A 55,757-nucleotide genomic window follows, 5' to 3' on the forward strand; every position below is an offset into this window, starting at 1 on the left:
GATTCCGCTGTTGTCCGACGAAGCTGATGGCGAAGTGGCGCAGAACATACGCGCGGCGCGGGCCCGGAGTCGGCCCGTGGAGCACCCAGTGGTGCGCACCCACCCTGAGACCGGTAAGAAACTCCTCTACGTGAATGCGGTGTTTACCAGCTCCATCGTCGGTCTCACGGAGAAGGACAGCAGGGACCTGCTCGACCTGCTCTTCCGCCAGGCGGCGCACCCCGAGTACCAGATCCGTTTCCGATGGGAGCCCGGGGCTGTCGCCTTCTGGGACAACCGGGCCACACAGCACTACGCGGTCAGTGACTACTACCCCGACTTCCGGCTCATGGAAAGGGTCACCATCATCGGCGACCGCCCGTACTAGGGTCCATTGCCGGCTGACACCCGCTCTGGCCCGATCAACGGGTTTCGTACGATCCCGGAGTCCCCTCCGCTGACGGGGCGGGCGGTAGGCGGCGGGGGTGCGTGAGGCGCATACGCGCGCGCACGCGCCACCCCGTGCGGTGTCTGTGGATGCGCAGGTCGTGAGTGACGGCGTCGACGATGGCCAGCCCACGGCCGTACTCGTCCGGGTCACTGCGTGAGGCGGAAGCGGTGGCCGTGCCGTGGTCGACAACTGTGATCTCCAGCAGGCGCCCCGTGACAGCGATGGCCAGGGTCATCTCATCACGCCCGTGAACGGCAGCATTGCTGAGCAGTTCACTGGTCACGAGTTCCGCCGTACTCAGTTCGTCCTCGCTCGTTGTGCACGTCGCGAGCAGAGAGGAAGCCTGCTTCCTGAGGTGCCGCGCGGAGGCGGCCTGGGCCGGTGCCGTGACGCAGATGCTGGAAGCTCCGGTCAGGGCTGAGTCGGGGTGCGGGGGTGACTCGGGGGAGATGTCGTCGAAGTACATGACTGGGTTCCAGACGTCGGTTTGCCGACCGGCCAGCAGTACGCCGTCAATGACGTCGCGTGAGCTGATGAAGCCTTTTCTGGTGCATGCTCCGAGGGGAGAGGGCGTTTCCTTCGGGCAGGCATCCTATCCACTATCCCGTAATTCTATAGTATAGCGTACTGGTCCCATGATTTCTCTGCAAGCCACCAGCGGGTGCGGTCGGTGGTGTCGTCGCCGCTAAGGACGATCCCGAGGGGCGGCCGCGACCGTCGCACGCCGGATGGACTCTGGTGCTCAGCCCTCCGCGGGATCGAGCGTGGTGATCACTCGCTTCGTCCCGGTCGGCTGTCCCCTTTTTTTGCCGCCTGTGACGTGCTGACGAGCCCGCACGATCGTGGAGTCGACCGACACCGGCCAGTCGATGTCCCCGGCCACGTCCTTCTGCGCCTGGATCGCCTGCAGCATGCGCGAGAACGTGCCGCCTACCGCCCACCTGCGGAGATGGGTGTAGACGGTCCGCCAGGAGCCGTACCGCTGCGGCACATCACGCCAGGCCGAACCGGTGCGCAGCTTCCACGCAATCCCGTTCAGCGCCACGCTGTCACCCGGCCGGTACGGTCAAACTTCTTCCCCGTCGTGCTTCACCAGTGCACGCTCGGACGCGGCTCTGACGTGGGAGAGCATCGCCTCCGCGGCGGCGGAGGGGTCACCTGAGGCAAGTGCGTCCAAGATGCCTTGGTGCTCGTCCGCCGCCTGCCCTGCATACGCGTGCCCGGCCTTCATGAACAACCGGAACCGCTGTACGTGGCCGCTGAGAGCGTGGAAGGCGCCTTCTAGGAAGAGGTTGTCGGCCTGAGCCGCGATCAGGTTGTGGAAGCGGGCGTCAGAGGTCCAGTACAGACGAAACGCGTCGGAATCGGTGTCGGCGCTCACGCCCGAACGGGAGAGTTCATCGATGGTGACGGCGAGATCCGCCAGGAACTCCGGGGTGCGCCGCAATGCGCTCTCGGCGGCGATCGCCGGCTCGATCAGTTCACGGGCGGCGGCGAGTTTGGTCATTTCACGTTTTGTGAACACGGGCGCCACGAAATAGCCACGTAGCGCCTCGCGCTGCACGAGCCCCGAGTGCTCCAGGCGGGCGAGGGCTTCGCGAAGGGGGGTCTGGCTGACCTCCAGCTCACGGCTGAGCGCTCCGATGTTGAGCGGCTCTCCCGGTTTCCGCCTGCCGTCCATCAGCTGTGTGAGCAGTACCTCGTACATTTGGTCTGCCAGGGGGAGCTTCGGCAAGGCGTTTCTCCAGCGGTATCGTCGACGAACTCATGGAGTGACCCTGCTCGGCTCGCGGGTGACGCTGCGACAGTGCAGGGCACACACCAGAACTATATGATGCCTCATATAGTACGTAGCCCCATGGGGGCGGCATACGAATTCGGGCAGTCTCCTTTGTGTATCAGCCACCAAGCGTGTCGGAGACGGCAGCGGCGGTGGCCAGGAGCGCCCCGTCCCGCCCGGGGCTGGAGAACAGCTGGATGCCCCAAGGAGCGGGGCCGTCCTGTCCTCCGGGCAACGAGATCGCGGGTGCGCCGAGCAGGTTCTGCAGTCGCGTGTTGCGCATGAGCATGCGCCTCACATCGGGCAGCGCCCCCTCCTCGGTGCTCGGCCCGGTGATCGGGATCGTCGCGTTCACCAGAGCGTCGAAGGGGTCAGCCAGTGCCGACATCTGCTCGCGCACCCTGTCTACCTCGCGCCAAGCCTCCTCGTACCGCTCGCGCGGGATGCGTGCGCCGTCTTCGAGGCGTTCGCGCACGTCGCTACCGAGAAGCTCGGGGACCTTCTCCAGCCTCTCCCGATTCACGCGGTACGCCTCGTAGGCCATGATCGTGGTGGATACGTCCATGACGTCGAAGCCGCCCGGCGGCGTGACGGACTCGATCTGCCATCCGCCGTCCGACAGCGCGTCGAGGGCGCTCCTGAGCGCCGTCGCGATCGCCGGATCGACAGTCAGACCGGGCTCGTCGAAGACGGCGAGGCGGCGTGTGGTGCTGACCCCTTCCGGCGCGAGCGGGATGTGGGCGAACACGTTCATCGCGATACGCAGATCCTGCACCGTGGAGGTCAGGAATCCGAGGTGATCGAGCGTCGGGGCGGTGGGATGAACGCCCTCAGTCGGAAGAAGCCCGTAGCTTGGCTTGAATCCGACGATCCCGCACAGGGTTGCGGGCGCCCGGATGGAGCCTCCGGTGTCGGAGCCGAAAGCTATCGGTGACAAGCCCGCCGCGACGGCTGCCGCGGATCCACTGCTGGAGCCCCCTGGGATGATCCCAGGAAAGCGCGGGTTGCGGGCGCCGCCATCGAAGTCGTTCAGTCCCGACGGGCCGTACGCCAACTCATGCATGCGAGTCGTGCCGAGGACGATCCCGCCGGCGGCGCGCAGCTGCGAAATGATCGGCGCGTCGGACCCGGGGACGATGTCGACGGCACGCGACCCGGCCGACATCTTCTGTCCGCCGATGCCGATGATGTCCTTCACCGCGAAGGGGATGCCGTCGATGGGCGAGAGAGCCCGGCCGGTCCGACGCCGTTCGTCGCTCTCTTCCGCCTGTTGGCGAGCGTCGGAACGGAAGACCTGGACGAACGCGCGGACCGAGTCGACCGTCGCGTCGATCTCACGGAGATAGTGCTCCACCAACTCGACCGCCGAGTATCGGCGGTCTGCGAGGCCGTTGCTCAGCTCTCGTACGGTGTGCGGCGCGGATGGGTCCGAGAGGTTGCTGAATGATTTCACGATCGAGAAGGTACTACACCAGAGCCCCTCCTGCTATAGTATAGAATCATGGCTGACATCGAAGACCTCCGTTCCGGCGTTCGGGCGAGCCTGCCCGAACTGGCGGACTTCACCGACCAGGACCTAGCCGCGAAGATCGTGGATGCGTGGGCCCTCTCCTTGAGCGAAACCGAATTCGAATCCATCGAGGACATGCCGGGCTCACCCAATCCGGATTCCCCCTCACTGCGTGATGGGACGCAGGCCACTCACGTTCGCGGAGTGGGACTGCTGACCGTTGCCCTGGGAGAGGAACTGCAGAGGGTGCTCGGCCCGTTGGGTCTGGACCGCGACATCCTCTACGCCGCGGGAGTGCTGCACGACCTCGGCAAACCGTTCGAAAACAGTCCGGCCAACCAGGCCCGGTGGAAGAAGGACCCCGGCAAGGCCGGCTTCCCCTCGATCCGTCACTCCGTGTACGGAGTGCACATCGCGTTGACCGTTGGACTGCCCGAGGAACTCGCGCATGTCTGCGGTACGCATTCGGGGGAGGGGCAACTCGTCTACCGGAGCACGTTGAACAGCATCGTGCACCACGCCGATCACGCGTTCTGGGCGGCGGCGGAGAAGGGCGGGCTCCTTGACATGGACCCGGCCGACCGATGGACGAAGAAAGGCTGATCTTCGTCTCGACAGCAGGATCAGGTCTCCAGGGGCCGATCTTGCACGACGCACAACCACTCACCACTCACACATGGGAGCAACCCAGCATGATCGAGGAAATCGCCACCAAGAACATCGCGCCGCTCGAAGTCCCGCTCACCCATGTGGTGCGCGCCGGTGACTTCGTCTACCTCTCCGGTCAGATCGCGGTACGTGCTGACGGAACCCTGGTCACCAACGACTTCGCTGCGGAGACGCGCGCGGTGCTGGACAACATCAAGGCTGGCGTCGAAGCCGCCGGAGGCACGCTCGCAGACGTGTCCAAGACCACGGTGTTCCTGCTCAACGCCACTCTGTTCGAGCCGATGAACGTGGTCTACCGCGAGTACTTCTCCAAGCCGTTCCCCGCTCGCTCGACGATCGTAGCTCCGCTGTCCAACCCTGACCTGCGCATCGAGATCGAAGCTGTCGCCTACATCCCGCGAAACGGCTGATCATGGCCCATACCGAGAAGGGCGTGGCCGGGTCGTCGAGTCGTCGACCCGGCCACGCCGGCGCCACACCGCGTCATCGCACGGTCTCGGCGAGCGGCCTTCGCTGGCACGTCATCGAGGCGGGGAGCGGTCCGACCGTCGTGCTCGTCGCCGGATTCCCGCAGAACGTCCATGCGTGGCGACATGTGATCCCGCTGCTCGCCCAGGACTGGCACGTCGTCGCAGTCGACCTGCCCGGTCAGGGTGACTCCGAAAAGCCGCTGGACGGATACGACACTTGGACGACCGCCGAGCGGCTCCACGGTCTGCTCGCCGAACTCGGACATGAGCGGTATCTGCTCGTGGGACACGACATCGGCTCGTGGGTCAGCTATCCGTTCGCTCACCGCTACCCCGATTCCCTCACCGGTGTCGTCTTCATCGACGGCAACATCGCCGGGCTCTCACTTCCCGAAACTGTCCCGGTGGGCCCGGATGGGTGGCGCAGCTGGCACTTCCTCTTCAACGCGATTCCCGACCTTCCCGAGGCACTCGTATCGGGCCGGGAGCGCATCCTCATCGAATGGTTCTTCCAACGGAAGACTGCCAGCTGGCGCGAGACGTTCACGACCGAGGACATCGCGGAGTACGCACGCACCCTGGAAGCCCCCGGCGGCCTGCGGGGGAGTCTCGGGTACTACCGCGCCGTGAACGAGAACACCGACCGGAACAAGGAGCTGCGAAAAGCTCTGATCAAGGTGCCGGTACTGGCCATCGGCGGTGAGTTCGGCTCCGCTCCGGCACTGCACGACGACATGCGCTCACTCGGTGTCGACGTCAGCGGGACAACCATCCGCGACACCGGTCACTACATCCCGGAGGAGAAGCCCGACGAACTGGTCGACCAGATCAACCTGTTCGCCGAGCGGCGCCTGACTCACGACACAGAGCCCGGATAGCGACAAGACACGTACGAGGAGGGCGAGTTGAGTCACAACCGAGTGCTGATCACGACATCGTGGCTGAGTGAAGGGGATCACGTGCATCGCGTGCTCACCGAGGCGGGATGCGATGTCGTGTTCGGGCGACCGACTGATCTTGAGCGCCAGGGGCGATCGCTGGAGGACTCCGTGGGTGACATCGACGCGATCATCGCCGGTGTCGAACCGTGCGGTGCGCGCGTGCTGCACGCCGCGCCGCGCTTGAAGGTCGTCGCTCGTACCGGTGTCGGCTACGACAACGTCGACGTGGCCACCGCGAACACGCTGGGCGTCGCTGTCTGTGTGACGCCGAGTGTGAACCGCCGGTCGGTGGCCGAATTCACGCTCGCCGCTCTTCTCAACCTCGTGCGCGGCATCCCCCAGGCCAGTGCGCTGCTGCAGGAAGGGGACTGGGCACAAGTCAGCGGACGGGAGTTGTACGGCAAGACGCTCGGCGTCGTCGGTTTTGGAGAGATCGGCCGAAGCGTCGCCGTCCTGGGCCAGGCCCTCGGCATGACTGTCCTGGCGTGCGACCCCTACAGCGACGGCGCACTCGTCGAACAGGCCGGGGCGTCGCTCGTGGAGTTGCCCGAACTCCTCGCTCGTTCCGACGCCATCACGCTGCATGTCGGTCTCACCGACGATACGCGCCACCTGATCGACGCTGACGCGATCGGCCGGATGAAGCACACAGCCGTTCTCGTCAATGCCGCCCGTGGCGGGGTTGTCGATGAGAAGGCGCTGGTCGAAGCGCTGCGTGCGGGCAGGATCGCCGCTGCGGCGGTCGACACCTTCGAACACGAACCGCTGCCCCCGGACAGCGCGCTTCGAGGCGTCACGAACCTCCTCCTCACTCCGCACATCGCCGGAGCGACGGTCGAGGGACGCGCGCGCTCGGCGACATCGGCGGCGCGATCCGTCGTGGCGGCTCTCGCCGGCAAGACACCCCGGGCCGTCGTGAACGGCGACGCCATCGCACATCGCGCTCGTCTCATGGCCGTAAGCAGACGCCCCGCCGAGCGGGGCGTCTGCGACCCGACTAGCTAGGAGAACACCATGCCTGATCGATCCATTGTCATGATGAGCGGCTTGGCAACTCGCAAGGCGTTCGACGACCACCTCTTCGCCGCGTTCACCGAACGCACCGGAGTCGAGGTCACCCCCATCTATGACCCCACCGTCCAACTGCTCCGCCGCCTCGACGCCGGGGAGCACTTCGACGTGATGATCGCGGCTACTCCGTCGTTCGACGCCCTGATCGCGAACGGTGTCGTCGCCCAAGGGCCGCAGCCGATCGTGCGCAGCGGTATCGGGCTCGCCGTGCCGCGCGGTGCCGCACATCCCGCGATCGCGACGGCGGGCGAACTGATAGCGACGCTCACCGCCGCCCGCTCGGTCGCGTACTCGCGAACGGGCCAGAGCGGCATCTACTTCGTCGACCTGGTGAAGCGTCTCGGTATCGAGGACGTGGTGCTTCCCAAGGCGACCGTGCTGGAGAAGGGCTTCACCGGGACCGCGCTGGAAAGCGGCGCGGCCGACCTCGCCGTCCAGCAGTTGAGCGAGCTCCTGTTCGTATCGGGAGCCGAGATCGTCGGGCCTCTGCCAGAGGAACTGCAGAAGTGGACCGAGTTCTCGGCCGGGACGGCCACCGTTTCGACGCGGAACCCAGATGTCGCGGCGTTTGTCGAATTCATCAGCGGCCCCGAAGCAGCCAGGGCATACCATCTCACTGCCCTTGAGCCGGTGCCCTCGGGGCTTCTGTCGTGACGCGCCTTCGATTCGACGCGAACCTCAAATGGCTCTTCACCGACATGCCCTTCGTGGAGCGATTCGACGCCGCGGCCCGTGCTGGCTTCGCCGCAGTCGAGTACGCGTCTCCGTACGCGTACGAAGCACGGCATCTGCGTGCGCTGCTCGACAACGCCGGACTTGAGCAGATCCTGATCAACACCCCGATGGGGCCCGCGGGATCACCCACACGATCCGGCTGCGCGTGCTTTCCTGATCTGGTCGACGAGTACCGTGACGGCGTGCTCAGTGGGCTGGAGTACGCAGCCGCCCTGGACGCGAAGTTTCTGCACGTGGTGGGCGGAATCGTTCCGAAGGGCGTGAGTGCCGATCGCGCCTTCGCGCGCTATGTGGCCAACATCGCCTGGGCGGCCGAGCAGGCCCGCGGTACCGGTATCCGGCTACTGCTGGAAGCGCAGAACAAGCGGGACGCCCCGGGCTTCCTGCTCGCCTCGCAAGCGCAGGCCGCCGCGGTCGTGGAGGCCGTCGGCGACGACGTGGTGGGCCTCCTGCTGGACTTCTACCACGTACAGATCGGTGAGGGTGATCTCGTCCGTACGTTCGAGAAGTATCAGGACATCACACTGCACCTGCAGATCGCCGACGTACCCGACCGTCACGAACCCGGCACTGGCGAGATCGCGTACAGCACCCTGTTCCGGACCGTCGAGTCCTCGGGGTACGACGGATGGATCGGATGCGAGTATCAGCCCGCCACCGACACCGTGGCCGGGCTCACCTGGATGAAGGAGCTCGCCGTATGAGCACCGCCCCGAAGATAGCGTTGATCAGCGCCGTGCCGACGGCCATCCCGGTCGCGCGTACCGCGCTGTATGACGTACTGCCCGACGCAGTCGTGTGGAACGTCCTCGATGACCGGCTCCTCGTCGATGCGGACAGCCGCGGGGGCCTGGACGCTGGCCTGCGCCGACGCATGCAGCGCCTGATCGAGCATGCTCTCGCGGAGGACGCCGACGGGGTGCTGCTCACCTGCTCCCTGTACGGTCCGGTCGCGCGGGGAACCCACGCCTCCGTCCCGGTGATGGCGGCCGACGAGTCCGCCTTCACCGATATCGCCGAGGCCGGCTACACGTCGGTGCTCGTCCTGGCCTCCCTCGACGCCGCGCGCGACGACTCGGTGGAGCGCCTCGAAACGGCTCTGCGCGATGCCGGGGCGAACAGCCGCGTCGTCGGACGCACCGTGCCCGGTGCCACGGCCGCGGCGAAAGCGGAAGATCATGACGGTTTGGTCGCCGCGCTCGTGGACGCGTGCGCGGACCTGCCCGCCGACGTTGAGGCCGTTTTCCTGGCCCAGTACTCCCTCGCGCCCGCGGGAGACGCACTGCGGAAGGCAGTGGGTATTCCGGTCGTCTCAGGGCCGGCGAGCGCGGCGGCCGCGCTGCTCCGGCTGCTCTCAGACAGGAACGACCGATGATCGGTGTCATCGCCGACGACGTCACCGGCGCTACCGACGTCGCCGTGGCGTTCCGCCGTACCGGGCTGCGCTGCGGCGTCTACTTCGGTACTCCCGACGCGTCCGGCGTGGAGCCAGGCCTCGACGTTGTGGTCATCGCCCTCAAGTCCCGGACCATCCCTGCGCCTGACGCGGTGAAGCAGTCGCTCGCTGCTGCGGAGACACTGCAGACGCTCGGCGCGCGGCAACTCTTCTTCAAGTACTGCTCCACGTTCGACTCCACGGCGGAAGGGAACATCGGGCCGGTCCTCGATGCCCTCGTCGAACTGGTCCGGACCGACGCGGTGGTGACCACACCGGCCTCACCGGAGCATCGGCGTACGACGTTCAACGGCCATCTCTTCGTCAACGAGGAGCTGTTGTCGGAGTCCTCCATGCGCAACCATCCGCTGACTCCTATGCGCGATTCCTCGCTCACTCGTCTCATGGACGCCCAATCCGATGGTGGCAGCGTCGTCATCGGCCACGAGGTCGTCGGACGTGGTCCGGACGCGGTCAGCAGCCATGTGGAGTCGGCCCGCCACGACGCGCGCTATCTGTTCCCCGATGCGGCGACGGAGGACGACCTTTTCTCGATCGCACAAGCCGTCCTGGAGGAACCGCTCGTCGCCGGTGCCGCAGGGCTCGCGGGGGCGATCGGACGCGCGCACGGCTCGAAAAGCGCCGCGCCACGTGCATATGAGAGAGAGAACGCGCCGAGCGGGCGGGCGATCGTCCTCGCGGGAAGCTGCTCGCGACGCACCCTTGAGCAGATTGACCGGATGCTGAGCGCGTTGCGTCCGGCACACCGCCTGGACGCGCTCGGGTCGGACGATCCGGAGAGCCTCGCCCGAGGCGCACTCGACTGGTACGACGCGCTTCCGGCCGGTCCGGCGCCGCTGATCTACTCGTCGCTGCCTCCGGCCGAACGCCGCGTGGTGCAGGACGCGCTCGGAGTCGAGCGATCGGCGGAGATCCTCGAATCCGCCATCGCGCTCATAGCGCGGGGACTGCGCGAACGCGGGGTCACCCGCTTCGTCGCCGCCGGCGGGGAAACGTCGGGTTCCCTGGTGGCCGCCCTGGGCATCCGAGGTGGTGTCGTCGGACTGGAGGCCGCCCGGGGAGTGCCGTGGATCCGCACCGACCAAGGTCTCGACGTGCTGCTCAAGTCGGGGAACTTCGGCGAAGCGGACCTCCTGCTGACCGCTTCGGAACGGAGTGCGTGATGGCAGCCGAGGAACAGCGCGCCGCCGACGACATCGTCCGCGCCGCCCGATCCGTCTTCACCCGCGGGCTGACCCACGGCAGGACAGGCAACATCTCCGTCCGTACGGCCGGCGGCATTCTCGTCACACCCACGGGTTCGAGCCTCGGCACCGTCGTGGCGGGCGACCTCTCGCTCATCGACGACCGTGGTGTGCACCTTTCCGGGCCGAAGCCGTCGAAGGAGGCGTTCCTGCACGCCGCAGTGTTGCGTGCCCGCCCGAGTGCGCACGCGGTCGTGCACACGCACTCCCTCTACAGCGCCGCCGTGTCCTGCCTGAGCGGCCTCGACACGGACAATGTCCTGCCTCCTCTGACCGCGTACTACGCCATGCGGGTCGGACGCCTTCCTCTTCTCCCGTACCACGCTCCTGGTGACACGGGGTTGAGGGATCTCGCGGAGGCTACCGCCGTACGACGGCACGCCATGTTGCTGAGCAATCACGGACCGGTTGTCGCCGGGACGAGCCTCGCCGAGGCGCTGGACGCCCTGGAAGAACTGGAGGAGACAGCGAAGCTCTACTTCGTTCTTCGTGGACTGCCGGTGAATCCGCTCACCGACGAGCAGGCCGCCGCACTCGCTCCTTCCGGCTGAGCCGGTACGGAACCACGGAGACGGTCTCCACCGTGCTCGTCACGTAGGCCGGTGCCCCGGGCGGCCCCCGGGGCACCGGCCGTACAGTCCCAGCGTCGCCGGGCCGGATCGGCCGACGCCACCGGCGCGCCAGGGCCACGGCGCGGCCCGCCGACCCCACCGGTCCGCCTCCGCCCTGTGCCTGCGCCTGCGCCTGCGCCAACGATGTGCCGCCGTTCGAACCGGCGGGCGGGCTGCGCCGGGCCACCTGAGCTGAAGCGGTGCCACACTGGGGAGACAACGCGTCGTCGATCCCCGCACCTGCCGGGTTGAGCACGTCGCACAGTGAGCGGGCGATCCGCCACCGCGGTGGGCGCCGCCTGGTTTCGCCTCGTCCGCTGGGCACCCCGTATCGGGCGGCGCACCATGCATTGGTTGTCCCGTACGGGCATGGCACCGCGGCTGATCTCCGGGCCCGTACCGGCTGATCCGGAGGGCGGGCAGCCGCCTGGCGTCCTTGCCGCGATGAGGGGTGCGTCAAGGCCAGGGACGGGAGGGCCACTCAAAATAATCGAGCGATATTAAATCGGCCATAGCATTCAAGTGAACACTATACTATCATCCGAGCGCGGATCCTCGCGCAAAGGCGCGCCGGACGCACCATCACCGAAAGGATCCGGTAGTGAAATCTGCTGAATCCACAGAACCGCTCAGCACCTCCTCGTCGGCCGAGACCCGCAAGGTGACCACAGCGGGAGCGATCGGTTTCTTCGTCGAGAACTACGACAACTCGGTCTACGGCTTCCTTGCCGGCATCATCGCCATCGTCTTCTTCCCGGACGGGGCGGAAGCGCTCGCTCTGATCTTCACGTTCGGCATCTTCGCCGTGTCCTTCGTCTTTCGCCCCGTCGGCGGCGTGCTGCTGGGGATGATGTCCGACCGGGTCGGCCGACGCCCGGCCATGGTGCTCGCGCTGACGCTGATGGCGGGAGCGACGGCCGGCATCGGGCTGCTGCCCGGCTACTCGTCGTGGGGCATCGGCTCCGTGCTGCTCCTGCTCTTCCTGCGCATGATCCAGGGCGTCTCCGTGGGCGGCGAGGTGTCCGCCGCCATGTCGTTCGTGGGCGAGCACGCCCCGCCGAGTCGCCGGGCCTTCCTCATGTCGTTCCCCCAGGCGGGCAGCACCCTCGCGAACCTTGTCGGCAACGGATCGGCGTTCCTCCTGACGTCGACACTTCCGCAAGAGGCCATGGAGAGCTGGGGCTGGCGCATTCCGTTCCTCGTCGCGGCGCCCATGGGCGTCATCGGCTTCTACATCCGTCGGAAGCTCGAAGACACCCCCGCCTTCCTCGCCCTCCAGGAGGAAGGCAAGGTCGCCAGCAACCCGTTGCGTGACGTGTTCTCCCGTGAGAATCGCCGGCAGCTGTCTCTCGCGTTCGTCCTGCCGATGCTGAACAGCGCGGGGTTCTTCGTGCTCTTCGTCTTCATGCCGACCTACCTGGACAGCCAGCTCGACTACTCACGCTCCGAGGGCCTCATCGTGAGCGCTTGTGCTCTGGCGTGTGCGACCGTCGCGATCCCGCTCTTCGCGCGTGTCTCGGATCGCGTCGGGCGCCGCCCGGTGATGCTCACCTCTTGTATCGCCATCATCGTGCTGGCGGTGCCGGGTTACCTGCTGCTCAAGACCGGCGACATGGTGCTCGCGGCCCTGGCCGGCGCGGTGCTCGGCGTCGCTTTCGCGGGCAACTACTCGGTCATCCACCCGATGATGCTCGAACTCTTCCCCTCGCACATGCGCACGACCGCCTATTCCCTGGGGTACAACGTCACGACCGCTGTGCTCGGAGGAGCGGCACCCCTCATCCTCAGCGCTCTCTACGTCGCGACGAACAATGTCCTCCTGCCGGCGTTCTTCGTCGCCCTGTCCGCGGTCGGGACTGCGATAGCGGCCTACCTCAACAAGGAAACCGCCGGCCGGTCGCTCACGAAGTTCGTCTGAAGCCGCTCAGGGGCTTACCAGCCGGTCGACGACCGCCGGCCGAGGTCCGGCACCCGCACCAGGTGACCTCTCCTCCTGCTGCGCCGGTCTGACCGCACGCCGTTCTCGGGAACCTGCCGGAACGCAGGCGTGCCACCGGAACGCCGCCGCACTAGAACGGCGGGCCGGGCGTCGATCTACACGGGCGGAGGCCGCTGTGCCGTCGCCTCAAGGAGTGACACGTCTACGTGTCCGGATCGGCGATGGCGGATTCGGGTGCCGCCCGGAGCCGCGCCGCGTTGTCCGCGTTGAAGATGCGCGGATCCGGCCGCAGGGGGCACCGGGGCCGTGGAGGGCACCGTTGGTCAGCTCGTCGGCCGGTGCCGTGGCGAGTCTTACCAGGCGTCGGGCCGACGTCTCCGGGCTGATCAGGAACGGCGCGCAGCGGAAGGCGAAGCGCATCGCCGTGTCGTGACCGATGTCGGTCCGGACCGGACCGGGGTGCAGGCTGAGACTCAGTATGTCGGGCCGGCGCCGAGCTGCCTCCATCGGCAAGAGCACGTTGACCGCTTTGGAGGTCTGTCAGGCGGCGACACTGCCTAGAACGTCGCGCGTCACGGTTCGACTGGTCCGGATCGCCCCGCACGTTGGGGCCGGGGGCGCACCGAGGTGTTCACGATCCGGTTCTCGGGCAGTCTTTCCCGCAGCAGCTTGCTGAGGAGAAAGAGTCCCAGATGGTGGGCCTGAGTGGTGGCCTCGTGGCCGTCCACGGTGTGCCGGTAGGACGTCGCGATAGTGCGGGCGTCGTTCGCCCGCACGGCGATCTCGGATATGTGGACAGCAGATGATCCGCGAGTGCCCGTACGTCGGCCAATCGTTCGAAGTCGGCCTGAGGGTAGCCCGGTTCGGACCCGCGCCCGACCGCCCGGAGCCGATCGACGGCGGTCGCCGGACGGCGCTCATCACGGCCGACCAGGACGCCCCGGTTTCCCTGTGCGGCGATCTGCTCGGCGGCGGCGAGCCCGATACCCGAGCTTGCGCCGGTGAGCACGATCGTGCGTGGTTCCGTCGTACGGGATGTTCCTCCCAGGTTCGCGCCGTCGTCGCGGCACGGGCGCTGTGGACTCATCCGTAATCGAGCGACCGGACGTGGCTTCGGCGTCGCGCCCATGTTCGCGCTCCTCGGCTGCAACTGGTGGGAGGCGTGTCACCTGTTGGCCGAGCGCTACTACCAGGGCGCGGGCGGCATCCGGCTCTACGGCTACTGGGTGTGGGCGAACCTTGCGTGCACGGTCCTCATCGCCGGCATCGCGACGGCGGCAGGGCTCCAGCGGGCCGGCGGCGCGCTGCTCGGGCCGCTGTATCGCCGCGGGTTCAGGGGCTCGGCGTCGGCGGCTCACGGGCCGGCCGTCAGGTCCTCGGAAGCGGCCGCCGGCTCCGCGTGGCTGCCGACTGCTGAGTGCAGGCTCGTCGTGCTGGTGCTGGGCGGTTTACTCGCCCTGCTGGTCGCCGACCTGTCCAGGATGAGCAAGGCCGAGACGGAACGCATCTGGCTGCCCTTCGCGGACGGTGAGGCGGCGGGGTGGGTCTCGCGCGGGGTGTGCTCGGCGAGAGCCAAGGGGATCGGCGCTACGAGCATCAGCGCCAGGAGTCTCAGCGCTACGAGCGGCAGTGCCATGAGACTTACCGGTACGAGGCGTCAGTGCCGCAAGACTCATTGCTGCGAGAATCAGCGACACGATGATAAAAATCTACGTAGTGTAGAGTTTGAGTGTGAGGGGGCAACCAGGCTCCTTCCGGGTCCTGGCTGGAGGAGCAATGCAGGAACAGACGTGGCTCATCACAGGCGTCAGCACGGGCTTGGGCCGTGCCTTCGCCCAGGCAGCCCTGACCGCCGGACACACCGTCGTCGGCACGGTCCGCTCGGAGAAGGACTTGCGTGCCTTCGAAGAGCTCAAGCCCGGGTACGCGCACGGCCGCATCCTGGACGTGACGGACGACGACGCCGCCTCGAAGGTGATCGCCGAGGTGGAGCAGAGCGTCGGTGCCCTGGACGTCGTCATCGCCAACGCCGGCTACGGCCTGGAGGGCACTTTCGAGGAGACCTCGCTGGCCGAGGTGCGACGGCAGCTCGAGGTCAACGTGTTCGGGGTGGTGGCCACCCTGCGGGCGGCGCTGCCCCACATGCGCAAGCGCCGCCGCGGACACCTCATGGCCGTCACCTCCATGGGCGGGCTCATGGCCGTGCCCGGCATGTCCGCCTACTGCGGCAGCAAATTCGCGGTGGAAGGCATCCTGGAGTCACTGGGTAAGGAGGTCGCGCAGTTCGGAATCCATGTGACCGCGATCGAGCCCGGCTCTTTCCGGACCGACTGGGCCGGACGGTCCATGACGCGCAGCGCGCGGTCCGTCGACGACTACGACGACCTGTTCATCCCCATCCGTGAAGCGAGGCAGAAGGCGAGCGGGAACCAGCTGGGCAACCCGGCGAAGGCAGGGGAGGCCCTCCTGCACATCACGTCGGTGGACCAGCCCCCGGCCCACCTCATCCTGGGCTCGGACGCGCTGCGGTTGGTCGGTGCCGCGCGTACGGCCGTGGACGAGGATATCCGCGCATGGGAGACGCTCTCTCGTACGACCGATTTCGCCGAGGGTGCTCAGCTCTGATGTCCAGCCACCAACCCACGCGAAGCCGGCGCACCACCGAACGCAAGGGCGATGTCCGGGAGCGGGCCATCCTGGACACCTGCGAAGCTCTGCTGGCGGAGAAGGGCTACGAAGCCATGACCGTCGGCGACATCGCCCAGGGCGCCGGCATCACACGTGGCGCTCTGTACTTCTACTTCGGCTCCAAGCAAGAAGTGGTCACGGCGCTGGTGGCCCGGACCGTGGAGCACCTGTGGGAGCGGTCCCGGGCCGCCGCGCGGACCGATGAGCCGCGCGAGGCCATCGCAGCGGCCATGCGGCGTACGGTCGAGTTGTGGACCGAGCACGGCCTGGTCATGCGTACGGCCATCGATCTGTCACTGACCGTGCCCGAGATCGGCGAGCTGTGGAGTCGTACGGCTGACGCGTTCACCACAGCCATCACCGCTGTCCTGGAACGGGCCGGCGTTCAGCCCGGCACCGAACCGGACCAGGCGTCGCCGATGGCACGCGCCCTGTGCTGGATGATCGAGCGGAGTTTCTACCACGCCTCGCAGCAGTCCCGCGAGGATTTGCGAAAGGCATCCTCGACCTGCGAACACATCTGGAAGGTCAGCGCCGGTCTGACCGCCTGACGCATCGACCACGTGCGTGGCCGAGCGCCGTTGACGGTTGCGCGACGTTGGTGGCGAACGGGTGAGCCGGGGGGGTGCCCCTATCTCTTTGGTCAAGGGAAAAGGGGCTGCGTTGGGTCGGGTAGGCGGGCAGCAGGGCGGTGTGGTTGATCTGTTGTGGGGCGACGTGAGCTGTTTCTTCGATGCGGATCTGATGGGTCGTTGCCGGATGTGCGTGTCCCGGATGCTTCGGTGGAGGCTTGGCAGTCCGTTCTCGATCTTGTCGTTGAGCGGGGCCGGGAGTGTCAGTACTCCGAAGCCGCGACGGCGCTTCCGGGGCCGCGGGCGGAGGCTGTGCTGGCCCGCTCTGCGGATCCGGAGTACGCGGACCCGCGGGTTTGGCTGATGACTGCTGATGTGTTGGCGATCTTCCGTTTCCATGCCGATGACGAGATCGACTTCGACCTCGATCTACGGGAGTTGCAGCGTCAGGAGCAACTGGATGTGTTCTGTGGCTTGCTCCGGGATATTGGGCGGCACTTGGGCAAGCCGGTGCTGATGGATCCGGCAGGCGACTCTGGCCATCCGGTGCTTGGGTTCGACGTTATCGAGGGCACCATCCGGATGGTGATCGACGGCCGCGAACACCTGCTGGACGCCGGTGACACCGTGTACTACGCCGCCACCGTGCCGCACCAGTGGTTCAACTACAGCGACGACCCCGCCAGGTTTCTGTTCACGAGTTCGCCGCCCGGCTTCTGACCCGGCCGGTGACGAGTCGCCGCGTGACAGTGACCCGTGCCATCGATCCCGAGCGGCCGGTCCACGCCTGGTGGTGTCCGAGACAGTCGACTGGTTGCTCGGGCGCTACTGCCGCGACGGCCGGGCATCGTATTCGTGCTGTGCCGACATGACCTCGTCGCTGTGCTCGATCGTCCATTCGTGCAGGCGCGTGAAGGGACCGCGGAAGGACTCACCGAGAGGTGTGAGGGAGTACTCCATGCCCAGCGGGGAGGTCTCCAGCACCCGGCGCCGGACCATGCCGTTGCGTTCGAGTCTGCGCAGCGTCTGGGTCAGTACCCGCTGCGTGACACCCTCCAGCTGCCGTTTGATCTCGTTGAACCGCGTCGGTCGCTCCAGGACCGTCAGGACCATCATCGACCACTTGTCGGCGATCTGATCCAGGATGGGCCGGCTCGGGCAGTCGGCACTGAACCGCGGAGCGCCACGGGGCGGCAGGGGCGAGGGGGTGGTATCCATCATGATCCTTAGTTGTCGACAAGTGCGTTATTGACCGTTCGCGACACAGGTTCCAGGGTTGGTATGCATCACAAACCTACGTGCTCACCGCAAACCTTGGACCATTTATGAACCTGGACCGCTACACGACCCTGCGCGTCGGCCTGGACGACGGAGTCGCGCGGATCATCTTGGACAACCCCCCTGTCAACGTGCTCTCCGGAACCCTGATCCGCGAACTGCACGACGCTCTCGCGACGCTTCGGGACGACGGCTTGGTCCGTGTCATCGTGTTCTCCAGCGCCCATCCCGAGTTCTTCATCGCGCACGTCGACATCCACATCCTCGACGAGATGGACGAGCTGCGGGAGATCGCGGGCCGCAACCCGGACGCCAATCTCTTCCAGGGGGTCGGAGAGCTGCTGCGCCACCAGCCACAGGTGACGATCGTCAAGCTGGCGGGCAAGGCACGAGCCGGCGGCGCCGAGTTCGTCGCGGCGGCGGACATGACCTTCGCCGCGCGGGAGACCGCGGGCATCGGCCAGAGCGAGGTGCTGATGGGCATCGTTCCGGGCGGCGGAGGCACGCAGTACCTGCGCGAACGGGTCGGGCGCAACCGGGCGCTGGAGCTGCTGCTCACCGGCGATCTGGTGGACGCGGAGACCGCTGCCGCCTACGGGTGGATCAACCGCGCGGTGCCGGCGGCCGAGTTGGACGCGTTCGTCGACGGGGTGGCGCAGAAGATCGCCGGGCTGTCCCCGGAGCTCATCGCCGCTGCCAAGCGGTTGGTTCCTCCGGCGGACCTGACCGATGGCCTGCGGGCGGAGGACGACGCCTGGGCCGAGCTGGTGCGCGGGGAACTGCCGGCCCGACTCATGACCGAGGCTCTGAAACACGGCGTGCAGACCCCGGCGGGCGAGCGCGATCTGGAGTCGGTCATGCGAGACATCGCCGCCACCATCGGGAAGGCGGTACTCGACCTGCGCTGATCAGCCCGTCCGCGACTTTGCGACGGAGTACCCGGCCCTTATCGGCCAGGCCACCGACCCGGGTGTATCCGATGCACACGTGCTGCCGGGGGGGATCAGGGGCGTCAGTCTGCCGAGACCGCACCTCGAAGGTCGGTGGGCCTTCTCGACCTTGGACGGGCAGCCTCCCCCTCCCGGGCCCGTACACCCGACATCACCAGTCCACGTTCAGCAGCCAGGCGCAGAATGCGCTGAGAGCCGGCGGCTGGGGCCTTCTGGTGGACCATACGAAGTAATAGGTGTGCTTTCCGCAATCGAGCTCGAACGGAATCGGTGTGACGAGGGTTCCGTCCGCCAGTTCTTTCGCGACGAGGGATTTCTGCGCGATGGCAACGCCGTGGCCTTCGATTGCCGCCTGATACGCCAGGAGTGAAGTCTCGTATTTCATTCCGCTGTAGGCCCGTGCCGTGTCGAGGCCGACCGCTTCGAACCACAGGGCCCAGTCATCGGGGCGGGCCATCGTGTGCAGCAGAACCTCTTGCTGCAACTGTTCGGACCGAACGAGTTGCGTAGCCCTCTGATACGAAGGGGAGGTCACCGGAACCAGCAGATTGGCGATGAGTTGTTGGCTGTGTGTCTCGGGCCAGGAGCCGTCGCCCAACTGGACGCCCGCGTCCACGTCCTCGTGTTTCAAGTCCAGTGGAGCCGACGAGGTGCTCAGCTGCACCTCGATGGTGGGGTTGGCCTGGTGGAACCCGGCGAGACGAGGTATGAGCCAGCGGACCGCGAAGGTGGCCGGAGACCGAATGCGTAGCAGCGCGCGGTTTCCGATGCTGGACTGAACAGATCTGGTTGCCGCGAGGAGAGCCGCGAACAGCGGAGTGATGTCGGCCAGGTACCTGGCTCCGGCGGGAGTGAGTTCCAGGCGCCCGTGAATGCGATTGAAGAGTTTGACGTCGAGAAATACCTCCAAGGCACGTACTTGGCGGCTGACTGCCGCAGGAGTCACGCACAGTTCGTCTGCCGCTTTGGTGACGCTGAGGAGCCGACCGGTCGCCTCGAACACCCTTGTCGGGTTGAGCGGAGGCAGCTGATCGCGGCGGGACAATGCCATGGTTTTATGCTAGTGCACTCTCTGCACGGAAGAAGTGGTGCGGTCACGGGCATTTCTTTGGTGCTGTGGCTCCTCATGCGCAATGGGCGCCGAGCAGTGTCCCGCCGAGCCTGACGAGGGGACACGGATGGTGGGACACGGACAGGCCCGGCCTTTCGGAGGCCGGGCGGCCGTCATCGGACCGGGTTCCTGAAGGAGCGGGTACCGATGGGCGGCGCGTCGTCGACGGTTCTCCATCGGTACCCGGACAGCCCTTAGGGTGCGCGGAAGACCTGCCCGCGCTTCGGGTGTCACCGCACGGCGTAGCCCGGTGACGACTCCGGTTGTGGTGCGGTCGCGGCAGGCTGGTCCTGCTTCAGGCCCCAGACCAGGGTCACCACGAGGCAGGGAACGAGCGAGGCGATCGAGTAGGCGACGCCGGCCAGTTGGTTGCCGGTGAGGTTGACCAGGGAAAGGCTTATCAGGGGCAGGAAACCGCCGAACAGGATGTTCCCGAGTTGCTGCGCGATGCCGAACCCCGTGGTGCGCGTCTGTGGGGGAAAGCGTTCGGAGATGAAGGCGGGCAGCGGGGCCATGATCATGGCGGTGAGAACGGCGAGCACGGTGATCAGAGCGGAGACCGCTGTCCACGTGCCGTTCAAGGCCGCGGAACGGATGCCCGCGAACGCGGGGTAGGCGACGCACATCCAGATGACGATCCCGATGGCCATCACGCGGGCCCTGCCGATGTGGTCGGAAAGCCGTCCGAAGACCGGATAGAACGGCGCCGCGATCAGGATGCCCACGGCCAGACACACGTTCGCGGTGTTGGCGTCGATCTGCACGACGTCGTGCAGGAAGTACAGCATGTAGACGATCGACGTGTAGAGCGCCACGGACGTGGCGCCCTGGGCGCCGAAGGTCGCCAGCAGGATCGACTTCCAGGCGTCCCAGCCCTTGATCGCGGTGGCCAGCGGCCGTTCGGCCAGTTCACCCGCCTTTTTCATCTCAAGAAACGCCGGCGTCTCCTTCATGTTCATGCGAATCACGGTGGCGACGGCGACGATCGGCGCCGAGACGAGGAAGGGGATACGCCAGCCCCAGGAGTTGAAGGCATCGACGGAGAGCGTGACTTTCAACAGTGTGGAGAGCGCCAAGGCGAGCAGAAGACCGAGGCTGGCCGTGCTCTGCAGCACGCTGGTGATCATTCCGCGTTTCTTCCTGGGCGAGTGCTCGACCAGATACACCACCGCGGAAGCGTACTCACCGCCGAGAGCGACGCCTTGGACGATGCGCAGAGTCAGCAGAAGGACAGGTGCCAGGATGCCGATGGAATCGAAGGTGGGAAGACACCCGATCGCCACGGTGGCCGTGCCCATCACTGCCAGGGTGACCACGAACGTCTTCTTCCTGCCGATCCGGTCGGACAGAGGCGAGAAGATGACGGTTCCCAGGGGCCGGGCCAGGTAGGAGACGCCGAAGGTCGCCGCGCTCAGCAGCGTGGCCACGACCTTGTCCTCGGTAGGAAGGAAGAGGTGGGTGAGCGTGGCTGTCAGGGCCACATAGACGAAGAAGTCGTAGTACTCAAGCATGGTGCCGATGCCGGAGGTGGCAATGATCTTCGCCAGGCTCCGGTCGCCGGACGCTGCCGTCCCGTTCGCATGTTTCACGGCGATCTCCTTATTGCAGTGTCGCGTTTCCTGCGTCGTGTGGCCAAGGGCTGTCCCGTGATTCCCGGTGGATCAGCGCGTGGCGTCGGATGCGGTGCGTCGCAAGGCACCGGCGTGTCTTCGTCTCTGGGCGTATGCGGGCGATCCGGCACGCCGTGACGTGCTGGCCGGTCGTGGTGCGCCCGACGGCGATACGGGGAGGCCCCCTGGCGGCTCACGGCCATGGCGCGGCGGCGCGGACGGACACCCTCAGCGGGTCTGGTCGCGGCGCCGTGCGGTCTGGTCGGCGAGGAACTGGCGAACGAGTGCCTTGTGCTCGTCGCCGCAGAGGAGCATCGCCTGGAGGCCCGCGGCCAGCTCCAGAGCAGCAGGAAGCGAAAGTTCGGCGGACTGGCGTACCAGCTGAGTGGCCATCCGGGCGGCTGTGGGGGGTGCGGCGGCGATCTGCTCGCTCAGGGCACGCGCCGCGTCATCCAGTTGATCGGCGGCGACAACTTGGGAGACGATGCCGAGCTCCAAAGCCGTGCGGGCGTCGAAGAACTCGCTCGTCAGCGTCAATTCCATGGCTTTGGCCGGCCCCACCAGCCGGGTGAGGAACCATGCGCCGCCGATCCCCGACACCAGTCCGAGCCGCAGGAAGCTTTCGGCGAACCGTGCGTTCTCGCCGGCGATTCTCAGGTCACACATGAGTGAGACGTCGAATCCGGCTCCTACCGCCGCGCCGTTGACGGCAGCGATCGACGGTACTTCCAGAGCTCTCAGCGCGCGGGTGATGCGATGCAGACCCAATCGCAGTCGGTCGCGAACTTCTGCGACGGTGCCGCTCATGAGATCCGAGCCGTCGTCCATGTCCTTGACGTTGCCGCCGGTGCAGAAGTGGCGGCTGGTGGAGCGTAGGAGGACACATCGCAGGCCGGGGATGGTGTTGGCATGTTCCACGGCGTCGGCCAGGGCCTGGGTCATGGCCAGGTCCAGGGCGTTGCCCGTCTTTGGCGCGTTGAGGCTGAGAGTGAGTACCCCCTCGGCGAGCTCTTCTTGGATGAGCGAGTTCTTGGTGTCCATGTTCCTCTCTCCGTCTGCGGAAGGGGCGGAGCGCCTACTCGTCCGCGAACGACGGGGCGCGTCGCTCGGTGAACGCTGTGATGCCTTCCTTCTGGTCGCGCAGAGCGAAGCCGGCCTGGAAGAGGCGGCGTTCGAAGAGCAACCCCTCCCCGAGGGCGCCCTCGAAGGAGCGGTTCACGGCCTCCTTGATGGCCGTGACGACAGGCAAGGAGTGCCGGGCGATCGCCTGAGCGGTGTCTCGCGCGGCGGCGAGCACGTCCTCGTCGGGCACGATCTGTGAAACGAGGCCGGCTGCCTGTGCTTCGGAGGCCGTGATCGGCTCTCCCGTCAAACACATTCGCATGGCCAGTGACTTTCCCACTGCCCTCGGCAAGCGCTGGGTGCCGCCTGCGCCGGGGATGATGCCGAGCAGCACCTCCGGTTGACCGAAGGTGGCGGTGTCTCCTGCCACGACGATGTCGCACATCATCGCGAGCTCGCAGCCGCCGCCGAGCGCGTACCCCCGGACGGCTGCGATCAGCGGCTTGCGCACCCGTTGGATGGCATCCCAGTTGCGTCCTATGTAGTTCTGCTGGAAGGCATCGCCGAAACTGAGCGGAACCATGGCCTTCACATCGGCTCCGGCAGCGAAGGCCCTCTCGGAACCGGTGATCACAACGACGCGGACCTCCGGGTTGGCGTCGGCGCGGGCCAGTGAGGCGACCAGGGCGTCGACGACGACGTCGGTGAGCGGGTTGAGCGGGTTGTCCGACGCCAGTTGGATCACAACGACGCCGTCCCTGAGTTCTTCCTTCACCGGGCTGTGGCTCATGGCTGACTCTCCCTGTTCCGAGGTGTGCTCGGCACGGGGCAAGCGGGCGTGGCCACAACCCCGTGCCGCAGCAGATCGTCCAATTCCCCCTGGCTGAACCCGTACTCGGTCAGTACGTTCAGGGAGTGCTCGCCAACCATGGGTGGCGGGGCGTCGGGCCGGTCCGGTGGCGGTTGTGAGGGGCCGAGGACGAATCCGGGCAACCGGACGCTGCCGGCGATGGGATGTTCGAAGGCCGTCTCGATCCGGCTGTCGGTGTATTCGGCCGATGCCACGACCTCGCTGTAGCTGGAGACGGGCGCGCAGAGGATGTCTCGCTCAGGGAGTACGGACAGCCAGTCCTCAGTGGGGCGCTGTTCGAACAGCACGCTGAGTAGTTCCCGCAGTTCGGATCGGTTGGCGACCCTGTCGGTGTTCGTCAGGAAGCGAGTGTCCGAAGTGAGGCCGGTGTCACCGAGGAGTTCACACAGGGCGGACCAGCGGTCCGGGTCGTAGGCGGCCACCATGATCCAGCCGTCCTTGGTAGGAAAAGCCTCGTTCGGTGCCGCATAGGGTGCGGCGCTGCCGATCTTCTTGGCGTCCGCGCCCGTGGCGAAGAAGGAGGCGTATCCGAGTTGCTGCAGCATGATGGTGGCGTTGTAGAGGCTGACGTCCAAGTGCTGGCCGCCGCGCCCGTCACGTGCCTGGTGCATCGCGCTGAGCACGGAGATGGCCGCCAGGTAGCCCGTCACCATGTCGGCAACCGGGATCTGTACTTTCGCCGGTCCCGACAGCGGTTCCCCCAATGTGCTCATCAGGCCGGAAACGGCTTGCATGATGCCGTCCACGCCGGGGCGATCGCGAAATTTCCCCTCGTGTCCGAAGGCCGAGATCGAACAGTAGATCAGCGCAGGATTCTCGCGAGAGAGCGACGCATAGTCCAGACAGAATTTCTGCATCACTCCTGGCCGAAAGCTTTCGACCACGACATCGGCGCGCCGTACTATTCTTTTGATGGCCTCAATTCCTGCCTCGGTTTTCAGATCTACGGCCAGGCTGCGTTTGTTCCGATTGAAGCTGAGAGAGACCACGCTTTCACCGTTCAGCCACGGCGGTCCGATCCGGCGGCCCTGCTCGCCCTTGAGTGGTTCGACCTTCACCACGTCGGCACCAAGATCGGCGAGTGTCATGGTGCACACAGGCCCCGCGACGATGTGAGTGAAGTCAATGACGCGCACTCCGCGCAAACTTTCCTGCGGCATGTTCGCACCCCTTTATCTCGTGTTCTCGCGAGAAGCTAAACCCAGGGGGCAATCCCTGTTTCCAGCAGGTTAACGGCGCACCCTCAAGCCCGGCAATCGACATTATTTAAACGACGATTGACTTTTTGTTAACGCATTTCTGATTCTCCGGGGTGGGTAATGGGCGGGGAAAATTCCCCAAGCTGTCGAGCTGGGGGCCTCACGGCAGCCGGCGGACCGACCACGGGGACCCGAGAGCGTCGGCCGTAGTCCGTGCGGATGCGCGATCCTCGTCCGCGACGACGGGCCCGAGGGCGACGGCTCGCCGGGAACGTCCGGCTCCCGTCCGTCCGCGTCGGACGTCGTTGTGCCAGGGTGCGGCCAACGACAACGATGGCATCGGCATGAACTACTGCGAGGTACCGACCGGTTGCCGGGCCACGACGAAGGGAGGGATCACCTGGGAGGGCCCGGGGTGGTACAAGATCAGTTCCGCTGAGACTGTGACCCTCAATGGCTACAGCTGTTCCGGCGGCGGTGCGTAAGGCCTGTGACGAAACGAGCTGATGCCGACCGCTTACCGGCGGGGACAGTGGCCGCGGCGTGACGGACGCACTGGTGAGTGAGGCCGGCGGTGAGCGCCGCCCCGGGTCGGTGGCCTCGGCCAGATCGGACCCTGACCAGGGAAGCCCACCTCTCCGCCAGTACGCTCGCGGAGGCCGCCAAGGGAGATCGGCTGCCCACGCTTGAGGTGACACTTGCCTACGTACGGGCGTGTGGCGGTGACGTCAGAGAGCGGAAGCGGCGCTGGCTCGCGGTGGAGAAGGCGCTCGCCGAGTGGTCGTCGGGAAGCGATGAGGCCGAGGCCGTTACAGCGCCCGGTCCTTATCCTGAGCTGGCCCCGTACGAAGAGAACGACGCGGAGCAATTCCTCGGCCGTGCCGAGGCGGCCGGTCACGTGTGTGCAACGGTGGTCGTGGAAGGGCCGAGCGGTCTGACCGCTGTCTTCGGAGTCCTCAATGGCACTGTTCGCCTCGGCGAGGATGCGGCCGGTCTCGACAAGCGCCGTATCGTGGCTGGTGACGCTGCTTCGATGGCCCGTCCAAATCTGCGTGCCGACTTGTGTACGACGCCGAGCACCTACGGAAGCACGTGGATGTAACCACGGCAGATACCGGCCGAGCGGCGGGTGTAAATGCGTTGAGGCTCGACGCCGACATCGGTCAGGGTGCGACGGTTGACTTGATGGAGCCGCATCCGCACGGAAGCGGCGGCGGAAGCGGAGAATTCAGTGGTTGCAGTGTCGGCCGCGTCGGGGGCTCTCGGACAGCGGGTCGTCGACCGGCTGTTGGCTCGGTGTCCCGCCGGTGACGTGACCGCCGTGGTTCGTTCTTTGGGCCGTGCTGTCGGGCTCAACGCCCATGTCGTGCGAACTTGCCACGGTGACTACGACGCACCGGATACGCTCGTGAATGCGTTCGAGGGTGAAACGGGCTGAAGTCGTAGGCCGTCGTCAAGCCGTCGATCATGACCTCGGACTCGTGGGACATCACCTGGCTCATCAGGTCGTTCGCTTCCGACCGATCGGCGTGGTACTGCCACACCGGCTTACCGAACGCTTTCGTGAACGCCTCCTCCCCGGTGCGTACCGAATGTGCCATCTCCCCCCGGGCCGGGTAGAGGAAGCCAAGGGTGTGCAGTACGAATGACCGCAGCGAGCCGGGTACGTCCGACCGCAGTACATTCGCTTTGGATGTCGTCGCGAACGTGCGCGGAGCGGTCGCGATGAACAAGCCGACGCTCGACAGCAGCCGCAACAGTCGGTACAGCGATGGCTCGTGTGCTCCGGTGGTCTTTGCAAGCAGGGTCGTGTCGGCGGGTCCACTGGCGAGGTGGTCGGCGATCCACATTTCCGCGGCCACATGCACTGCCTGGGTGGCGAGCAGGTTCAGTGCCATGTCGAACATGCCAGTGTGGTCGATGGCCAGGCCGTTCACGGGGAGGCTCCAGGGGCAAGTGAAGCGTCTGGAACCGCGATTGCTGATGCCGTGCGCAGGGCAGTGGCGAACCAGCGAACGTGCCGGGGCCGGTCGAGGTGTGTGCTCGCCGGACACGGCTACATATCGCATCCCTCTTCAAGGCTTGACGTTCTGTCTTCCTATCGGTGGGCTCGAATTCCGCCAGTGTCAATACCGCACGTTCCATGTTGTTGTCGCGCCGACCAAGTCGCCTACGCGAAGCCGCTCGGGACGCGCGTGCGCGGGTCGTGTCGATGTGCCGCACCGCGACGTGCGTTGCACCGACACGGCTACGTCTAGAACTGGTTGAGGATGGCTTCGAGGTTGCGTTCGCCTTCGCGTGTCTGCAGGCCAGCGGCGAGCAACTTGTGTGTCAGAGCGGAGGCGTCGGCGCTGAAGAGGGGGGTGAGGAGCGAGTTCTCGGTGCTGAGTCCTTCGAAGGTGATTGAGGTGGCCGCGGCGTTCACGGCGGTCTTGACCGCGGCGATGATCTTTGAGTCGAGGGCACCGATGCGTCGGGCGAGGGAGGCGACGAACTCATCGATTTCGTCGGCGGGAAGGGCACGATTGACCAGGCCGTATCGCTCGGCGAGTTCGGCGTCGACGAGCTGCGCGCCGAGGAGGAGCTCAAGTGCGCGTGCTCGTCCGATGAGAGAAGTCATGTACTGCGTGCCGCCACCACCAGCCATGATGCCCATGAGAACTTCGGGCTGCGCCTGACCGGCCTTGCCGATTGCGGCGAAGCGCATGTCGAGCGCCATCAGGAACTCGTTCCCGCCGCCTCGGGCGAGACCGGTGAGCTTGGCGATCGTGACCTGGGGAAGAGAGCGCACTTCTTCGTGCACGACCTGCATGAGGTTCAGGGTTGGGGGGACTTCGGCCTCGGGATTGGCGGCCATGGCTGCGGCACCGGCGGCGGCCAGGACGTCGGGTTCGGTGACGAAGCGCATGTCTCCGTGAGCGATGAAGAAGTCCGGGTCGGCGCTCTCGAACACGATGACCCGTACCTCTGCGTCACCGCGTACCTGGGCGACGAATCGGCGCAGTGACGGTAGCAGCGTGCCGTCGGAGAGGTTTAGCGGTGGGTTGTCGAGCGTGACGGTGGCGACGCCGGCGGTGACGGTGACATGGAGGGCAGGAAGGTCGTAGGCCATGGCTATTGCTCATTTCAGGATCATTGGTATTGGTGGAGCGTGCGCCGTGTAACTCATCCGCATGCCACTGGTGTTCGTGGTGATGCGCCTGCAGGCTCGTTGACCAGCGGTGCGGCGCCCGTGGGCTCGTACCCATCGAAGTCGGAGGGGGCGGCAGGAACAAGGAGCAGTGACGCTCAGCAGCGATCACATCGTGTGATAGATAATGACGATGGAGCTGAGAGCGCTGCAGTACTTCGTGACCGTTGCCGAGGAGTTGCACTTCGGGCGGGCGGCGCAACGGCTGAGCATCGTGCAGTCAGCGGTGAGCCAGCAGATCGCACGCCTCGAACGGGACCTCGGAGTCCGTCTGCTCGACCGGACCTCACGCAGGGTGCGGCTCACTCCGGCGGGCGCACGGGTGCTCGCTGCGGCGCGTGAGACCCTCGCCGCAGCGGCGCGTGTGCGGGTGGTCGCGGGGGAGCCCGCAACCCGTCTGCGCATCGGAGTGGCGTCGTGCGCCAACTCGCGGCTCGACCGCGCGGTCGGCCGCATGCGCGACCATGAACGTCCCGCCGAACCGGAACTGGTCGATCTGCCGGTGACCGCACGCCTCGACGCCGTCCGCGACGGCGAACTGGACCTGGCACTGGTACGAGGCGCGGTCACGTCCACGGCGGTGAGAGTGGTGCGCGCCTGGTCTGAGCCGCTGCACGCGGTGCTCTCGCGCGAACATCCCGCCGTGGGCAAGGCCGCGGTCAGTCTGCGCGACCTCGATCTGCACGGTCTGCGGCTCTTTGCCCGTGACAGCGACCCGCCGTTGCATGACGCGATCCTGGCCGCTCTGCCCATGGCTCCATCGCGGCCTCCCGTTGGGAACATGGTCAACGTGGTGTTCGAGGTTGGCCGGGACCCCAACGGCTGGACCCTGATGCCCGCCGAGCAACTGGCTGGAGCGAGCTCCGAAAGGGTGTGCCATCTGCCGCTCGTCCCATCGATGACCGTCGGCGGCCACATCGTCACATCACTCGTGACCCCCGAGACATGCGCGGCCTCGTATGCGGCGGCGTTCGCTGACTGAGGCGCTGTGAAGTATCGGCATCGCTGTGCGGCCGTGGGCACGTCCTTTCTCCGTCCCCGCACACCAGGAGAGTGGTGTGTCAGTCGCCGAAGACCCCGGTCTGGCGGGAGCAGGCGCATAAGGCAGTTGAGCGTGGTGGTCGCGGTGTAGCTGCAGCGGCCTGCAATCGCGATGCACTGCCGGCGATCGCCTTCTGCTGCCAGGGAGCGGAGGAGCCCGAGGTGGTCCTCGTGACCCGGCACGGGGAAGAGGATGAGCGACACGCCCTGTGTCCGTGGGACAGGACAGGCGCCCCACGCGATGCCGATGTCTCCGAGGTGCGGGTGACGTATCGTCTTGCCGCCGCTGATGCGGTCGCGGACGTCGTGACGTGCAACGACAAGGCCGTCTGCGACGGCGTGGCAGCGTTCCGCTGCGGGACCGTGCTCGCCCTGGCTGCGTTTCTGCGGTCACAGGGGACGTCGTGCCCAGAACAGCGCATGCCCGCCATCCCCTTCCGGGATGTGTTCCTCCTGCTCGACCGTCAGCCCCGCCTGGGTGATCCAGCCACGATTGGTGTCGGCGTCCGCGTGGCTCCACCACATGGCTACCCCGCTGTTGAGCCAGTTCTCGTCCAGGCCTGTCCACTCGTCCTGGCCGGTGCTGCAGAGAAACCAGCCACCAGGCCGGAGCCATGTTGCGATCTTTCCCAGGAGCGGAAGCTGTTCGTCCAGCGGAATATGAATCAGGGCGTAGAGGGATACCACGGCATCGAAGGATTCATCCGGGAAGTCCACCGATGTGGCGTCGGCCCGGATGAACTCGGCCTGCGGCACCAGTTTCTGAGCCCGCTGGATCTGGACCTCGCTGATGTCGACGCCGGTGAGGTGGTGTCCTGCCGCGACCAGGTCACGAACGAGGGGTACTCCGCTGCCGCAGCCCAGGTCCAGCACGGTGCTGCTCTTTCCGAGCCGCGCGTTCAGGCTGGCGATCCAGGACGGGTACTTCGTGTCCGAGCCGTACGCTTCGTCATAGCGTTGAGAGAGCGCGTCGTACCCGCGCCGAACCAGGTCCTTTGGATCTTCAGCAGTCACAGCCAGAACGCTAACGCAGTCAGATGCGCCCGGTGAATCCTTTTCGTCCATCGGCGGGGCGCTGGTCCTGCGGCCACTTCGGGTGTGGGCCGGGGGATTCGCCGGCTTCGGCTGATCCCTGTGCTTCCGTCGCTGGACGACGGATGCACGGATGGGTGCCGGTGTGGGCTCAGAGGGCCGGCACCGCCGCGTCCTTGTCGGTCGGGGCAGGTACGCCAGGCACCTATTCCGAATCACCGCCATCGTCCGAGCTGTCGTCGCTCCTCAAGCTCACCAACTGATCAAGATGGAGAAGCCTGATTGATAGCGCAAGAACCCGCGAAGTGTTGGACGTTGGTCTACCAGCTGACACACAGTAAGCTACTCGCCCCTGTGTGATGCAGTACGGCGGTAAGCCTCTTGGTTCGACAACATCGCTTCGGTGTTTTGTTGCGCCCAAGCGTAGACAGTAAGCAGCGACTCGACGAGGGATGTCCCCTGCTCGGTGAGCCCGTAACGGACCTTGACGACAGATCCAAATATTTTTGACTCGCGCTCTACCAGTCCGTAACTTTCGAGAATGCGCAGAGTCTGGGCAAGCATCTTCTTGGACACTCCCTCAATGCGTTTGAGCAATTCGCCGAAATAGTGCGGCCTGTCAGCCAGTGCGACAATGATCAATGAGACCCATTTACTTCCGAGCCGGTTGAGGATCTCCCTGGCCGGACAGTCAACTGTGAAGACGTCGGTCTCGGCCGCGTCGGCCAGGATGGGGTGGATGCTCATGGTGGTTACTCCAAAGTGCCCGCTACACACTCGGGCCGTGGTCTCCTACGGTTACCACACGCTCTCACGCACCCGGGATCGATCGACACCTGGACTCACGTGCCTGTTGAGCAGCCCCGGTTCGACAACCACTCCGGGTGCAAATGCAGCTGACCTCCCGAGTTCCAACGACACGCAGTTGGTCATGACAACTCGCAAGAAGAGGATATTCCCGCATGAAGCGATGGATCTTGCCTGCTGGCGTCATTGAGGCGTCCGGCCTCGTTCTAGAGGAAGCCAACGTCCCCGAGCCTGGCCGAGGCGAAGTCAGGATTAAAGTTGAGGCCGCGTCGATCAACTATCGAGACCAGCTGATCTTGACCAACTGGTACGGCCGCACTGAAGGCCGAAACCTCATCCCGCTGTCGGACGTTGCCGGCACGGTTGACGCTATCGGCGAAGGCGCCGACGCGTGGGCTGTCGGGGATCGGGTAACCAATACCGGCGTTCGCGGTTGGGAAGACGGAGTACCGGTCGACGATCTCGGCCTTGGACTTGGAGCGCTCGATCTGGATGGCGTTCTGGCGGAGTACATTGTTCTACCTGCGGACCACCTGGCACGTGCGCCACAAAACCTAGACGCCGCGGAGGCATCCACACTGCCGATAGCGGGGGGTACCGCGTGGAACGCAATGTTCGCCGACCACCCGATCGGCAAGGGTGGGTCGATGTTGACGCTGGGGACGGGCGGAGTGGCACTGTTCGCTGTCCAGCTGTGCGTCGCTGTTGGCGCTGACGCTCATGTGGTCGTACGTCGCAGTGACCACGTAGAAAAACTACGCGACATGGGGGTTGTGGACGTAGTCAACAGTGTCAACACCCCGGACTGGGCAGCTGAAGTGGCTCGTAGCACCGGTGGCGTCCGCAAGGTAGTCGACACGCTTGGAATGGGAATCCTGCCACAAGCCATGGAAGCAGTAGGTAAGACGGGCGAAATTGCGAGCGTCGGACTCTTCGAGCTAGACACAAAGCCACTCAGTCGTAGCCTCCTGGCAAAGCAGATCAACTTGCGTGGAGTGGCCGGCGCCAGTCGACGAATGCACCACAATATGGTGGAGTTTATCGAAAACCGCGATCTCCACCCGATTATCCACCAACGTTACGAATTCGGGGATGTTCCTGCCGCCTATCTGGCGCAAGCTGCCAGCGGCATCTTCGGAAAGATCGTGATTGAGATGCCCAGCTGAAAAGTCACCACTGACGAGCTCGTGCACTACACGCGGTGAGAAGTTGAGCCCGTGATGGTTGATCATGGTCGGGTGGTGGGGAACAGGACTCGTGGAGTGATCATCGACAACCGTCGCATCACGGGCCTGACGGGCGATGCGATCGCTGAACTGGTAACAGAGACAGGCCCGTTGTGGCATGAGCGTCACCGTCCAGGCCATCGCCAGCCTGCTGCCCCACCAGCAGACCGCAGATCTGCACTCAACACGACGGGCGTGAACACAGCAACCACCGAGGTTCTCGACGTCTCACCGTTTGTCGTGCACGGGCTCATTATCCGCGAAGATGCTTGCCGCGGATCCGATCGCGGAACCAGAGCCCTGATGGCCCCTGTCGGCCCGGCGCTTGATGTAATCGGCGCCGAGGGTAGCGAGAATGTCATGGGGTCGAGCCGCGTCGAGCGGCCAAGAGACCTGTGATGGGAGGGGGTTGGGGGAGTCTGTCCGCGTGCTCCGCACTGGGCCGAGACCCGATCGCGAGAACGACGGTCGGTTCGTAGTCCCCATGCTCTGCCGGGGCCGTCGTGACGCCGAGCAGGAGAAGCGGCGGTCGTGACGAGAGTGCGCCATGGGTGCGGGGTTTCGTGGCGCGTCCTGTCTGTCAGGGGCGATGACTGTGGTCGTTCGGGGGGTCGGCGCCCGCCTGGGTTCGCGGAACGGGGCTGTCTCGACGCCCAGTCACAAGGTTGGCCTCGTAGATGCCCGAACTCAACGTAACGAACGTTCTATGTAGTACTCTGCTGGTTGTCCGCACGGCCAACGCGGATGGGTGCAGGACGTGCGGGGGTGGGTGGCCGGGTGGAGGATGCCCGGCTCGCCAGTCGCACCCGTCGAGACTCCGGGTGTTGTCCGCGGGGCGCCGGGCGGTTGACGTGCGACTGGTGCCCCGCGTGGCGCCTGGCTGCGGATGTCGAAAGCGCGTCGGCCGGTCAGGCGGCAACTCCCGGCCGGCGCGTGTGCTCTCTGTCGCAAGCTGCAATGTGACTGACTGTCCTTCCGCGACATGCTCCACGACGCATGTATGTAATGTTCACTATAATGAGGTCATCATGGAGATTGAAGCCTTTCCCATACGCCTTCCCGAGGGCGACCTTCACGACCTGCGCGAACGCCTCGACCGAGTGCGGCTTCCGGAACCGGAGACGGTTCGGGACGGAACACAGGGCATCGGCGTGGAGCGCCTGCGCAGTTTGCTTGGTGCCTGGCACGGGCACGACTGGCGTTCCGTGGAGAAGCGCTGGAACGCGATACCGCATTTTCGGGCCGAGATCGACGGCTTGAATATCGCCTTCTGGCATGTCCGCTCTTCGGAACCTCATGCCTTCCCTCTGGTTCTGACGCACGGTTGGCCTGGCTCGGTGCTCGAGTTCGAAACCCTCATCGGGCCGCTGACCGACCCGGTCGCGCACGGCGGTTCCGCCTCGGACGCCTTCGACGTGGTGGTACCGGGACTGCCGGGCTTCGGCTTCAGTGAGCGGCCCCAGGAACGAGGCTGGAACCCGGGGCGCACCGCACGTGCCTGGGCGGATCTGATGACCGGGCTCGGATATGAGCGTTTCGGGGCGCACGGCGGCGACTATGGCGCGTTCGTCAGCACGGAACTGGCACTGCTGGTGCCGGAGCGGGTGGCCTGTCTGCACCAGACCATGCCGCTTGCCGGGCCTCTGCCGGAGGACGCCGCGACAGCCGACGAGGCGGAAAAGCGCATCGCCGGCAAGCGTGCCTCCTTCCTGAGGACCGGCCCCACTCACGTGATTGCCCAAGGCATGCTCCCGCAGACGCTGGGTTATTCCTTCGTCGATTCTCCCGCTGGGCTTGCTGCCTGGCTGAGCGAGGCGCTCGTCGGCTTCTCGGATACCCGCCCTGAAGCGGGGGGCGGTGTCACGCAGGCCCAGCAGTTGGACGATATAGCCTTGTACTGGTTCACCCGCACCGGAGCCTCCACCGCTCGTTGGTATTGGGAGGCAATGCGCTGGTCGCCGCGCAGCTCGGAGGAACAGAACGCGCGACCGGTGACCACACCCACGGCGTTCACGCTGTTCCCGGCCGAGCCCTTCCCCATCGCCCGTCGCTGGGCGGAACGCCGCTACCGGAACATCATCAGCTGGAACGAGATGGAGTACGGCGGTCACTTCCCGGGCCTGGAGCATCCCGACGTGTTGGTCAACGAGATCAGGAACGCCTTTCGCCTCGTCCGTTGAGGCCCCCGGCGCCGGTGTTCGGCCGATTCAAGGCATTCGGCGTCGAAGGGGCGCGGTTGACTCGTGCGTGACCCGTTGTGGACCGTCGCGCCCGCACGTCCGATGCGGCACCGCCAGCCAGAGGCCGGTGGAGAAGTTCGGTCATGATCCCACCGCAGAGACCGGACAAGGCCGGAACGGTGCCGCAGGAGAGACTGATCACCGCGGTCGAGGAGTTCATCGTCCAGCACGTCCTGCCGGTGGACGACGAACATGACGGCGACACGGATGCGGACGAGGGAGAGGCGCTGCGCCTCCGGCTCCAGGCCGGCGCCTTGAACGCGGCTTGCTGTTTCCACACGGGCCCGAGGAACACGGCGGTGTCGGCGTCGGCATGGTGCAGTGGGCCTGGCCTTTGCCGGTGGGGTCGAGGGGCATGATCGCCATGTAGACACATTGCAGGGCGGCCTGCTCGCTGGGTAAGTGACCGCAGGCCTTGACCTTCCGACGGATCCGGGCGTCAACCGACTCGATCGCGTGGGTGGTGCAGACGTTGCGGCGAATCTCGGTGCCGAACCGCAGGATGCCCAGCTGTCGTAGTTCATCTCTGAGCGGTTTCAACGACCGGCGGGCCTCGGCAATATGAACCCGTACGGTCGACTGTGTAATTCCCATCTCCTCGGCGACTTCGGGGGCTGGTCCGCCGCCACCAGCAAACGGGCCAAGCTCGTCCTCGGCGCCGTCGACATGGCGCTGTGGCGCCGGGACCGGGCCGGAACTCCCACTGGACCAGGTCTCGTTCATCATTCGGATGCGGGCAGTCAGGGGGAATTCAACTGGTCGTCGCAACACCTTGATCATGGAGGTCTTGGATTGGGCGACAGGGGAAGCTGATGCCGCAGGCACCGTCGGCGATGTTCTGGACAGCGCGCTCATGGAGTCCCAGATCGGTCTCTACAAGACGGAGCTGATCAAACCCCGCAAGCCCTGGCACGGCCTTGCTGACGTCGAACCCGCCACCGCGGAATGGGTCGACTGGTTCAACAACCAGCGCCTCCACTCGGCGATGGGAGACATCCCGCCCCACGAGCACGAGAGCCACCACCACGCTCAACACCATCCCCAGTCGGTCGCTGGAGGCGACGCATAGAGCCTCCACCGATCCCGGAGCGGTTCAGCCAGCGTGATCGCTGTGAATCGGTGCGTGGCGCGGGCGCGTTTCGCCGTGGTTCCGTCGGTCAGGCCACATGATGGCCGGATGAAGATCATCCCGCGTGCCTTCGCGCACGTCCGTCTTACGGTCACCGACATCGACCGTTCGCGCGCCTTCTACGAGGAGCTCTTCGACATGCCTGTCGCCTTCGAGCTGCCTCCGGACGCGGACGCCGAGAAGCGCGAAGAGCTGTCGTTCCTCTTCGGCGGCGTCATCTACAAGATCGGCGACTCCCTGCTCGGGCTGCGCCCGGTCGCCTCGGACCGCTTCGACGAGGACCGGGTGGGCCTGGACCACGCCAGCCTCGCGGTGAGCGGCAAGCAGGACTTGGAGGCCGCGGTACGCGTCCTGGACAACCGCGGCATCCACCACGAAGGCATCAAGGACATCGGCATGGGCTTCATCTTGGAGTTCCGCGACCCCGACAACATCGCCCTGGAACTCTTCGCCCCCGCTTCCTGAACCTGGTACGTCCTCCCGCCTCCCTCTACTCGCCTTCGTTCCCAGGAGTCGGTGCCTGGTCAGGGTCGGGTGATTCTTCTACAGGTGGACATCGGGCTCGGTCGACAGCGCGGCCCGCCCGATTCACTTGCTGGAGATGCTCCACGTGCCGTCGCCGGCCGCCGCGGTGTTGTCGCGGGCTGCCCACCCGGCGTCGTCGACCTTGAGGGTGGCTAAGAGATGGGTGGAGATCGCTTCGACGACTAGTACTGCAACGGTGCTTGGCGTGACTGCTGGCCAGTTCGCTTGGTGGTGTGGTTATGGGTCGGGACCATGGTGGTGTCAGGTTGTGGGCGGGTGAACTGGACTCTCTGCATGAGCGGTTCGTATACAGGTTCAACCGCGAGGAACTGCGTCAGTCGGCGCTGGCTTACATGCGGGGCCTGGTCGCCCCGCTGCAGCGCAAGAACGGCTGGACGCTGGCGGAGGAGGCCGGGCACGCGGGTCCTGATCGCGTCCACCCGTTGCTGAACAGGATCGAGTGGGATGCCGACGAGGTCCTGGACGACGCGCGTGAGTACGTCGTGGAACTTCATCGGACGGTCCCAGGTCGAGATCGAGCAGGCGCGCGCCGACTGGGCGACCGGGTCGCGGTTCGGCGAAGTGAAGGGCTATGACGGGGGCCCGCTCGCCGCACCGGCTCTGCCGCCCGTGCCGCTGAAGCCCCGGGGGCGGGTGCGCTGACCGGAGCGGACGCCGCCCTCGGGGCCCTGACCCCGAGGGCCCCCGCGGCCCGGCTCTGACAGCCCGGCCCCCGGCCCCTGGCGGCCCGGCTCCCGGGAGGCCGGTCCCGGCGGCTCTGCCCTGGTGTCCTGGATCCGGCGCCACGCGGCCCTGTGTCCCAGATCCAGCGGCAGGCGGCCCGGTGCCCCGGTGCCCAGCTTCACACGGCCCGACTTCCCGTCTTGTACTGAGCGTTTGACACAACACTCCGGCAGGAGCCATCTTGTACCCATCGATTGGTACAAGCTCGTTCGGGGGATCTCCAGATGCTCGACACCGTCCCACTGCAGTCCCGGATCCTCGATCATGCCGACCACTACGCCCGTTGGTCCGGGCTGGCCATCGGGATCGTGGCCGCACAGCATCTGATCACGATGAACAGCGGGGACATCGCGCTGCCCCTGGTGTTCGCCATCACCGCTTTCGGGCTGTGCGCGGTGGGTGGTGTGCTGCTCGGCGACGCCCTCACGCTGCCTCCTCAGGAGACGGTACGCACCGCGAGTCTCGCCCCGCGTCTGATCCGCGACCAGGTGCCGCCGCGGATGGCGCCCCTGCTTCTTCTGCAGGCGGCGTTCCTCGTCGTTCTGCTGGTGGTCGGCGCGGTCACGGCCTCCTCCGTCGTCGACCGGCCCGACAGAGCGGGGAGCGTCATCAACGTCACCTGCGAGGGGATCCGCACCTCCCTGGGCCCCTGGCCGGGCCTGTACTACAGCGGCCCGATGTTCGCCGCGCTCGCGGTGGCGACCCCGGTCTGCGTCTGGGCCCTGCGCCGCATCGCCGACGGCACGGGCGACGAACAGCAGCGCCGCGACCGTGCGTGGGCCATCACCGGAGCCTGGGGGCTGCTGGTGTCCAGTCAGGTGCTGCTCGTCGTCCTGATGCTGTTCGTCGCGCTCACGGACAAGACCTGCGCGGGCCCGCTGGGCGCCGCCACCCTCGTGGCGATCTGCCCTCTCGGCCTGCTGGGCATGTTCTGCTTCGGATGGTCCCTGGCCACCGTCGTGGCACCCAGGGCGGTCGACGACGAGGCGGCCCACGAGGCGGCCCACGAGGCGGTCCACGGGGCGGCCCACGAGTCGGCCCACGAGGGGACTTCCGGCGATGAGTGACCCCGTCGTCCGCGTCGACACCACCGGCCAGGTGCCGCCGTACGAGCAGATCCGCGCCCAGTTGGCCGCGCTGATCCGCACCGGCAGGCTGGCCGAGGGGGAGCGGCTGCCGACCGTACGCCAACTCGCCACGGACCTGGGGCTGGCGCCGGGTACCGTGGCTCGCGCCTACCGTGAGCTGGAGGCCGCCGAACTGATCCGGACCCGCCGCGGCGCGGGTACCAGGGTCGCACCGCTCCCGCCGGACGCCCACGCGCACGACGTCGGCCGACTCGCCACCCTGGCCCGGGACTTCACCTCGGCCGCCCGGGCGCTCGGCGCGGACACGGAGGACATCCTGACCGCCGTCCGCGACGCGCTGGAACCCGGTTCGGCCTCCCCTTCGCGCGCACCCGGAAGCGGAACGCGCGGCCCCAGGACCGCGGGCGTCACACCGGCTGCCCCGGGGAGCGGCACGGCGAAGAGCGCGGCGCGCAGTCCCTCGTAACGCCGGTTCCGACTGGGCTCGCACCGAAGCCGAAGCCGAAGCCGAAGCCGAAGTCGAAGCCGGAGCCAAAGCCGGAGCCGGAGCCGGAGCCGAAGTCGGCCGCCGTGCTACTGGTCACCTTTCAGGTAGCGGGTGATCATGGCGGCCAGCTCCCTCTCCAGCCTCTCGACCTGGATGGGGTGCGGGCTCGCCATGAGCTTGTGGGTGTTCATCTCCACCGTTCCCACGACGAGTTCCGCGGCCATGTCGAGATCCTCCACGCGGACGTCCGGATGCCGGGCGAGCACGTCGCGTATCTGCCGCACCCGGTCCTTGCCGTGCCGCTCCATCGCCTCGATCAGTTCGCCGGAGACCGGCGCTTCCTCGATCATCATCCGCAGGAGCTGCGGGTCGTCGCGATGGTGGTCGATCGCGTCGCGGACCAGCGCCAGCACCGCTTCCTTCAGGCTGCCGGGGGACAGGTCCAGCTCGTCGGCCCCCGTCCAGCCGCCGCGGTCGATGTGCCGGACCAGCAGCTTGGCCAGGATGGCGTCCTTGTTCGGGAAGTACTGGTAGAGCGAGCCGATGGACACGCGGGCGTGTTCGGCGATGCGGTTGGTGGTGCCCGCGGCATAGCCGTACTCGCCGAAAACGTGAGCAGCGGCACTCAGGATGCGCTCACGGGTGAGTTCGGCGCGCACCTGCCGAGGCGTTCTACGTGGGGTGATGCGGCGTTCGTCGGAGGGCATCCGGCGGTCCTTCCGGGCGGCGGAAAGCGAGTAGCCAAGAGGTGAGCTTTTACTCAGAATAGTGCCATGACCTGCGCAAACAAGCGAAGCCAGATAATCGGAGCACGTCCGTGATCCCCCAGGTGAGCGTTCCCCGGGAGCGACGGACGATCACGTTGGAAGTGCGTCGGCGCGAGCTGCTCACACCCGGCTTCGCCCGCGTCACCCTCGGCGGCCCCGGCGTGCGGGACCTCGTCCCGGCAGGCGGCGACCAGGCCGTCCGGCTCTTCTTCCCGAGGGAAGGGCAGAGCGAACTGAGGATGCCGACCGCCTCGAACGAGGCGGCGTGGATGGTCCAGGTGATGCTCATGCCCAGGACGGCCCGCCCGTGGGTGCGCAACCTGACCGTCCGGCGGCTGCGGCCCGCGGAGCAGGAGATCGACATCGAGTTCGCCCTGCACGGCGACTCGCCCATGAGTGCGTGGGTGCGCCGGGTCCGGCCGGGCGACCAGGCCGGGATCTTCGACCTGGGGACCACGTACCGGCCGCCCGCACACACCCGGGGGCGGCTGCTGGTGGGTGACGACAGCGCGCTGCCCGCCGTCCTGGCGATCCTGGAGGGCGACCCGGACCCCGTACCCACCGCGGTCTTCCTGGAAGTGGCGACCGCGGCCGACGTCCGGCCCGTTCCCGCGCGGGCCGGTGTGCGCGTCCACTGGCTCAGCCGTGACGACGAGAGTCTGCGGCCCGGCGCCCGCGCGCTGGAGGCGATCCGCGACGCCGAACTGCCCGGAGGCCCCCTCTACGCATGGGTGGCCGGCGAGTCCCGGCTGGCCACGGGCGTCCGGCGGCACCTGGTCGACGACCGCGGCGTACCCAAGCGGGACATCTCCTTCAACGGCTACTGGCGACTGGGCCGGTCCACCCCCGGCTGACCCGGCCCGCCCTCCCCGCTGACCCGGTCCACCCCCGGCTGAAAAGGACTCTCATGCACCAGCACACCCTCCGGCCGGACGCCATGCACCGGCTCTCGTCCGCGGCCGAGGTCGACGCGGTCGTCGGCCGCCCCGCCGCGATCGTCATGCGCAAGCAGATCGGCGTCCTCGACGCGGGCTGCCGGGACGTCCTGGCCCACAGCCCGGTCGCGGCCTTCGGCCACCGGGGTGCCGACGGCACCGCCCGGACCACCTTCGTCGGCGGGGCGCCCGGGTTCGCACGCGTCCACTCCGAGAAGCGGTTCTCGTTCCGCGTTCCCGGTCCGGCCGTCGCGCACGGCCCGGTCTCGCTGTTCTTCCTGCTGCCCGGTGTGGGCGAGGTGCTGCGCGTCAACGGCACGGCATCCGCCCTCAGGGGCGGGGAGACGGCCGTGGACGTCACCGAGGCGTACGTGCACTGCGCGCAGGCCGTGATCCGCTCAGGCCTGTGGGAGCCGCCCGCCCCGTTCCCGGCAGCCGGGCCGGTGGCGGGCGAGGGTCCGCTGACCGGCCCCGGCGTGAGCGACTTCCTGGCAGCCTCGCCCTTCCTGGCCCTCTCCACCTGGGACGCTGCCAACGGCGCCGACACCAGCCCGCGCGGGGACCGCCAGGCGGTCGCGCGCATCCTGGACGGCCGCACCCTGGTCCTCGCCGACCGCAGGGGGAACAAGCGCGCGGACAGCCTGCACAACCTGCTGCAGGACGACCGGCTCTCCCTCGCCGCGCTCGTCCCCGGCCGCAGCGGTGTACTGCACGTCCACGGGCGAGGCGCGATCACCGACGACGCCGAGCTGCTGGGGACACTGGCTCTGCGAGGGACGCCCCCGCATCTCGCCCTCCTCATCGACGTGGAGTACGCAGAGGTGAGCGGCAACGAGGCGGTGTCCGGCGCGCGGCTGTGGACACCCGACGCACGGACCGCTCACGGCCGGACACCCGACATGATGGCCCTGGGAGGCGCCCACCTGGCCGCCAACTCGGCTGACTCCGGGGGCAGATCGGCATGGCTGATCAAGCTCGTCACCTCCCTGCCCGGCGTGACCCGCCTCCTGCGGAAGGCCGCCGACCGCGCCTACGTCTCCGGACTGCGCAAAGAGGGTTATGGCGACGTCCACGCCCCCGCTCAGCGCGGCGACGCCTCGCGAAGCGTCTCCCAAGTCGCGGCGCGGGAAGCCCCTTTGCGGCCTGTGCGTGTCCGCGGGATACGCCAGGAGACACCCACCGTCCGAACCCTGGTCCTGGAGGACGCGACCGGCCGGGCCGAGCCGTTCGACTTCCATCCCGGCCAATTCTTCACGCTGGTAACGGACTTGGAGGGCGTGCCGGTACGGCGTGCCTATTCGGCCTCCTCCGTCCCCGGCGCGACGCACCTGGAACTCACCGTCAAGCACGTGGAGGGCGGACTCTTCTCCACGCACGCCCACCGCGGTCTGCGTCCCGGGGACCAGCTCGCGGTCCGCGGCCCCTCCGGCACCTTCCACACCCCGGCACAGGCACCCGAGGAACTGGTGCTCATCGCGGCGGGCAGCGGCATCACCCCCATGATGAGCATGATCCGAACCCGCCTGTCCGATCCCGGCGCGGCGGGCACGATCCATCTGCTCTACAGCAGCCGGAGTCCCGAAGACGTCATCTTCGGCGACGAGTTGACGCGTATGGAGAGGGACTGTCCGGAGCGGCTGGCGGTCACCCATGTCTTCTCCCGTCGCGACGGCCGGCTCGACACCGACGGCGTCCGCCGATGGGTGACCGGCCTGTCCCTGCCGGACGACGGCGCACATCACTACGTCTGCGGCCCGGAAGCGCTGATGGACACCGTCCAGGACGTCCTGCGGCGTCTCGGCGTGCCGGACGAACGCATGCACCAGGAGCGCTTCACCGGTGGCGTGGCCGCTCCCGCCGCCGCGGCACCGCAGGAGATGACGGTCGAGAAGGAGGGGGGTCTCGTCGGGGCCACCGTGGTCGAGCCCGGCCAGACGCTGCTCGACGCCGGTCTCGCCGCGGGACTGCCCATGCCCTACTCCTGCACGGTCGGCAACTGCGGCGAGTGCATGGCGCGGATCCGCGGCGGGCAGGTCACGCAGCCTGAGCACACCTGCCTCACACCCGAGCAGAAGGCCGAGGGCTACGTGCTGACATGCGTCGGCTGCCCGCTCTCGAAGGTGACGCTCGACATCACCGAACCGGCGGACTCCGAAGGGCCCGGGGCCTGGAGGCCGGAAGAGGCGGGCAGCGTCGGGTAGTCGGTGTAGCCGGTGGGGCCGCCGGTGTACATCGCGTACTCGGCGCGTACGTCATTGACGCGGGCGCCCGTGCGGATCCGGTCGACCAGGTCGGGGTTGGCGAGGAACGGGCGGCCCAGCGCGATGAGGTCGGCGCCCGCGGCCAGGAGGCGTTCGGCGGCGCTGCGGCCGCCGTCGGCGGGGATCCGGTCCGGCGGCAGGACCGGATTGGCGATCAGGGTGCCGGTCCAGAGCTCGCGCAGCCGGGCGAAGAGCGGCCGGCCGGGGTGGCGAAGGCGATGTGCAGATAGGCCAGGACCTTGTCCGCGTTGGCCGTCAGCAGGGCCGGATACAGGTCGTCGGCGACGGCGTCCACGACCTCGGTGGTGAAGCGGATGCGGTTCTCGACACTGCCGCCGTAGGCGTCGGTGCGGTGGTTGGTGTTGGGGGTCAGGAACTGGTGGAGCAGATAGCCGTTGGCGCTGTGCACCTCGACTCCGGCGAAACCCGCGTCGACGGCCCGGCGGGCGGCGTCGGCGAAGTCACGGACGGTCCGGCGGATGTCGTCGGCGGTCATCTCGCAGCGACGGTGGACCGGCGGAGACGGCTGACGCGTTCCTGGTGAGCGAGCTGACGGTGGAGCGGGACCGCATCGATCGCATGATCGAGGACCTGCAGCGCTCCCGTTCCCTGCTGGACAGCATCATCGACACCGCCGCCGCGCCCCCGGGCCGGGAGCGCGGTGCGCTTCGGCCTCGGTGAAGCGGGCCGTCAGCGACCGGCGCTCCGCAGAGCTGCGGTGTACTGCGGGTGGAACGCCTGGAGGAGAACGCGGGTGCGACCCAAGTCGCCCTGTCCGCAGACGACATCGCGGACCTCGACGCCACCACGGCTGCCCGCATCGGCGTGCATGGCGACCGCTACGACACCATGCACCTGGGACTCGTCGGCAAGTGAGACGGCCTCCGCCGACGGCCTCCGCTGGCGGGTTCACGCCGGCGGGTTCACGACGGCGGGTTCATGCCGACCGGCTTCCGTGAAAACCCGTTGGCGGCCCGCGGCGGCCACTGCTACCTTTCCCGAGGCCGTGCGAGAGTGCGAGAGAAGGAGGAGGTGGTACCCGTGACATCACTGTCGACATGGGTGCTCTCCTCCGGGGTCACGGTCGGGCGATAGATCGTCCGGGAGCGCCGTCCAGCAGCACTCCCGAAAGGCCCGACCATGCGTGACACGACCAGGCGCGACACGACCAGGCGCGACACGACACTGCACTTCACGTCCGAACAGCGCCTCGACGACGGCGTCCTCGCACGCGAGTTCACCCTCGGCGAGATCCCCGGCACCCTCTGGACGCCTGAATCCGCCGAATCCGCCGAATCCGCCGAATCCGCTGTATCCGCTGTATCCGCCGCACCGGCCCCGCTGATCCTCATGGCCCACAACAACGGCCTGCCCAAGAGCGACGCCCGGCTGGTGGCCCGGGCCCGGCACTCCGTACGACGCGGCTACGCGGTGGCCTCCATCGACGCCGCCGGGTGCGGTGACCGGCCCCGTTCCGCCGCCGAAGAACAGGCCCGCGCCGACCTCCGCCGGGCGCTGCGGGCCGGCGAGCCGGTCGATGAGATCTTCGAGTCCCTCGTCGGGCCGCTGGTCGACAAGGCGGCCCCGGAATGGCGGGTCACTCTCGACGCCCTCCTGTCGCTGCCGGAGGTCGGCGGCCCGGTCGGGTACTCGGGGTGGACCGCCCTCGGTATCCGGCTGGCGGTGACCGAACCACGTATCGCCGCTGCCGGGTTCTTCGCCGGGGGATACGTGCCCCACGCCCAGCGTGAGGAGGCCCGGAAGGTCACCGTCCCGCTGCTGCTCCTGCTGCAGTGGGACGACGAGGGGAACCCCAGGCAGCGGGCCCTGGACCTGTTCGACGCCTTCGGCACCGAGGCGAAGACGCTGCACGCCAACACGGGCGGGCACACCGGGACCCCGTGGTTCGAGGGAGAGGACGCCGGCCGGTTCTTCGACCGACACCTCTCACAGCACGGAGGCCAGGGCCTTCAGGGGCCTCGCTAGAAGGCGCCGACCGGTTCGGGGCGGCGGGTCAGCAGGCGTAGGCACGCCACCGGGCGGTCGCGTACGGGGCGGCGGGTGACCGTGGCGCCTCGGGTCGTCACCGATTCCAGGCGCTGGTGGTGCAGGTCCAGGATGAAGCGCATCAGCCGCCGGTGTTCGTCCGAGCAGTGGTCGAGCAGCACGCCCGCCTCCCGGAGCGTGGCGCGCGCGGTGCGGGCGGTGGCCGCGACCAGCGCGCGTACCCCGGGCAGGTCGCGGCCCCGCTCCAGGTCCTCGCGCGTGATGTCGTACCGGTCGAGATCGCTGACGGGCAGGTACAGGCGCCCACCGCGCAGGTCTTCGTGCAGGTCGGTCAGGATGTCCGTGCGCTGGGCCGCGTCGGCGAACAGCCGGCACGCGGCGGCGAACTCGGCGCTGCCGCCGCCCTGATGGGCCAGCCCCGAGGTGATCATCAGGAACGGCCAGGTGAGCTGTTCCACGTACCGCTGGTAGTCGGCCTCGGTGGCGAAGCCCGGGAAGTCGAGGTCGATCCGCGCGCCCTCCAGATACGAGTCGACCCACCGGCGCGGCAGTTCACGGGCGGCGGCGGTGTTCAGGAACGCGCGCAGCAGCGGGTGTTCGGCGTGTCCCGAGTCCAGCGCCGTACGCACCTGCGCGTCCCACGCGTCGTAGCGCCGGGTACGTTCCTCGACCGTGCCGCGGTCGCAGACGTCGTCGGTGTAGGAGGCGAACGCGTAACCGGCGAGGACATGCGGCTGATGGTCCGCGGGCACCATCAGGCGCACCGCCAGATAGCCGGCCGGCTCCCGCCGCCGCATGAACCGCGCGACCTTCATGTAGTCGTCACGCAGCCCGCCCTGGCTCACCTCGGCCGCTTCCAGACTTCTCCGCCAGGTCCGCACGTTCCGCTCTCCTGAGACTGCCGGTCTTCAACCACCCAAGCCGGTCTTCAACCACCCAAGCGACGCACGCTACCAGTCACGTGATCTTCGGCGGACGGCAGGTCCTGGCGGGGGCTCGCGGGCGTCAGCGGCGCCTGCGCAGCGTGTACGCGGCGCCCGCCGTGATCAGGAGCCCCGCCGCGCCGCCCGCCACAAGGGGCAGCGCGGGCGCCCGGTCGTCGTCGGACGTGGCGGAGGAGACCGCCTCGCCGGGATCGCTGGTCACCGTCTCCGACGGCTGCGGGGGAGCGCCGCCCGCATCGGCCGGGGACTTCGAGGGTGAGGGCGCGGCGCTGGTCTCCGCCGCCTCGGACTTCGTCGGCGTGGCGGAAGGCTCGCGCGTCGCGGACCCGGCGGACCCGGCGGACCCGGCGGACCCGGCGGACCCGGCGGAACCAGCGGATCCGTCAGTGTTTTTCGCGGCGGGGAAGACCACGTCCGAGCACGAGTAGTACGTGTCCGGCGTACTCGTGTTCTGCCAGATCGTGTAGAGGAGATGGCGTCCGGTGCGGTCGGACGGCAGCGTGGCCTTGATCCGGTAGGCGCCGTTCACCAGAGCCGGATCGGTGGCCGTCGCGAAGGGCTGGGTCGGCAGGTCGGACCACTTGAGCGGCTTCGCAGGGTCGTAGCCCTCCTTCGTCAGGAACAGCTTGAACGTTCCTGTGTGCGGGATCGTCGACCTGTAGGTGAGCGTCATGCCCGCCCCGGCGGTCAGCCGCGTCGAGGGCCAGTCGGCGCGGGCCAGGTCGAGGCCCCGGTAGGCGGCGAGGCCGCCACTGCACAGCTTGCCGTCGGGGACGACCTGCCGGTCCCGGCCGTTCACGCCCGCCAGCCGCAGGTTGTCGAAGACGGCGACCCCGGAGGCGGTGGCGGCCCGGCAGGCCGCCGACTGCGCCCGCTGTCCGCCCTCGGGTGAGCAGGCGACCACCCGGCTGACCGGGTCGGTCGGCGCCCCGTGCGCGGCGGCGGGCCCGGCGGCCCCCACCGCGAGCAGGAGCGGTGCCGTCCCGGCGAGGACGACGAGGGCGGCGGTGCGGGGTGCGGTCGTCATGGGCGGGATTCCTCCTGGGACGGCGGGCAGGGGAAGCCCGCTGTCCCTGAAGTACGGGAGAGGCGCAAGGGGCGTTCAACTCCCCCCACGGCCCGTGGGCGACTCCACGGCCAGTGGGCAACCCCACGGCCCGTGGGCAACCCCACGGCCCGTGGGCAACTCCTCCTCGGGGTCACTCCCTGTGCGGCCGGCTCCCCGTACGGGTCATCAATACGCGCCGTCCGCCGCCCGCCCCGCTGGAATGGATCCGTGACGGGAACCGTGGCCGCAGGCGTGACAGGATTCGTGACAGGACTGGACCCGTGACCGCGCCCCCGGACGACTGTCTCGCGCGCAACGAGTGGATCTGCGGCGACTACCTGAGCACCCGCCGCCACATCCTCCTCGACGCGGTCGGCCAGCACCTCCAGCTGACGGTGCTCTCCGTCCTCATCGGTCTGGCGATCGCCCTGCCGCTGGCCGTACTGGCCCGCCGCTGGGGCTGGGCCGCGGGCCCCGTGCTCGCCGTCACGACCGTCCTCTACACGATCCCGTCGCTGGCGATGTTCTCGCTGCTCCTGCCGGTGTACGGGCTGTCGGCGGCCCTCGTCGTCGCCGGACTCGTCCTGTACTCGCTGACCCTGCTCGTACGGAACATCCTGGCCGGGCTCCGGGCCGTGCCCGAGGACACCCGGCAGGCGGCCCGCGGCATGGGGTACGGGCCCGTGCGGCTCCTGCTCACCGTGGAACTGCCGCTGGCGCTGCCCGCCGCCATGGCGGGGCTCAGGATCGCCACCGTCTCGGCGGTCTCGCTCGCCACGGTCGGCGCGATCGTCGGCTTCGGAGGGCTCGGCAACCTCATCTACGCGGGCATGAACACCTACTTCAAGGCCCAGGTCCTCACCGCGTCCGTGCTGTGCGTGGTCATCGCGGTCGCCGCCGATCTGCTGCTGCTCGGGATCCAGTGGCTGATCACCCCCTGGACGAGAGCGAGGCGCGGATGAACACCCTCACCGACGCCTGGAACTGGCTCACCGACTCCGCGCACTGGGCGGGCGACGACGGCGTCTGGCACCGGCTCGGCCAGCATCTCGTCCTGACCGTCGTCTGCCTCGTGATCAGCTGTCTGATCGCGCTGCCCATCGCCCTCGTCCTGGGCCACCTCGGCAGGGGCGGCGCGCTCGCCGTCAACATCTCGAACGTCGGCCGGGCCGTCCCCACCTTCGCGGTACTGGTCCTGCTGCTGCTCACCCCCATCGGCGACTGGGGCGAGGGCCCCACCGTCGTCGCGCTCGTCCTGTTCGCCGTACCGCCACTGCTCACCAACGCGTACGTCGGGATGCGCGAGGTCGACCGGGACGTCGTGCGGGCGGCCCGCGGCATGGGGATGACCGGCCGGCAGCTGCTGTGGCGGGTCGAGGCGCCGCTCGCGATGCCGATGATCATGGGCGGGGTGCGGATCGCGGCCGTACAGCTCGTCGCCACCGCCACGATCGCCGCACTGGCCGGAGGCGGCGGACTCGGCCGCATCATCACCGCCGGGTTCAACCTGGCGAGTACGCCGCAGGTCGTCGCCGGGGCCGTCCTCGTGGCCGTCTTCGCCCTGCTCGTCGAAGCGGTCTTCGAAGTGGCCGAGCGGCTGCTGCCCCGACGGGGCACACGATGAGGAGGGGGCCCGCGATGAGGACGGGACACCTGGTGAGGCGGCGCGCGGCCCTCGCCGGCCTGTTCCTCCCGGTCCTGCTGCTCCTGCCGACCGCCTGCGCCTCCGGCCCTTCCCTGGAGAACCAGGGCGAGGTCACCGCACCGCCCGGCGACAGCAGGAACCTGACCATCGGCTCGGCGGGCTTCACCGAGAGCGACCTGCTGGCCACCATGTACGGGCTGCTGCTGAACCAGGCCGGCTACAAGACGTCGACGCTCACCGTCGCCAACCGCGAACTGTACGAGCCCGCCCTGGAGTCGGGGCAGATCGACGTCGTCGCCGAGTACGCGGCGACCTTCGCGGACTGGCTGAACGCCAAGACCAACGGGGCGGACGCCCCCGCCGTAGGCTCGCCCGACCTGGACGCCACGATGGCCGCGCTGCGGAAACTGGCCGCGCCCCGCGGGCTCACCGTCCTCGACCCCGGCAGGGCCGTCGACCAGAACGCCTTCGCCGTCACCCGGGCCTTCGCCCACGAGCACGACCTGAAGACACTCAGCGACCTGGGCGCCTCCGGGGTGGAGGTACGACTCGCCGCCGGTGACGAGTGCGTACAACGGCCCTACTGCGAACCGGGATTGAAGAAGACCTACGGCATCGACGTCACCGGTGTGGACCCCAAGGGCGTCGGCACTACGCAGGCGAAACGGGCCGTGCAGAACGGCCAGGACCAGATGGTGCTGACCACCACGACGGACGCGACCCTCGACGACTTCGGCCTGGTCCTGCTCACGGACGACAAACACCTGCAGAACGCCGACTACATCGTGCCGGTGGTCAACCGCTCGCGGGCGGGCAGCAAGAAAGTCGCGACGGCGCTCGGCAAGCTCAACGGAGTACTGACGACACGGGACTTGGCCGCCATGAACCAGCAGGTCGACAGCTGGCGCCGACTGCCCGAGGACGTGGCCCGGACGTATCTGCGGGACCGCGGATTGCTCCCGTAGCAAGGCCGTGACGTCTGTCGCAGTACTGGTGCGGCGGAACGGCTTCCCGCACAACCCCCGTGTCGGTACACGTCTTACATGGAAAACGGGGGACACCGCCCGACGAGGCGGGAGAAGTTATCGGACATGGTGGTGGGGGCGCCCACGCTCGAAAAGCCCAGGCTGCTGAGCGAGGTGGAGGCCGTGCCCCGCGACGGCTACGAGAAGCTGGGCAGAGCGTTCCCGAAGCAGCAGCTGGAACTGCAGCGGCTGTACGGGGTATCCCAGCGGGCCTTCGAGCAGGAGACCAGGGTCTCGCTGATGGCCACCGTGGAGTACGCGCTGCGCAGTGCGCTGGCCTGTGGGCAGCTCGACGAGGCCTCGGCCAGGCCCAGTATGGCCGCCTACCTGGACAAGGAGATCGCCGGAATCCGGGCCAGGGTCCGCCAGGACAGAGCGGTGGCCGTCAGCCGCGGGCTCAACGTGGGGCTCTCCAGCGGGCTGCTGATCAGTTGCGTGCTGCTCGGCCTCCCGCTGATGGCGGGCGCGTGGGGATGGCTCGCGGACGTGGGAATCACCCTGAGCTGCAGCGACCGGTGGACGCTCATGGGTGTCTTCCTGAGCGGTGGCGCCGGGGCGTTCGGCGCGGTGTTCAGCGTGCTGGCGCGGCTGCGCAACAGCGGGGACGAACTGACCCGTCGCAAGACCAACGGACACAGCGCGGCCGTCGTGCCGGGCCAGATGTCTCGGAGCATGCGGCACGAGGGTGTCTACCGCGTGGTCATCGGCTGGGTGCTCGGTATCGCCGTGTTCCTGCTGCTGAGCGCGGAGTTCGTCCAGGTGATCGAGATACCGGCCGCCACGGCCGACATCTGCGGCGGCAGCGAGGGGGTGAACACCTCGTTCTGGGTGTTCTGGTGCGCCATCGGCTTCCTGTCGGGCTTCAACGAACGATGGGCCTTCGGACTGCTGAACCGCTCGTCCCGTTCCTACGGCGCGGACCGGACCGCTGACCCGGACCGCCCGGATGACACGGACGACACAGCGGGTACGGGCGCCACGGGCGGCGCGGACAGCGGCAGGCGGACCAGGGCTCAGGCGTCCGCCACCGAGTCGAAGTCCACCTGACCCCGCGGCACACCGAGCGCGTCCGCGTCCACCGAGCGGCGCAGCGCCTCGTGCAGCTTCGCCGGAGTCAGTACACCGAGGAAGCGCGCCCCGTCGAGCACGGCCACCCACCCGGCGTCGTGCTGGAGCATCACGCCGAAGGCCTGCTTGAGCGGGGCGCCCACCGGTACCCAGGAGTTCATCCGATGGACGAGGGCGGCCACCGTGCCGCCCCCGGCCAGCGCCTCGGCGCCCACCCAGCCGTGCAGATCGCCGTCCGCGTCCAGGACGACCGCCCAGCGCGCGCCCTCCGCGCGCAGCCGGCCGGCGGCCCGCTCGGCGGGTTCGTCGAGGCGCACGACCGGCGGCTGCTCCAGGTCGTCGGGCTCGATCTCGGTGACCGACAGCCGCTTCAGGCCCCGGTCGGCGCCCACGAAACCCGCCACGTACGGGGTCGCCGGGGTGCCCAGCACCGCCCCGGGCGTGTCGTACTGCTCGATGCGGCCCTGCCCGTACACGGCGATGCGGTCGCCGAGCCGGACGGCCTCCTCGATGTCGTGCGTGACCAGCAGCACCGTCTTGCGCACGGCCGCCTGCATCCGCAGGAACTCGTCCTGCAACTGCTCCCGCACCACCGGGTCGACCGCCCCGAAGGGTTCGTCCATCAGCAGGACGGGCGGGTCGGCGGCCAGCGCCCGCGCCACGCCGACACGCTGGCGCTGACCGCCCGAGAGCTGGTCCGGATAGCGGGAGCCGAACGTCTTCGGGTCGAGCCCGACCAGGTCGAGCAGTTCGGCGGCCCGCGCCCGCGCCTTCGCCCTCTTCCAGCCGACGAGGGTGGGCACGGTCGCCGTGTTGTCGAGGACCGTGCGGTGCGGGAAGAGGCCCACCTGCTGGATGACGTAACCGATCCGCCGGCGCAGCCGCACCGGGTCGACCTTCGCGATGTCCTCGCCGTCGACGAGGATCCGGCCCGAGGTCGGTTCGATGAGCCGGTTGACCATCATCATGGTCGTCGTCTTGCCGCAGCCGGACGGGCCGACGAGCGTGACGAGTTCACCCTTCGACACCTCGAAGGAGAGCCCGTCCACGGCGGTCGTACCGTCCGGATAGCGCTTGGTGACCTGTTCGAACCGGATCATGCCTTCACGCTAACCGCGTCGGTCACTCCCCGCTCACTCTGCGCTCACCAGCACCACCTCCAGGGTGCGCGGACCGTGCACCCCCTCGACCCGGTCGAGTTCGATGTCGCTGGTGGCGGACGGGCCCGAGATCCAGGTCAGCGGGCGGGCCGGGTCGACGCGCTCCAGGCCCCGGGGCACGGAGGACACCACCTGGTCGGGCACCCGTACGACGCAGATGTGGTGGTCGGGGACCAGCGTGATCCGGCGGCGGCCCTGATCCCGGCTCCCGTCCAGCACGATGGTGCCGGTCTCGGCGATGGCGACGGCACACGCCGTGACCACGCTGTCGACACGGTCCAGTTCGTCCGGGGTGTTCGCGGCGGAGTCGGGCACCTGGGTGACGTCGGTGGCAGCGAGCCACGCCGGGTCCAGGCCCGTCGGTACGCAGACCGCCGCCGAACCCCGCTCGGCCAGCAGCCGGGCGATCGTCGCCGCCAGCTCACCGGCCGCGCAGCGGTGCACGAGCGCCCGGTAGTCCGCCAGGTTCTCCGCCAGCAGATCCACCGTCTCCGCGACACTCCGATGCCCGTGCTCGCGCAGATAGGGGCGCGCGAAGGCCTGGTCGTACGGCGTGTCGTCCTGCGGCACATCGGCCAGCGCGCGCCGCACCCGGGCCAGGATCAGATCCCTGCTGCTCACTTCGAGGTGTCCTTTCCGCCCTGGGGCAGCGTGCCGCCCCGGGTCCGCTGCCACCAGTCGCGGAACGGCTCCGCGGGAACCTCCGGCAGCGACCGGGTCTCGCTCCACGCCTTGCCGGGTCCCGGCAGCGTCCGCGGATGGAAGCGGCGGGTCCGGGACGCCACCCACTGGCCGGTGCGCAGCGCGCCCGGACGGCTGAACGCCCACCGCGCGGCGCGCATCGCCGCCCGCTCGGCGGCGTGCCCCTTCGCGGGCTTGACGACGACCTTCGCGCCCTCGCGGGTCACGGCACCGCCCTGCACGACCCGTTCTCGCAGATGCACCAGCACCTCCGGGATGTCGATCGCCACCGGGCACACGTCGTAGCAGGCACCGCACAGCGAGGACGCGTACGGGAGCGAGGCGTCGATCTCGCTGTCGGTTCCCCGGAGTTGGGGGCTGAGGATCGCGCCGATGGGGCCCGGGTAGACCGAGCCGTACGCGTGGCCGCCCGCCCGCTCGTACACCGGGCAGACATTGAGACACGCCGAGCAGCGGATGCAGCGCAGCGCCTGGCGTCCCACCTCGTCGGCCAGCGTGTCGGTGCGTCCGTTGTCGATGAGGACGAGATGGAAGTCCTGCGGCCCGTCCTCGTCGGTGGTGCCCGTCCACGTCGAGGTGTACGGGTTCATGCGCTCGGCCGTCGAGGAGCGGGGCAGGGTCTGCAGGAACACCTCCAGGTCCTGCCAGGTCGGCACGATCTTCTCGATGCCGACGACCGAGATCAGCGTCTCGGGCAGGGTCAGACACATCCGGCCGTTGCCCTCGGACTCCACCACGACCAGGGTGCCGGTCTCGGCGACCATGAAGTTGGCGCCGGAGACACCGACCTTGGCGCGCAGGAACTTCTCACGCAGGTGCAGCCGGGCCGCGTCGGCCAGTTCGGCGGGAGTGTCGGTCAGGCCCTCGGGCGCCGGGCGGCCCCACTCGCTCATCTCGCGCGCGAAGATCTCACGGATCTCGCCGCGGTTGCGGTGGATGGCCGGGACGAGGATGTGCGAGGGCCGGTCCTTGCCCAACTGCACGATCAGCTCGGCGAGATCGGTCTCGTAGGCGTTGATGCCCTCGGCCTCAAGGGCCTCGTTCAGCCCGATCTCCTGCGTGGCCATCGACTTGACCTTGACGACCTCGCTCTCCCCGGTCGCCTTCACGAGGTACGTGACGATGCGGTTGGCCTCGTCCGCGTCGGCGGCCCAGTGCACGGTTCCGCCCGCCGCCGTGACCGACTCCTCCAACTGCACGAGGTAGCGGTCGAGATGACGGAGCGTGTGGTCCTTGATCTGCTTGCCTGCCTCGCGCAGCTCGGCCCAGTCGGAGACCTCCGCGACCGCGTTCGCGCGCTTGGCACGGATGGTGTGGGTCGCGTGCCGCAGATTGCCGCGCAGGGTCTGGTTGTGGACTGCCTCGTGCGCGGCCTTCGGGAAGGCCGGCATCCCGACGAAAGTGCCACCGCTCATGCCCGCTCCTCCTCCGTGCTCGCGAGGATCTCCGCGATGTGTACCGGGCGCATGCCCGTCCTGAGCCGGGTCATGGTGCCGCCGATGTGCATGAGGCAGGAGTTGTCGGCGGCGCACAGCACGTCGGCGCCCGTCGACTCCGCGTTGCGGACCTTGTCCGCGCCCATCGCCGCCGAGACATCGGAGTTCTTCAGGGCGAAGGTGCCGCCGAAGCCGCAGCACTCGTCGGCGCCCGGCAACTCCTTCAGCTCAAGTCCCTTGACGGACTGGAGCAGTCGGCGCGGGCGGTCGCCCAGGCCGAGACTGCGCAGGCCGTGGCAGGTGGGGTGGTAGGTGACGGTGTGCGGGTAGTACGCGCCCACGTCGGTCACCTTGAGCACGTCCACGAGGAACTCGGTCAGCTCGTACGTCTTCGGTACGACGGGCGCGAGGGTGGTGGCGAGGCCGTCGCCGCGGCCCTCCGCGCGGGCCCGTTCGCCCATCCGGGGGTACAGCTCGCGGACCATCGCGCCGCACGAACCGGAGGGGGTCACGATCGCGTCGTACTCGCCGAACACATCGGAGAAGTGCCGGGCCAGGGGTTCGGCCTCGTGGCGGTATCCGGTGTTGTAGTGCGCCTGCCCGCAGCAGGTCTGCGCCATCGGGAAGTCGACGTCGACGCCCAGCCTGGTCAGCAGCTTCACGACGGCTCGGCCTGTGTCCGGATAGAGCGTGTCGTTGACACAGGTCAGGAACAGGGCGACACGCATCGCGGCTCCTTGGGGTTGTACGTCGGATGGATGCACCGTACGCGGCGGCGAGCTATGCCGTCATGAGGTGCGTTGTCGAGTGCCGGTCCGTCGTGGCTGGCCGCGCAGTTCCCCGCGCCCCTTTCGGGGCGCCTGTGCTGGAGCTGATTTCCTGTCATCGGCCGCTCAGACGGGACTCGGCCGACTGCCATGCCTCCGTGGTGCCCTGCGGCTCATAGCGGGTCAACGGCTGTGTGCGGGCCAGTAGCGCGCGCATCTCCGTGCGGTCGCCCGCCTGGCCGTGGGCGCGGGCCTGGACCAGGACGTTGCCCAGGGCCGCCGCCTCCGGGGGGCCCGCCACGACCGGGAGGCCGCAGGCGTCGGCTGTGAGGCGGCACAGCAGGGCGTTGCGGGCGCCGCCGCCGACGATGTGTACGACGTCGACCGGGTGGTCGGCCAGTTCCTGCGCCTGGCGGACCGCCCGGCGGTGGGCGAGCGCGAGCGAGTCGAGGATGCACCGGGTGATCTCGGCGCGCGACTCGGGCACGGGCTGCCCCGACTCCCGGCAGGCGTCGGCGATCCGGGACGGCATCCGGCCGGGGGCGAGGAACGCCGAGTCGCCCGCGTCCACGACGGACCGCAGCGCCGGCACCTCGGCCGCGGCGGACAGCAGCTCGCCCAGGTCGGGGTTGCCCCACTCCCGCAGGCACTCCTGGAGCAGCCACAGCCCCATGATGTTCCGCAGATAGCGGACCGTGCCGTCGAGGCCCAGTTCGTTGGTGAAGTTCGCCGCGCGGCTCGCCTCGGTGAGGACGGGTGCGGCCAGCTCCAGGCCCACCAGCGACCAGGTACCGGTGCAGATGTACGCGAACCGCTCGTCCACGGCCGGAACGGCGGCCACCGCGGAGGCGGTGTCGTGGGAGCCGACGGTCGTCACCGGCACCGGACCCGTCAGCCCGGTCTCCTCCAGCACACCAGGCCGCAGCACACCCGCCGGGTCCCCGGGCCGCCGCAGAGGCGCGAACAGCTCCAGGCCGATACCGAGGCGAGCGGCGACGTCGTACGACCAGTCACCCGTGCGCGGATCGATCAGCTGGGTGGTCGAGGCGTTGGTCAGCTCGGTGCCCGCCTCACCCGTCAGCCAGTACGTCAGCAGATCCGGGATGAGCAACAGGCGTTTCGCCTGCGCGAATTGGGCGGAGGAACCGGCCGCCACCAGCTGGTACAGCGTGTTGAAGGGGGCGTACTGGAGTCCGGTGGCCGCGTACAGCTCGGCGGCGGGCACGGTGGCCCACACCTTCTCCGCGACACCCTGGGTGCGGGCGTCGCGGTAGTGCACCGGGTTGCCGAGCAGCGCCCCGTCGGCGTCGAGCAGGCCGTAGTCCACGGCCCAGCTGTCGATGCCCACCGAGTCGACGGGCCCCGCCGCGCGCAGCCCGTCGAGGACACCCGCGTACAGGGACAGGATGTCCCAGCGCAGGCCCTCGGGCGTGCGCACCGGCCGGTTCGGGAAGCGGTGGGCCTCCGTCAGCTCCAGTGAGTCGGGGCCGACGCGGCCGACCATGACGCGTCCGCTGGACGCGCCGAGGTCGACCGCGGCGTACGACTTCACAGCCGATTCCCGGGTGCGGTCCGTCATCGGAGGAACGCGGCGGCGACGCCGGCGTCGACCGGGACGTGCAGACCGGTGGTGTGCGTGAGGTCGCCGCCCGTGAGGGCGAAGACGGCGTTGGCGACGTGCTCGGGAAGGACCTCGCGCTTGAGGATGGTCCGCTGGGCGTAGAACTCGCCGAGCTTCTCCTCCTCGATGCCGTAGGTGGCCGCGCGCTGGGCGCCCCAGCCGCCGGCGAAGATCCCGGAGCCGCGCACGACCCCGTCGGGGTTGACGCCGTTGACGCGGATGCCGTGCTCGCCCAGCTCGGCGGCGAGGAGGCGGACCTGGTGGGCCTGGTCGGCCTTGGTCGCCGAGTAGGCGATGTTGTTCGGGCCCGCGAAGACGGCGTTCTTGGAGGCGATGTAGATGACGTCGCCGCCCAGCTCCTGCGCGATCATCACCCGGGCCGCCTCGCGTGAGACGAGGAAGGAGCCGCGGGCCATGATGTCGTGCTGGAGGTCCCAGTCCTTCGCCGTGGTCTGAAGGAGCGGCTTGGAGATGGAGATGCCGGCGTTGTTCACGACCAGGTCGACACCGCCGAAGGCGAGGACCGCCGCCTTGAAGGCCTCGGCGATCTGCTCCTCGGAGGTCACGTCCACGGCGACGGCGACGGCCTTGTCGGGGCCGCCGAGCGCGGTGGCGACCTCGGCCGCGTTCTCCGCGTTGAGGTCCGCGATCACGACACAGGCGCC

Annotated in this window: 55 protein-coding genes and 7 pseudogenes (2 of these 62 running past the window's edge); 36 read left to right on the forward strand and 26 right to left on the reverse strand. The window is 68.0% G+C overall.

Translation table 11 applies throughout. The annotated features are described in order from the left end of the window. Positions 1-367: the end of a TauD/TfdA dioxygenase family protein gene (locus C6Y14_RS27160; RefSeq protein ID WP_107019449.1), read on the forward strand. 566 nt of this gene lie to the left of the window's left edge; only the last 367 of its 933 coding nucleotides appear in the window; its start codon lies off the left edge, out of view; it ends in the stop codon at positions 365-367. Between the two features lie 34 nt (positions 368-401). Here the strand turns inward: C6Y14_RS27160 and C6Y14_RS27165 are convergent, their stop codons facing one another. The 4 genes from C6Y14_RS27165 to C6Y14_RS27180 form a co-directional block, all read right to left on the reverse strand. Beyond that, the gene (locus tag C6Y14_RS27165) at positions 402-896 is read right to left on the reverse strand and encodes an ATP-binding protein (protein ID WP_107019450.1); all 495 of its coding nucleotides are present in this window, start codon (positions 894-896) and stop codon (positions 402-404) included. 276 nt (positions 897-1,172) lie between these two features. Further along, complete coding sequence (locus C6Y14_RS27170; protein WP_107019451.1) at positions 1,173-1,475, reverse strand: transposase; 303 nt, start codon at positions 1,473-1,475, stop codon at positions 1,173-1,175. A gap of 21 nt (positions 1,476-1,496) precedes the next feature. Then, positions 1,497-2,138: a GntR family transcriptional regulator gene (locus tag C6Y14_RS27175; RefSeq protein ID WP_107019452.1), complete on the reverse strand. Its 642-nt coding sequence runs from the start codon at positions 2,136-2,138 to the stop codon at positions 1,497-1,499. A gap of 190 nt (positions 2,139-2,328) precedes the next feature. Continuing rightward, entirely contained in the window at positions 2,329-3,663 is a 1,335-nt protein-coding gene (locus C6Y14_RS27180; RefSeq protein ID WP_159074320.1) for an amidase, read from the reverse strand. A gap of 48 nt (positions 3,664-3,711) precedes the next feature. Here C6Y14_RS27180 and C6Y14_RS27185 point away from each other — a divergent pair, with 48 nt between their 5' ends. The 10 genes from C6Y14_RS27185 to C6Y14_RS27230 all read left to right on the forward strand — a co-directional run bounded on the left by C6Y14_RS27185 (position 3,712) and on the right by C6Y14_RS27230 (position 12,835). Then, positions 3,712-4,323: an HD domain-containing protein gene (locus C6Y14_RS27185; RefSeq protein WP_107019454.1), complete on the forward strand. Its 612-nt coding sequence runs from the start codon at positions 3,712-3,714 to the stop codon at positions 4,321-4,323. 89 nt (positions 4,324-4,412) lie between these two features. Beyond that, positions 4,413-4,799 (forward strand): RidA family protein, encoded by a 387-nt coding sequence (locus C6Y14_RS27190; RefSeq protein WP_107019455.1) that lies wholly within the window; start codon positions 4,413-4,415, stop codon positions 4,797-4,799. A gap of 2 nt (positions 4,800-4,801) precedes the next feature. After that, positions 4,802-5,737: an alpha/beta fold hydrolase gene (locus C6Y14_RS27195; RefSeq protein ID WP_225891304.1), complete on the forward strand. Its 936-nt coding sequence runs from the start codon at positions 4,802-4,804 to the stop codon at positions 5,735-5,737. A gap of 42 nt (positions 5,738-5,779) precedes the next feature. Then, positions 5,780-6,805, forward strand: a complete 1,026-nt coding sequence (locus C6Y14_RS27200; RefSeq protein ID WP_225891305.1) for a phosphoglycerate dehydrogenase — start codon at positions 5,780-5,782, stop codon at positions 6,803-6,805. A 9-nt stretch (positions 6,806-6,814) separates the two neighbouring features. Next, positions 6,815-7,525 carry a substrate-binding domain-containing protein gene (locus tag C6Y14_RS27205; RefSeq protein ID WP_225891306.1) on the forward strand — a complete coding sequence of 237 codons (711 nt, stop codon included), beginning with the start codon at positions 6,815-6,817 and terminating at the stop codon, positions 7,523-7,525. Continuing rightward, entirely contained in the window at positions 7,522-8,310 is a 789-nt protein-coding gene (locus tag C6Y14_RS27210; protein WP_107019458.1) for a hydroxypyruvate isomerase family protein, read from the forward strand. Before C6Y14_RS27205 ends, C6Y14_RS27210 begins: the two co-directional genes overlap by 4 nt. Continuing rightward, complete coding sequence (locus tag C6Y14_RS27215) at positions 8,307-8,981, forward strand: aspartate/glutamate racemase family protein (protein ID WP_107019459.1); 675 nt, start codon at positions 8,307-8,309, stop codon at positions 8,979-8,981. The genes C6Y14_RS27210 and C6Y14_RS27215 overlap by 4 nt, the downstream gene beginning before the upstream one ends. After that, positions 8,978-10,225 carry a 3-oxo-tetronate kinase gene (gene otnK, locus C6Y14_RS27220; RefSeq protein ID WP_107019460.1) on the forward strand — a complete coding sequence of 416 codons (1,248 nt, stop codon included), beginning with the start codon at positions 8,978-8,980 and terminating at the stop codon, positions 10,223-10,225. Before C6Y14_RS27215 ends, otnK begins: the two co-directional genes overlap by 4 nt. Beyond that, positions 10,225-10,857: a 3-oxo-tetronate 4-phosphate decarboxylase gene (gene otnC, locus C6Y14_RS27225; RefSeq protein ID WP_107019461.1), complete on the forward strand. Its 633-nt coding sequence runs from the start codon at positions 10,225-10,227 to the stop codon at positions 10,855-10,857. Before otnK ends, otnC begins: the two co-directional genes overlap by 1 nt. Before the next feature lie 661 nt (positions 10,858-11,518). Next, entirely contained in the window at positions 11,519-12,835 is a 1,317-nt protein-coding gene (locus C6Y14_RS27230; RefSeq protein WP_107019462.1) for an MFS transporter, read from the forward strand. A gap of 652 nt (positions 12,836-13,487) precedes the next feature. On the opposite strand, the gene C6Y14_RS45915 is transcribed toward C6Y14_RS27230, so the two are convergent. Next, positions 13,488-13,985, reverse strand: coding sequence for an SDR family NAD(P)-dependent oxidoreductase (locus C6Y14_RS45915; protein ID WP_107019463.1), 498 nt, complete (start codon positions 13,983-13,985; stop codon positions 13,488-13,490). On the opposite strand from C6Y14_RS45915, the pseudogene C6Y14_RS45920 reads away from it, so the two are divergent. The 4 genes and pseudogenes from C6Y14_RS45920 to C6Y14_RS45225 all read left to right on the forward strand — a co-directional run. After that, a pseudogene (locus C6Y14_RS45920) lies at positions 13,966-14,379 on the forward strand (hypothetical protein); the annotation flags it as partial. The gene C6Y14_RS45915 and the pseudogene C6Y14_RS45920 sit on opposite strands and share 20 nt — an antisense overlap. 253 nt (positions 14,380-14,632) lie before the next feature. Continuing rightward, on the forward strand, positions 14,633-15,481 hold the full coding sequence (locus C6Y14_RS27245) for an oxidoreductase (RefSeq protein WP_107019464.1): 849 nt from the start codon (positions 14,633-14,635) through the stop codon (positions 15,479-15,481). After that, positions 15,481-16,095 carry a TetR/AcrR family transcriptional regulator gene (locus tag C6Y14_RS27250; RefSeq protein ID WP_107019465.1) on the forward strand — a complete coding sequence of 205 codons (615 nt, stop codon included), beginning with the start codon at positions 15,481-15,483 and terminating at the stop codon, positions 16,093-16,095. The genes C6Y14_RS27245 and C6Y14_RS27250 overlap by 1 nt, the downstream gene beginning before the upstream one ends. 142 nt (positions 16,096-16,237) lie before the next feature. Continuing rightward, positions 16,238-16,836: pseudogene (locus C6Y14_RS45225) on the forward strand (cupin domain-containing protein). A gap of 105 nt (positions 16,837-16,941) precedes the next feature. On the opposite strand, the gene C6Y14_RS27260 reads toward C6Y14_RS45225, so the two are convergent. Next, entirely contained in the window at positions 16,942-17,334 is a 393-nt protein-coding gene (locus tag C6Y14_RS27260) for a winged helix-turn-helix transcriptional regulator (protein WP_107019466.1), read from the reverse strand. Positions 17,335-17,441: 107 nt separating this feature from the next. Here C6Y14_RS27260 and C6Y14_RS27265 point away from each other — a divergent pair, with 107 nt between their 5' ends. Next, positions 17,442-18,302 carry an enoyl-CoA hydratase/isomerase family protein gene (locus tag C6Y14_RS27265; RefSeq protein WP_107019467.1) on the forward strand — a complete coding sequence of 287 codons (861 nt, stop codon included), beginning with the start codon at positions 17,442-17,444 and terminating at the stop codon, positions 18,300-18,302. Positions 18,303-18,495: 193 nt separating this feature from the next. Here C6Y14_RS27265 and gcvA read toward each other — a convergent pair whose 3' ends face one another. The 5 genes from gcvA to C6Y14_RS27290 all read right to left on the reverse strand — a co-directional run bounded on the left by gcvA (position 18,496) and on the right by C6Y14_RS27290 (position 24,158). Beyond that, on the reverse strand, positions 18,496-19,395 hold the full coding sequence (gene gcvA, locus C6Y14_RS27270; protein ID WP_199854870.1) for a transcriptional regulator GcvA: 900 nt from the start codon (positions 19,393-19,395) through the stop codon (positions 18,496-18,498). Positions 19,396-19,685: 290 nt separating this feature from the next. Further along, positions 19,686-21,044 (reverse strand): MFS transporter, encoded by a 1,359-nt coding sequence (locus C6Y14_RS27275; RefSeq protein ID WP_199854871.1) that lies wholly within the window; start codon positions 21,042-21,044, stop codon positions 19,686-19,688. A gap of 249 nt (positions 21,045-21,293) precedes the next feature. Beyond that, positions 21,294-22,106 carry an enoyl-CoA hydratase-related protein gene (locus tag C6Y14_RS27280; RefSeq protein WP_107019468.1) on the reverse strand — a complete coding sequence of 271 codons (813 nt, stop codon included), beginning with the start codon at positions 22,104-22,106 and terminating at the stop codon, positions 21,294-21,296. 34 nt (positions 22,107-22,140) lie between these two features. Further along, positions 22,141-22,917, reverse strand: a complete 777-nt coding sequence (locus C6Y14_RS27285; RefSeq protein WP_107019469.1) for an enoyl-CoA hydratase-related protein — start codon at positions 22,915-22,917, stop codon at positions 22,141-22,143. Beyond that, on the reverse strand, positions 22,914-24,158 hold the full coding sequence (locus tag C6Y14_RS27290) for a CaiB/BaiF CoA transferase family protein (protein WP_107019470.1): 1,245 nt from the start codon (positions 24,156-24,158) through the stop codon (positions 22,914-22,916). Before C6Y14_RS27290 ends, C6Y14_RS27285 begins: the two co-directional genes overlap by 4 nt. A gap of 730 nt (positions 24,159-24,888) precedes the next feature. On the opposite strand from C6Y14_RS27290, the gene C6Y14_RS45230 reads away from it, so the two are divergent. Beyond that, a complete protein-coding gene (locus C6Y14_RS45230; protein WP_225891307.1) occupies positions 24,889-25,299 on the forward strand; it encodes a hypothetical protein in 411 nt (136 codons plus the stop codon). A gap of 250 nt (positions 25,300-25,549) precedes the next feature. Here C6Y14_RS45230 and C6Y14_RS27305 read toward each other — a convergent pair whose 3' ends face one another. Next, complete coding sequence (locus C6Y14_RS27305; RefSeq protein ID WP_159074323.1) at positions 25,550-26,134, reverse strand: methyltransferase family protein; 585 nt, start codon at positions 26,132-26,134, stop codon at positions 25,550-25,552. 317 nt (positions 26,135-26,451) lie between these two features. Beyond that, positions 26,452-27,309 (reverse strand): enoyl-CoA hydratase/isomerase family protein, encoded by an 858-nt coding sequence (locus C6Y14_RS27310; RefSeq protein ID WP_107019474.1) that lies wholly within the window; start codon positions 27,307-27,309, stop codon positions 26,452-26,454. A gap of 211 nt (positions 27,310-27,520) precedes the next feature. On the opposite strand from C6Y14_RS27310, the gene C6Y14_RS27315 reads away from it, so the two are divergent. Beyond that, complete coding sequence (locus C6Y14_RS27315) at positions 27,521-28,369, forward strand: LysR family transcriptional regulator (protein WP_107019570.1); 849 nt, start codon at positions 27,521-27,523, stop codon at positions 28,367-28,369. Between the two features lie 449 nt (positions 28,370-28,818). On the opposite strand, the gene C6Y14_RS27320 is transcribed toward C6Y14_RS27315, so the two are convergent. Beyond that, positions 28,819-29,442 carry a class I SAM-dependent methyltransferase gene (locus C6Y14_RS27320; RefSeq protein ID WP_107019571.1) on the reverse strand — a complete coding sequence of 208 codons (624 nt, stop codon included), beginning with the start codon at positions 29,440-29,442 and terminating at the stop codon, positions 28,819-28,821. Positions 29,443-29,802: 360 nt separating this feature from the next. Next, the gene (locus C6Y14_RS27325; protein ID WP_107019475.1) at positions 29,803-30,207 is read right to left on the reverse strand and encodes a winged helix-turn-helix transcriptional regulator; all 405 of its coding nucleotides are present in this window, start codon (positions 30,205-30,207) and stop codon (positions 29,803-29,805) included. 215 nt (positions 30,208-30,422) lie between these two features. On the opposite strand from C6Y14_RS27325, the gene C6Y14_RS27330 reads away from it, so the two are divergent. From C6Y14_RS27330 to C6Y14_RS27340, 3 genes are all read left to right on the forward strand, one after another. Further along, positions 30,423-31,433 (forward strand): zinc-dependent alcohol dehydrogenase family protein, encoded by a 1,011-nt coding sequence (locus C6Y14_RS27330; RefSeq protein ID WP_107019476.1) that lies wholly within the window; start codon positions 30,423-30,425, stop codon positions 31,431-31,433. Between the two features lie 96 nt (positions 31,434-31,529). Next, positions 31,530-31,892, forward strand: a complete 363-nt coding sequence (locus C6Y14_RS45235; RefSeq protein WP_107019477.1) for a hypothetical protein — start codon at positions 31,530-31,532, stop codon at positions 31,890-31,892. Between the two features lie 629 nt (positions 31,893-32,521). After that, positions 32,522-33,673 carry an epoxide hydrolase family protein gene (locus C6Y14_RS27340; protein WP_107019478.1) on the forward strand — a complete coding sequence of 384 codons (1,152 nt, stop codon included), beginning with the start codon at positions 32,522-32,524 and terminating at the stop codon, positions 33,671-33,673. Between the two features lie 387 nt (positions 33,674-34,060). Here C6Y14_RS27340 and C6Y14_RS27345 read toward each other — a convergent pair. Beyond that, a pseudogene (locus C6Y14_RS27345) lies at positions 34,061-34,234 on the reverse strand (transposase); the annotation flags it as partial. 277 nt (positions 34,235-34,511) lie between these two features. Between C6Y14_RS27345 and C6Y14_RS27350 the strand changes: the two are divergent. The 6 genes and pseudogenes from C6Y14_RS27350 to C6Y14_RS27375 form a co-directional block, all read left to right on the forward strand. Then, positions 34,512-34,802 carry an integrase core domain-containing protein gene (locus tag C6Y14_RS27350; RefSeq protein WP_159074324.1) on the forward strand — a complete coding sequence of 97 codons (291 nt, stop codon included), beginning with the start codon at positions 34,512-34,514 and terminating at the stop codon, positions 34,800-34,802. A 108-nt stretch (positions 34,803-34,910) separates the two neighbouring features. Beyond that, positions 34,911-35,327: a VOC family protein gene (locus C6Y14_RS27355; protein ID WP_107019480.1), complete on the forward strand. Its 417-nt coding sequence runs from the start codon at positions 34,911-34,913 to the stop codon at positions 35,325-35,327. A 299-nt stretch (positions 35,328-35,626) separates the two neighbouring features. Further along, positions 35,627-35,962: pseudogene (locus C6Y14_RS27360) on the forward strand (hypothetical protein); the annotation flags it as partial. After that, positions 35,892-36,050, forward strand: a pseudogene (locus C6Y14_RS27365) (pirin family protein); the annotation flags it as partial. The pseudogenes C6Y14_RS27360 and C6Y14_RS27365, both read left to right, overlap by 71 nt. 305 nt (positions 36,051-36,355) lie before the next feature. Next, positions 36,356-37,198, forward strand: a complete 843-nt coding sequence (locus C6Y14_RS27370) for a hypothetical protein (RefSeq protein ID WP_225891308.1) — start codon at positions 36,356-36,358, stop codon at positions 37,196-37,198. Further along, a pseudogene (locus C6Y14_RS27375) lies at positions 37,191-37,565 on the forward strand (GntR family transcriptional regulator); the annotation flags it as partial. The gene C6Y14_RS27370 and the pseudogene C6Y14_RS27375, both read left to right, overlap by 8 nt. Positions 37,566-37,792: 227 nt before the next feature. Here the strand turns inward: C6Y14_RS27375 and C6Y14_RS27385 are convergent. Beyond that, complete coding sequence (locus tag C6Y14_RS27385) at positions 37,793-38,413, reverse strand: TetR/AcrR family transcriptional regulator (RefSeq protein ID WP_107019483.1); 621 nt, start codon at positions 38,411-38,413, stop codon at positions 37,793-37,795. Between the two features lie 122 nt (positions 38,414-38,535). Here C6Y14_RS27385 and C6Y14_RS27390 point away from each other — a divergent pair, with 122 nt between their 5' ends. Both C6Y14_RS27390 and C6Y14_RS27395 read left to right on the forward strand, forming a co-directional pair. Beyond that, positions 38,536-39,327 carry a siderophore-interacting protein gene (locus tag C6Y14_RS27390; protein WP_225891309.1) on the forward strand — a complete coding sequence of 264 codons (792 nt, stop codon included), beginning with the start codon at positions 38,536-38,538 and terminating at the stop codon, positions 39,325-39,327. A 53-nt stretch (positions 39,328-39,380) separates the two neighbouring features. Continuing rightward, on the forward strand, positions 39,381-41,609 hold the full coding sequence (locus C6Y14_RS27395) for a 2Fe-2S iron-sulfur cluster-binding protein (protein ID WP_107019485.1): 2,229 nt from the start codon (positions 39,381-39,383) through the stop codon (positions 41,607-41,609). Here C6Y14_RS27395 and C6Y14_RS27400 read toward each other — a convergent pair. After that, a pseudogene (locus C6Y14_RS27400) lies at positions 41,492-42,228 on the reverse strand (oxidoreductase); the annotation flags it as partial. The gene C6Y14_RS27395 and the pseudogene C6Y14_RS27400 sit on opposite strands and share 118 nt — an antisense overlap. Here C6Y14_RS27400 and C6Y14_RS27405 point away from each other — a divergent pair. The 3 genes from C6Y14_RS27405 (at position 42,210) to C6Y14_RS27415 (ending at position 43,655) form a co-directional block, all read left to right on the forward strand. Next, the gene (locus C6Y14_RS27405; RefSeq protein WP_199854872.1) at positions 42,210-42,350 is read left to right on the forward strand and encodes a hypothetical protein; all 141 of its coding nucleotides are present in this window, start codon (positions 42,210-42,212) and stop codon (positions 42,348-42,350) included. The pseudogene C6Y14_RS27400 and the gene C6Y14_RS27405 overlap by 19 nt on opposite strands. 48 nt (positions 42,351-42,398) lie before the next feature. Continuing rightward, entirely contained in the window at positions 42,399-42,545 is a 147-nt protein-coding gene (locus C6Y14_RS27410; RefSeq protein WP_199854873.1) for a hypothetical protein, read from the forward strand. 309 nt (positions 42,546-42,854) lie between these two features. After that, positions 42,855-43,655 (forward strand): dienelactone hydrolase family protein, encoded by an 801-nt coding sequence (locus C6Y14_RS27415; protein WP_107019572.1) that lies wholly within the window; start codon positions 42,855-42,857, stop codon positions 43,653-43,655. On the opposite strand, the gene C6Y14_RS27420 is transcribed toward C6Y14_RS27415, so the two are convergent. Both C6Y14_RS27420 and C6Y14_RS27425 read right to left on the reverse strand, forming a co-directional pair. Beyond that, complete coding sequence (locus tag C6Y14_RS27420; protein WP_107019486.1) at positions 43,652-44,557, reverse strand: squalene/phytoene synthase family protein; 906 nt, start codon at positions 44,555-44,557, stop codon at positions 43,652-43,654. The genes C6Y14_RS27415 and C6Y14_RS27420 overlap by 4 nt on opposite strands. 124 nt (positions 44,558-44,681) lie before the next feature. Then, a complete protein-coding gene (locus C6Y14_RS27425) occupies positions 44,682-45,647 on the reverse strand; it encodes a lytic polysaccharide monooxygenase (RefSeq protein ID WP_107019487.1) in 966 nt (321 codons plus the stop codon). A gap of 302 nt (positions 45,648-45,949) precedes the next feature. Here C6Y14_RS27425 and C6Y14_RS27430 point away from each other — a divergent pair, with 302 nt between their 5' ends. From C6Y14_RS27430 to C6Y14_RS27445, 4 genes are all read left to right on the forward strand, one after another. Continuing rightward, a complete protein-coding gene (locus tag C6Y14_RS27430) occupies positions 45,950-46,630 on the forward strand; it encodes an ABC transporter permease (protein WP_107019488.1) in 681 nt (226 codons plus the stop codon). After that, positions 46,627-47,292, forward strand: a complete 666-nt coding sequence (locus tag C6Y14_RS27435; protein WP_107019489.1) for an ABC transporter permease — start codon at positions 46,627-46,629, stop codon at positions 47,290-47,292. The genes C6Y14_RS27430 and C6Y14_RS27435 overlap by 4 nt, the downstream gene beginning before the upstream one ends. A gap of 14 nt (positions 47,293-47,306) precedes the next feature. Next, positions 47,307-48,278 (forward strand): ABC transporter substrate-binding protein, encoded by a 972-nt coding sequence (locus C6Y14_RS27440; RefSeq protein ID WP_107019490.1) that lies wholly within the window; start codon positions 47,307-47,309, stop codon positions 48,276-48,278. Positions 48,279-48,404: 126 nt separating this feature from the next. After that, on the forward strand, positions 48,405-49,385 hold the full coding sequence (locus tag C6Y14_RS27445) for a hypothetical protein (RefSeq protein WP_199854874.1): 981 nt from the start codon (positions 48,405-48,407) through the stop codon (positions 49,383-49,385). On the opposite strand, the gene C6Y14_RS27450 is transcribed toward C6Y14_RS27445, so the two are convergent. The 6 genes from C6Y14_RS27450 to C6Y14_RS27475 all read right to left on the reverse strand — a co-directional run. Beyond that, a complete protein-coding gene (locus C6Y14_RS27450; RefSeq protein WP_107019491.1) occupies positions 49,352-50,506 on the reverse strand; it encodes a betaine/proline/choline family ABC transporter ATP-binding protein in 1,155 nt (384 codons plus the stop codon). The genes C6Y14_RS27445 and C6Y14_RS27450 overlap by 34 nt on opposite strands. Positions 50,507-50,539: 33 nt before the next feature. Further along, a complete protein-coding gene (locus C6Y14_RS27455) occupies positions 50,540-51,187 on the reverse strand; it encodes a LutC/YkgG family protein (RefSeq protein ID WP_107019492.1) in 648 nt (215 codons plus the stop codon). Beyond that, complete coding sequence (locus tag C6Y14_RS27460) at positions 51,184-52,659, reverse strand: LutB/LldF family L-lactate oxidation iron-sulfur protein (protein WP_107019573.1); 1,476 nt, start codon at positions 52,657-52,659, stop codon at positions 51,184-51,186. Before C6Y14_RS27460 ends, C6Y14_RS27455 begins: the two co-directional genes overlap by 4 nt. Positions 52,660-52,679: 20 nt before the next feature. Further along, positions 52,680-53,432, reverse strand: coding sequence for a (Fe-S)-binding protein (locus C6Y14_RS27465; RefSeq protein WP_107019493.1), 753 nt, complete (start codon positions 53,430-53,432; stop codon positions 52,680-52,682). 154 nt (positions 53,433-53,586) lie between these two features. Further along, positions 53,587-55,023, reverse strand: coding sequence for a rhamnulokinase (locus C6Y14_RS27470; RefSeq protein ID WP_107019494.1), 1,437 nt, complete (start codon positions 55,021-55,023; stop codon positions 53,587-53,589). Between the two features lie 23 nt (positions 55,024-55,046). After that, positions 55,047-55,757: the 3' portion of a bifunctional aldolase/short-chain dehydrogenase gene (locus C6Y14_RS27475; protein WP_107019495.1), read on the reverse strand. The gene runs 1,341 nt beyond the window's last position; the window shows 711 of its 2,052 coding nt (coding positions 1,342-2,052); the start codon falls outside the window, past its right edge; its stop codon occupies positions 55,047-55,049.

It is taken from the genome of Streptomyces dioscori (genome assembly GCF_003024195.1).
Lineage (GTDB): Bacteria > Actinomycetota > Actinomycetes > Streptomycetales > Streptomycetaceae > Streptomyces > Streptomyces dioscori.

Excerpts from the sequence above, each read along its gene's own strand:
- C6Y14_RS27250 (WP_107019465.1), top strand. The coding sequence starts at position 15,481 with ATGTCCAGCCACCAACCCACGCGAAGCCGGCGCACCACCGAACGCAAG.
- C6Y14_RS27175 (WP_107019452.1), bottom strand. The coding sequence starts at position 2,138 with ATGTACGAGGTACTGCTCACACAGCTGATGGACGGCAGGCGGAAACCG.
- C6Y14_RS27445 (WP_199854874.1), top strand. The coding sequence starts at position 48,405 with ATGGTGGTGGGGGCGCCCACGCTCGAAAAGCCCAGGCTGCTGAGCGAG.
- C6Y14_RS27280 (WP_107019468.1), bottom strand. The coding sequence starts at position 22,106 with ATGGACACCAAGAACTCGCTCATCCAAGAAGAGCTCGCCGAGGGGGTA.
- C6Y14_RS27460 (WP_107019573.1), bottom strand. The coding sequence starts at position 52,659 with ATGCCGGCCTTCCCGAAGGCCGCGCACGAGGCAGTCCACAACCAGACC.
- C6Y14_RS27245 (WP_107019464.1), top strand. The coding sequence starts at position 14,633 with ATGCAGGAACAGACGTGGCTCATCACAGGCGTCAGCACGGGCTTGGGC.
- C6Y14_RS27370 (WP_225891308.1), top strand. The coding sequence starts at position 36,356 with ATGCTCGACACCGTCCCACTGCAGTCCCGGATCCTCGATCATGCCGAC.
- C6Y14_RS27425 (WP_107019487.1), bottom strand. The coding sequence starts at position 45,647 with ATGACGACCGCACCCCGCACCGCCGCCCTCGTCGTCCTCGCCGGGACG.
- C6Y14_RS27190 (WP_107019455.1), top strand. The coding sequence starts at position 4,413 with ATGATCGAGGAAATCGCCACCAAGAACATCGCGCCGCTCGAAGTCCCG.
- C6Y14_RS27385 (WP_107019483.1), bottom strand. The coding sequence starts at position 38,413 with ATGCCCTCCGACGAACGCCGCATCACCCCACGTAGAACGCCTCGGCAG.
- C6Y14_RS27435 (WP_107019489.1), top strand. The coding sequence starts at position 46,627 with ATGAACACCCTCACCGACGCCTGGAACTGGCTCACCGACTCCGCGCAC.
- C6Y14_RS27450 (WP_107019491.1), bottom strand. The coding sequence starts at position 50,506 with ATGATCCGGTTCGAACAGGTCACCAAGCGCTATCCGGACGGTACGACC.
- C6Y14_RS27355 (WP_107019480.1), top strand. The coding sequence starts at position 34,911 with ATGAAGATCATCCCGCGTGCCTTCGCGCACGTCCGTCTTACGGTCACC.
- C6Y14_RS27205 (WP_225891306.1), top strand. The coding sequence starts at position 6,815 with ATGCCTGATCGATCCATTGTCATGATGAGCGGCTTGGCAACTCGCAAG.
- C6Y14_RS27330 (WP_107019476.1), top strand. The coding sequence starts at position 30,423 with ATGAAGCGATGGATCTTGCCTGCTGGCGTCATTGAGGCGTCCGGCCTC.
- C6Y14_RS27310 (WP_107019474.1), bottom strand. The coding sequence starts at position 27,309 with ATGGCCTACGACCTTCCTGCCCTCCATGTCACCGTCACCGCCGGCGTC.
- C6Y14_RS27325 (WP_107019475.1), bottom strand. The coding sequence starts at position 30,207 with ATGAGCATCCACCCCATCCTGGCCGACGCGGCCGAGACCGACGTCTTC.
- C6Y14_RS27195 (WP_225891304.1), top strand. The coding sequence starts at position 4,802 with ATGGCCCATACCGAGAAGGGCGTGGCCGGGTCGTCGAGTCGTCGACCC.
- C6Y14_RS27285 (WP_107019469.1), bottom strand. The coding sequence starts at position 22,917 with ATGAGCCACAGCCCGGTGAAGGAAGAACTCAGGGACGGCGTCGTTGTG.
- C6Y14_RS27215 (WP_107019459.1), top strand. The coding sequence starts at position 8,307 with ATGAGCACCGCCCCGAAGATAGCGTTGATCAGCGCCGTGCCGACGGCC.
- C6Y14_RS27265 (WP_107019467.1), top strand. The coding sequence starts at position 17,442 with ATGAACCTGGACCGCTACACGACCCTGCGCGTCGGCCTGGACGACGGA.
- C6Y14_RS27340 (WP_107019478.1), top strand. The coding sequence starts at position 32,522 with ATGGAGATTGAAGCCTTTCCCATACGCCTTCCCGAGGGCGACCTTCAC.
- C6Y14_RS45915 (WP_107019463.1), bottom strand. The coding sequence starts at position 13,985 with ATGGGCGCGACGCCGAAGCCACGTCCGGTCGCTCGATTACGGATGAGT.
- C6Y14_RS27350 (WP_159074324.1), top strand. The coding sequence starts at position 34,512 with ATGGAGGTCTTGGATTGGGCGACAGGGGAAGCTGATGCCGCAGGCACC.
- otnK (WP_107019460.1), top strand. The coding sequence starts at position 8,978 with ATGATCGGTGTCATCGCCGACGACGTCACCGGCGCTACCGACGTCGCC.
- C6Y14_RS27440 (WP_107019490.1), top strand. The coding sequence starts at position 47,307 with ATGAGGACGGGACACCTGGTGAGGCGGCGCGCGGCCCTCGCCGGCCTG.
- C6Y14_RS27465 (WP_107019493.1), bottom strand. The coding sequence starts at position 53,432 with ATGCGTGTCGCCCTGTTCCTGACCTGTGTCAACGACACGCTCTATCCG.
- C6Y14_RS27185 (WP_107019454.1), top strand. The coding sequence starts at position 3,712 with ATGGCTGACATCGAAGACCTCCGTTCCGGCGTTCGGGCGAGCCTGCCC.
- C6Y14_RS27290 (WP_107019470.1), bottom strand. The coding sequence starts at position 24,158 with ATGCCGCAGGAAAGTTTGCGCGGAGTGCGCGTCATTGACTTCACTCAC.
- C6Y14_RS27165 (WP_107019450.1), bottom strand. The coding sequence starts at position 896 with ATGTACTTCGACGACATCTCCCCCGAGTCACCCCCGCACCCCGACTCA.
- C6Y14_RS27315 (WP_107019570.1), top strand. The coding sequence starts at position 27,521 with ATGGAGCTGAGAGCGCTGCAGTACTTCGTGACCGTTGCCGAGGAGTTG.
- C6Y14_RS27395 (WP_107019485.1), top strand. The coding sequence starts at position 39,381 with ATGCACCAGCACACCCTCCGGCCGGACGCCATGCACCGGCTCTCGTCC.
- C6Y14_RS27260 (WP_107019466.1), bottom strand. The coding sequence starts at position 17,334 with ATGGATACCACCCCCTCGCCCCTGCCGCCCCGTGGCGCTCCGCGGTTC.
- gcvA (WP_199854870.1), bottom strand. The coding sequence starts at position 19,395 with ATGGCATTGTCCCGCCGCGATCAGCTGCCTCCGCTCAACCCGACAAGG.
- otnC (WP_107019461.1), top strand. The coding sequence starts at position 10,225 with ATGGCAGCCGAGGAACAGCGCGCCGCCGACGACATCGTCCGCGCCGCC.